The sequence below is a fragment of the Paenibacillus alginolyticus DSM 5050 = NBRC 15375 genome, assembly GCF_000422905.1.
In the GTDB taxonomy this organism is placed as follows: Bacteria; Bacillota; Bacilli; order Paenibacillales; family NBRC-103111; genus Paenibacillus_E; species Paenibacillus_E alginolyticus.
The window spans coordinates 230,390-288,060 of the sequence record NZ_AUGY01000001.1 but is presented as its reverse complement, the minus strand read 5'-3'; the positions used below and the strand labels follow the sequence as shown (position 1 = coordinate 288,060).

At 46.6% G+C, this 57,671-nt stretch carries 60 protein-coding genes, 3 pseudogenes and 1 riboswitch (2 of these 64 running past the window's edge); of the genes and pseudogenes, 7 read left to right on the top strand and 56 right to left on the bottom strand.

Going from position 1 to position 57,671, the window contains the following annotated elements; all coding sequences use genetic code 11:
• The 6 genes from G519_RS0101565 to G519_RS0101540 all read right to left on the bottom strand — a co-directional run.
• A protein-coding gene (locus tag G519_RS0101565; RefSeq protein ID WP_029193175.1) for a LuxR C-terminal-related transcriptional regulator crosses the window boundary here: on the bottom strand, nt 1-358 show its 5' portion. 278 nt of this gene lie to the left of the window's left edge; the window shows 358 of its 636 coding nt (coding positions 1-358); it begins with the start codon at nt 356-358; the stop codon falls past the left edge of the window.
• Nucleotides 359-973: 615 nt separating this feature from the next.
• Nucleotides 974-1,609 (bottom strand): response regulator transcription factor, encoded by a 636-nt coding sequence (locus G519_RS0101560; RefSeq protein ID WP_029193174.1) that lies wholly within the window; start codon nt 1,607-1,609, stop codon nt 974-976.
• 85 nt (nt 1,610-1,694) lie between these two features.
• A riboswitch (cyclic di-GMP riboswitch) is annotated at nt 1,695-1,780 on the bottom strand.
• Between the two features lie 87 nt (nt 1,781-1,867).
• Entirely contained in the window at nt 1,868-2,653 is a 786-nt protein-coding gene (locus G519_RS0101555) for an enoyl-CoA hydratase/isomerase family protein (RefSeq protein ID WP_029193173.1), read from the bottom strand.
• A 121-nt stretch (nt 2,654-2,774) separates the two neighbouring features.
• Nucleotides 2,775-3,011 carry a YbfB/YjiJ family MFS transporter gene (locus G519_RS0101550; protein ID WP_029193172.1) on the bottom strand — a complete coding sequence of 79 codons (237 nt, stop codon included), beginning with the start codon at nt 3,009-3,011 and terminating at the stop codon, nt 2,775-2,777.
• A 28-nt stretch (nt 3,012-3,039) separates the two neighbouring features.
• Nucleotides 3,040-4,191, bottom strand: a complete 1,152-nt coding sequence (locus G519_RS0101545) for an ABC transporter permease (RefSeq protein ID WP_029193171.1) — start codon at nt 4,189-4,191, stop codon at nt 3,040-3,042.
• A complete protein-coding gene (locus G519_RS0101540; RefSeq protein ID WP_029193170.1) occupies nt 4,172-4,963 on the bottom strand; it encodes an efflux RND transporter periplasmic adaptor subunit in 792 nt (263 codons plus the stop codon). Before G519_RS0101540 ends, G519_RS0101545 begins: the two co-directional genes overlap by 20 nt.
• 180 nt (nt 4,964-5,143) lie before the next feature.
• On the opposite strand from G519_RS0101540, the gene G519_RS0101535 reads away from it, so the two are divergent.
• Nucleotides 5,144-5,716 (top strand): TetR/AcrR family transcriptional regulator, encoded by a 573-nt coding sequence (locus G519_RS0101535; RefSeq protein ID WP_029193169.1) that lies wholly within the window; start codon nt 5,144-5,146, stop codon nt 5,714-5,716.
• A 97-nt stretch (nt 5,717-5,813) separates the two neighbouring features.
• On the opposite strand, the pseudogene G519_RS41320 reads toward G519_RS0101535, so the two are convergent.
• The 13 genes and pseudogenes from G519_RS41320 to G519_RS0101455 all read right to left on the bottom strand — a co-directional run bounded on the left by G519_RS41320 (nt 5,814) and on the right by G519_RS0101455 (nt 18,212).
• A pseudogene (locus G519_RS41320) lies at nt 5,814-6,972 on the bottom strand (IS3 family transposase).
• A gap of 119 nt (nt 6,973-7,091) precedes the next feature.
• Nucleotides 7,092-7,421 carry a four-helix bundle copper-binding protein gene (locus G519_RS0101520; protein WP_029193167.1) on the bottom strand — a complete coding sequence of 110 codons (330 nt, stop codon included), beginning with the start codon at nt 7,419-7,421 and terminating at the stop codon, nt 7,092-7,094.
• 64 nt (nt 7,422-7,485) lie between these two features.
• Nucleotides 7,486-8,142, bottom strand: a complete 657-nt coding sequence (locus G519_RS41315) for a DUF1541 domain-containing protein (protein WP_064743382.1) — start codon at nt 8,140-8,142, stop codon at nt 7,486-7,488.
• 15 nt (nt 8,143-8,157) lie between these two features.
• Entirely contained in the window at nt 8,158-9,117 is a 960-nt protein-coding gene (locus tag G519_RS0101510; protein ID WP_029193166.1) for a F510_1955 family glycosylhydrolase, read from the bottom strand.
• 46 nt (nt 9,118-9,163) lie between these two features.
• On the bottom strand, nt 9,164-10,285 hold the full coding sequence (locus G519_RS41310) for a sensor histidine kinase (RefSeq protein WP_051252989.1): 1,122 nt from the start codon (nt 10,283-10,285) through the stop codon (nt 9,164-9,166).
• Complete coding sequence (locus G519_RS0101500) at nt 10,282-10,974, bottom strand: response regulator transcription factor (RefSeq protein WP_029193165.1); 693 nt, start codon at nt 10,972-10,974, stop codon at nt 10,282-10,284. Before G519_RS0101500 ends, G519_RS41310 begins: the two co-directional genes overlap by 4 nt.
• 31 nt (nt 10,975-11,005) lie before the next feature.
• Entirely contained in the window at nt 11,006-11,638 is a 633-nt protein-coding gene (locus G519_RS0101495; protein ID WP_029193164.1) for a TVP38/TMEM64 family protein, read from the bottom strand.
• Nucleotides 11,635-12,264, bottom strand: a complete 630-nt coding sequence (locus G519_RS0101490) for an NAD(P)/FAD-dependent oxidoreductase (RefSeq protein ID WP_029193163.1) — start codon at nt 12,262-12,264, stop codon at nt 11,635-11,637. Before G519_RS0101490 ends, G519_RS0101495 begins: the two co-directional genes overlap by 4 nt.
• An 18-nt stretch (nt 12,265-12,282) precedes the next feature.
• Entirely contained in the window at nt 12,283-14,715 is a 2,433-nt protein-coding gene (locus G519_RS0101485) for a heavy metal translocating P-type ATPase (RefSeq protein ID WP_029193162.1), read from the bottom strand.
• Between the two features lie 96 nt (nt 14,716-14,811).
• Nucleotides 14,812-14,994, bottom strand: coding sequence for a copper ion binding protein (locus G519_RS0101480; protein WP_029193161.1), 183 nt, complete (start codon nt 14,992-14,994; stop codon nt 14,812-14,814).
• Between the two features lie 23 nt (nt 14,995-15,017).
• Nucleotides 15,018-15,341, bottom strand: a complete 324-nt coding sequence (locus tag G519_RS0101475; RefSeq protein WP_036631816.1) for a metal-sensitive transcriptional regulator — start codon at nt 15,339-15,341, stop codon at nt 15,018-15,020.
• 816 nt (nt 15,342-16,157) lie between these two features.
• Nucleotides 16,158-16,853 carry a class I SAM-dependent methyltransferase gene (locus G519_RS0101465; protein WP_029193159.1) on the bottom strand — a complete coding sequence of 232 codons (696 nt, stop codon included), beginning with the start codon at nt 16,851-16,853 and terminating at the stop codon, nt 16,158-16,160.
• Nucleotides 16,854-17,345: 492 nt separating this feature from the next.
• Complete coding sequence (locus G519_RS0101455; RefSeq protein ID WP_029193158.1) at nt 17,346-18,212, bottom strand: DMT family transporter; 867 nt, start codon at nt 18,210-18,212, stop codon at nt 17,346-17,348.
• 194 nt (nt 18,213-18,406) lie between these two features.
• Here G519_RS0101455 and G519_RS49820 point away from each other — a divergent pair, with 194 nt between their 5' ends.
• Both G519_RS49820 and G519_RS41305 read left to right on the top strand, forming a co-directional pair.
• Nucleotides 18,407-18,583 (top strand): hypothetical protein, encoded by a 177-nt coding sequence (locus G519_RS49820; protein WP_154669524.1) that lies wholly within the window; start codon nt 18,407-18,409, stop codon nt 18,581-18,583.
• A 415-nt stretch (nt 18,584-18,998) separates the two neighbouring features.
• Nucleotides 18,999-19,943 carry a DUF1259 domain-containing protein gene (locus tag G519_RS41305; RefSeq protein WP_051252988.1) on the top strand — a complete coding sequence of 315 codons (945 nt, stop codon included), beginning with the start codon at nt 18,999-19,001 and terminating at the stop codon, nt 19,941-19,943.
• 387 nt (nt 19,944-20,330) lie between these two features.
• Here the strand turns inward: G519_RS41305 and G519_RS0101435 are convergent, their stop codons facing one another.
• The 9 genes and pseudogenes from G519_RS0101435 to G519_RS0101390 all read right to left on the bottom strand — a co-directional run bounded on the left by G519_RS0101435 (nt 20,331) and on the right by G519_RS0101390 (nt 27,902).
• Nucleotides 20,331-20,750 carry a chromate resistance protein ChrB domain-containing protein gene (locus tag G519_RS0101435; protein ID WP_029193156.1) on the bottom strand — a complete coding sequence of 140 codons (420 nt, stop codon included), beginning with the start codon at nt 20,748-20,750 and terminating at the stop codon, nt 20,331-20,333.
• Nucleotides 20,747-21,184 (bottom strand): Chromate resistance protein ChrB, encoded by a 438-nt coding sequence (locus G519_RS0101430; protein ID WP_029193155.1) that lies wholly within the window; start codon nt 21,182-21,184, stop codon nt 20,747-20,749. The genes G519_RS0101435 and G519_RS0101430 overlap by 4 nt, the downstream gene beginning before the upstream one ends.
• A 13-nt stretch (nt 21,185-21,197) precedes the next feature.
• Nucleotides 21,198-22,400 (bottom strand): chromate transporter, encoded by a 1,203-nt coding sequence (locus G519_RS0101425; protein ID WP_029193154.1) that lies wholly within the window; start codon nt 22,398-22,400, stop codon nt 21,198-21,200.
• A 131-nt stretch (nt 22,401-22,531) separates the two neighbouring features.
• Entirely contained in the window at nt 22,532-22,771 is a 240-nt protein-coding gene (locus G519_RS0101420) for a YolD-like family protein (protein WP_029193153.1), read from the bottom strand.
• Between the two features lie 385 nt (nt 22,772-23,156).
• Nucleotides 23,157-24,368 (bottom strand): hypothetical protein, encoded by a 1,212-nt coding sequence (locus tag G519_RS0101410; RefSeq protein WP_029193152.1) that lies wholly within the window; start codon nt 24,366-24,368, stop codon nt 23,157-23,159.
• A 110-nt stretch (nt 24,369-24,478) separates the two neighbouring features.
• Complete coding sequence (locus G519_RS49815) at nt 24,479-24,643, bottom strand: hypothetical protein (RefSeq protein ID WP_154669523.1); 165 nt, start codon at nt 24,641-24,643, stop codon at nt 24,479-24,481.
• 163 nt (nt 24,644-24,806) lie between these two features.
• The gene (locus G519_RS49810) at nt 24,807-24,965 is read right to left on the bottom strand and encodes a hypothetical protein (protein WP_154669522.1); all 159 of its coding nucleotides are present in this window, start codon (nt 24,963-24,965) and stop codon (nt 24,807-24,809) included.
• Nucleotides 24,966-25,157: 192 nt separating this feature from the next.
• Nucleotides 25,158-26,793, bottom strand: a pseudogene (locus tag G519_RS41300) (GMC family oxidoreductase).
• A 218-nt stretch (nt 26,794-27,011) separates the two neighbouring features.
• Nucleotides 27,012-27,902: a cation diffusion facilitator family transporter gene (locus tag G519_RS0101390; protein ID WP_029193151.1), complete on the bottom strand. Its 891-nt coding sequence runs from the start codon at nt 27,900-27,902 to the stop codon at nt 27,012-27,014.
• Between the two features lie 482 nt (nt 27,903-28,384).
• Between G519_RS0101390 and G519_RS0101385 the strand changes: the two genes are divergently transcribed.
• Entirely contained in the window at nt 28,385-29,854 is a 1,470-nt protein-coding gene (locus G519_RS0101385; RefSeq protein ID WP_029193150.1) for an FTR1 family iron permease, read from the top strand.
• A gap of 22 nt (nt 29,855-29,876) precedes the next feature.
• A complete protein-coding gene (locus G519_RS41295; RefSeq protein WP_036631754.1) occupies nt 29,877-30,608 on the top strand; it encodes a hypothetical protein in 732 nt (243 codons plus the stop codon).
• Nucleotides 30,609-30,845: 237 nt separating this feature from the next.
• On the opposite strand, the pseudogene G519_RS48625 reads toward G519_RS41295, so the two are convergent.
• From G519_RS48625 to G519_RS0101330, 11 genes and pseudogenes are all read right to left on the bottom strand, one after another.
• A pseudogene (locus G519_RS48625) lies at nt 30,846-31,213 on the bottom strand (tyrosine-type recombinase/integrase); the annotation flags it as partial.
• A 53-nt stretch (nt 31,214-31,266) separates the two neighbouring features.
• Nucleotides 31,267-32,433, bottom strand: coding sequence for an MFS transporter (locus G519_RS0101375; protein ID WP_029193149.1), 1,167 nt, complete (start codon nt 32,431-32,433; stop codon nt 31,267-31,269).
• A gap of 21 nt (nt 32,434-32,454) precedes the next feature.
• Nucleotides 32,455-33,282 (bottom strand): hypothetical protein, encoded by an 828-nt coding sequence (locus G519_RS0101370; RefSeq protein ID WP_029193148.1) that lies wholly within the window; start codon nt 33,280-33,282, stop codon nt 32,455-32,457.
• A 15-nt stretch (nt 33,283-33,297) separates the two neighbouring features.
• The gene (locus tag G519_RS0101365; RefSeq protein ID WP_029193147.1) at nt 33,298-33,783 is read right to left on the bottom strand and encodes an anti-sigma factor family protein; all 486 of its coding nucleotides are present in this window, start codon (nt 33,781-33,783) and stop codon (nt 33,298-33,300) included.
• A complete protein-coding gene (locus G519_RS0101360) occupies nt 33,783-34,310 on the bottom strand; it encodes an RNA polymerase sigma factor (RefSeq protein ID WP_029193146.1) in 528 nt (175 codons plus the stop codon). The genes G519_RS0101365 and G519_RS0101360 overlap by 1 nt, the downstream gene beginning before the upstream one ends.
• A 35-nt stretch (nt 34,311-34,345) precedes the next feature.
• On the bottom strand, nt 34,346-35,641 hold the full coding sequence (locus tag G519_RS0101355; protein WP_029193145.1) for a VTT domain-containing protein: 1,296 nt from the start codon (nt 35,639-35,641) through the stop codon (nt 34,346-34,348).
• 27 nt (nt 35,642-35,668) lie between these two features.
• Entirely contained in the window at nt 35,669-36,280 is a 612-nt protein-coding gene (locus G519_RS0101350; RefSeq protein ID WP_029193144.1) for an undecaprenyl-diphosphatase, read from the bottom strand.
• A gap of 42 nt (nt 36,281-36,322) precedes the next feature.
• A complete protein-coding gene (locus G519_RS41290) occupies nt 36,323-39,433 on the bottom strand; it encodes an efflux RND transporter permease subunit (RefSeq protein WP_036631752.1) in 3,111 nt (1,036 codons plus the stop codon).
• Between the two features lie 260 nt (nt 39,434-39,693).
• A complete protein-coding gene (locus G519_RS0101340; RefSeq protein WP_029193143.1) occupies nt 39,694-39,981 on the bottom strand; it encodes a hypothetical protein in 288 nt (95 codons plus the stop codon).
• A gap of 56 nt (nt 39,982-40,037) precedes the next feature.
• On the bottom strand, nt 40,038-42,617 hold the full coding sequence (locus G519_RS0101335; protein ID WP_029193142.1) for a heavy metal translocating P-type ATPase: 2,580 nt from the start codon (nt 42,615-42,617) through the stop codon (nt 40,038-40,040).
• Nucleotides 42,618-42,631: 14 nt separating this feature from the next.
• On the bottom strand, nt 42,632-42,973 hold the full coding sequence (locus G519_RS0101330) for an ArsR/SmtB family transcription factor (RefSeq protein WP_029193141.1): 342 nt from the start codon (nt 42,971-42,973) through the stop codon (nt 42,632-42,634).
• 224 nt (nt 42,974-43,197) lie between these two features.
• Here G519_RS0101330 and G519_RS47140 point away from each other — a divergent pair, with 224 nt between their 5' ends.
• Both G519_RS47140 and G519_RS0101320 read left to right on the top strand, forming a co-directional pair.
• Nucleotides 43,198-43,776, top strand: coding sequence for a copper resistance CopC family protein (locus tag G519_RS47140; protein ID WP_051252987.1), 579 nt, complete (start codon nt 43,198-43,200; stop codon nt 43,774-43,776).
• Complete coding sequence (locus G519_RS0101320; RefSeq protein ID WP_029193140.1) at nt 43,773-44,861, top strand: copper resistance D family protein; 1,089 nt, start codon at nt 43,773-43,775, stop codon at nt 44,859-44,861. Before G519_RS47140 ends, G519_RS0101320 begins: the two co-directional genes overlap by 4 nt.
• Nucleotides 44,862-45,160: 299 nt before the next feature.
• Here the strand turns inward: G519_RS0101320 and G519_RS0101310 are convergent, their stop codons facing one another.
• The 17 genes from G519_RS0101310 to merT form a co-directional block, all read right to left on the bottom strand.
• A complete protein-coding gene (locus G519_RS0101310) occupies nt 45,161-45,382 on the bottom strand; it encodes an SHOCT domain-containing protein (RefSeq protein ID WP_051252986.1) in 222 nt (73 codons plus the stop codon).
• Nucleotides 45,383-45,477: 95 nt separating this feature from the next.
• Nucleotides 45,478-45,807 carry a four-helix bundle copper-binding protein gene (locus G519_RS48620; RefSeq protein WP_084159961.1) on the bottom strand — a complete coding sequence of 110 codons (330 nt, stop codon included), beginning with the start codon at nt 45,805-45,807 and terminating at the stop codon, nt 45,478-45,480.
• 89 nt (nt 45,808-45,896) lie between these two features.
• Entirely contained in the window at nt 45,897-46,526 is a 630-nt protein-coding gene (locus tag G519_RS41280; RefSeq protein ID WP_051252985.1) for a DUF1541 domain-containing protein, read from the bottom strand.
• A 14-nt stretch (nt 46,527-46,540) separates the two neighbouring features.
• Nucleotides 46,541-47,437 (bottom strand): F510_1955 family glycosylhydrolase, encoded by an 897-nt coding sequence (locus G519_RS41275; protein ID WP_051252984.1) that lies wholly within the window; start codon nt 47,435-47,437, stop codon nt 46,541-46,543.
• A gap of 146 nt (nt 47,438-47,583) precedes the next feature.
• Nucleotides 47,584-48,666, bottom strand: a complete 1,083-nt coding sequence (locus tag G519_RS0101290; RefSeq protein ID WP_029193137.1) for a sensor histidine kinase — start codon at nt 48,664-48,666, stop codon at nt 47,584-47,586.
• Nucleotides 48,663-49,355 carry a response regulator transcription factor gene (locus G519_RS0101285; protein WP_029193136.1) on the bottom strand — a complete coding sequence of 231 codons (693 nt, stop codon included), beginning with the start codon at nt 49,353-49,355 and terminating at the stop codon, nt 48,663-48,665. The genes G519_RS0101290 and G519_RS0101285 overlap by 4 nt, the downstream gene beginning before the upstream one ends.
• A 35-nt stretch (nt 49,356-49,390) precedes the next feature.
• Nucleotides 49,391-50,020, bottom strand: coding sequence for a TVP38/TMEM64 family protein (locus tag G519_RS0101280; RefSeq protein WP_029193135.1), 630 nt, complete (start codon nt 50,018-50,020; stop codon nt 49,391-49,393).
• Nucleotides 50,021-50,036: 16 nt separating this feature from the next.
• Nucleotides 50,037-50,660 (bottom strand): nitrite/sulfite reductase domain-containing protein, encoded by a 624-nt coding sequence (locus G519_RS0101275; protein ID WP_029193134.1) that lies wholly within the window; start codon nt 50,658-50,660, stop codon nt 50,037-50,039.
• Between the two features lie 18 nt (nt 50,661-50,678).
• Nucleotides 50,679-53,111 (bottom strand): heavy metal translocating P-type ATPase, encoded by a 2,433-nt coding sequence (locus tag G519_RS0101270; protein ID WP_029193133.1) that lies wholly within the window; start codon nt 53,109-53,111, stop codon nt 50,679-50,681.
• Between the two features lie 80 nt (nt 53,112-53,191).
• The gene (gene copZ / locus G519_RS0101265) at nt 53,192-53,392 is read right to left on the bottom strand and encodes a copper chaperone CopZ (RefSeq protein WP_029193132.1); all 201 of its coding nucleotides are present in this window, start codon (nt 53,390-53,392) and stop codon (nt 53,192-53,194) included.
• Between the two features lie 23 nt (nt 53,393-53,415).
• Nucleotides 53,416-53,739 carry a metal-sensitive transcriptional regulator gene (locus G519_RS0101260; protein ID WP_279626864.1) on the bottom strand — a complete coding sequence of 108 codons (324 nt, stop codon included), beginning with the start codon at nt 53,737-53,739 and terminating at the stop codon, nt 53,416-53,418.
• A gap of 229 nt (nt 53,740-53,968) precedes the next feature.
• Nucleotides 53,969-54,652 (bottom strand): haloacid dehalogenase type II, encoded by a 684-nt coding sequence (locus G519_RS0101255; protein ID WP_029193130.1) that lies wholly within the window; start codon nt 54,650-54,652, stop codon nt 53,969-53,971.
• A gap of 94 nt (nt 54,653-54,746) precedes the next feature.
• The gene (locus tag G519_RS0101250; protein ID WP_029193129.1) at nt 54,747-55,100 is read right to left on the bottom strand and encodes a DsrE family protein; all 354 of its coding nucleotides are present in this window, start codon (nt 55,098-55,100) and stop codon (nt 54,747-54,749) included.
• Nucleotides 55,101-55,123: 23 nt separating this feature from the next.
• Nucleotides 55,124-55,468 (bottom strand): thioredoxin, encoded by a 345-nt coding sequence (gene trxA / locus G519_RS0101245; protein WP_268633780.1) that lies wholly within the window; start codon nt 55,466-55,468, stop codon nt 55,124-55,126.
• Between the two features lie 68 nt (nt 55,469-55,536).
• Nucleotides 55,537-57,177: a mercury(II) reductase gene (gene merA, locus G519_RS0101240; RefSeq protein ID WP_029193127.1), complete on the bottom strand. Its 1,641-nt coding sequence runs from the start codon at nt 57,175-57,177 to the stop codon at nt 55,537-55,539.
• Between the two features lie 40 nt (nt 57,178-57,217).
• The gene (locus tag G519_RS47135; RefSeq protein WP_029193126.1) at nt 57,218-57,550 is read right to left on the bottom strand and encodes a heavy-metal-associated domain-containing protein; all 333 of its coding nucleotides are present in this window, start codon (nt 57,548-57,550) and stop codon (nt 57,218-57,220) included.
• 13 nt (nt 57,551-57,563) lie between these two features.
• Nucleotides 57,564-57,671 carry the final stretch of a mercuric transport protein MerT gene (gene merT / locus G519_RS49805; protein ID WP_036631741.1) on the bottom strand. 195 nt of this gene lie beyond the right edge of the window, so only the last 108 of its 303 coding nucleotides appear in the window; its start codon lies off the right edge, out of view; its stop codon occupies nt 57,564-57,566.

Below are 57,671 nucleotides of genomic sequence, written 5' to 3'. Positions count from 1 at the left end.
CCGCTCGAACGGCAGCGGGAATATCTTCCGCATGAGCTTGAACAATATAATCGGTGACGCCGTTAGAGAATGCCTCCAGTATGAATTCGCGATGATCCATAAAAGTAAACATGATCATTTTGGCCGTATGGAGCGCGTGGATTTCCAAGGCTGTGGCGATGCTGTTTAACCCATTGCCGTTAAGCATGGCGTCCATTAGCACCACATCGATTTCAAGCATCCGGACTATATGTAACGCATCCTCTTTTGTTTGCACAGTACCGACCACTACCAAATCCGGTTCCCGATTTAAAAAATGCGAAACCATTTCTTCCCAGCTCGGATCATCTTCAACAAGCAGTACTTTGATCCTTTTCATTTTACACCACCCCTGACAGGTGATTATGTTTCTATTCGCTTCAAGTGGCAAAACCTCCATTAAACTTCGTCGATTTTTTGCCATTATAACTTCCTGTGTAAAGCTCGAACAAGAACAAAGGCAGCGTTTTCAATATGCATTAAGAATTAACCCACTATATCAGAACGATAAAGTTATGTACCATCTCCATAAACTCTCCCCCTTTACTAAAGTGGCTTTATGAACAAAACATCGGGTAACCATGATGTCGATTTCTGACACAATGATCTTGGAAAACAGAGAGACCTTAATCCCGGATTCCTGACCAAAAGTCAGATGAAACAGGTGCATTTTCCCTATAACCACTTGTTTTGTTCGTATAACTATTGTACTAGAAAATTCTATCTTCGGGGAGGATAAACTTTCTGCTACCCCTCTTCGATTCGTGTCGAAAGCTCTTTATAATACCAGAAAGAAGGAATATTATGCGATTTTGGTTTTGAAGTCGAAGTGAAAAAGATTGGATAGCTTCCATGTTCTTAACGTGTCGATTTGTGATCACAATCGGCAACAAACCGATCTGAACAAAACGAACCAATTTTTTGAAACCAGGCTACTCATCTTTTTTGTTTATGATCACAATAGGCCTCTGCGTTTTATTTTATCTGCCACGTCTCTCCCTGTTCTGCCGCCAATTTTTTTGATCAGTTGCCGGATATGGAACTTCACGGTATTCGTGGTTATGTTTAACGCCTGAGCCGTCTGTCTTCTCGTATAGCCATTTCCCAGAAAAAGTAAGATTTCCTTTTCCATCGGGGTCAGGAGCTGTTGCAGTTCTTTCCTTCTTAAATGAGCGACTTCTCGACGCAGCGATGCCGCGGCGTCTGGATGAATGGAGGCAATATTATGGTGAGCATCCCGAATGGCGGAAGGGATATCTTTGTAATGTGTTTTATTCACATAGTTCAGTACGCCAATCGTAAATGCGTCGATAATGACATCCCTCTCTTCCACCGAGGTCAGCATAATAATCTTCATTGGTTTGGTGTTCAGCATCTCAATCGCCGTATCCAATCCATCATAGTATGGAGGCGTCAGCATTGCATCGAGCAACACCACATCGACATCATGCAGTTTAATGACTCGGATCGCCTCCTCCTGGTTCATAGCGACCGTCACCGATAAATCCGGTTCCGTTTCCAGGTAAGTGGTGAGGCATTCCAAACAAATCGAATCGTCTTCAACCAGTAAAATACGTATTTTAGGCTCCATAATCTACGCCTCCCTTTAAAAGATGCCTCGAACTAAAAAGAAAAAGACACGTACCCCAAGAGGCAGTGTCCAACTGCAAATCCGTTAGGGTAACCCGGCGGTCATTGCATTTCTGCAGTAGATCCGTGGCTTTGCGTCCCTGTCTTTCGATCAGGTTTGCCATTTTCCTATTTTATTCGATATGCTCAATAGGTTTATTTTACCATACGAGATATGATTTAACTATATTTTGTTCAAATCTGTAAGTTATTCGATTAACTATCTTCCTATAAATGATGGTTGGGTCTTTTCTAAAAATGATTTAGTTCCTTCTCTGAAGTCCTCTGTGGACGCTATCAGACCGAAGTAATCTGCACCGAGAAGAGCGGACTCTTCTAAAGTTAGATTACACCCCCGATGAATTGCCTCCCAAGTCATTTTTACTGCGATAGGAGCCTGAGACAGAATTTCTAGGATAAGAGTTTCTGCTTCTGATAGTAATTTATCAGGCTCAGCAATCCTATTAATGAGTCCTATTCTGTAAGCTTCGTCTGCGCTTATCGCGTTTCCGGTGAGCAACAGTTCTGCAGCACGTCCCTTACCTATAAGTCTGGGAAGCCTCGTAGTTCCTCCAAAACCGGCAACAGTTCCAATACGGACTTCAGGATGTCCTAATCTAGCATGATTAGCGGAAACACGGAGCGCGCAAGATTCAGCTAACTCAAGCCCGCCTCCTAGTGCGAAGCCATTGATAGCAGCAACAACTACTTTCCCCAATGACTCGATTTTATTAGTAACCGTAACAGCTAGCAGAGCTAAATCCCTTACTTCGAGAGGAGTGGCTCTATTGAGAAACTGAATGTCCGCACCTGCGGAAAATGCCTTTTCACCGGCACCGGTAATTATCACTGCCTTTACACTAGAATCAGTTTTGACCCTGTCCAAGATGGACGAAAGTTGGTCAAGTACATCTCGGTTTAACGCATTAAGTGCTGCCGGCCTGTTTAGTGTAATTCTTGCGATTCCATTTTCTTCAGTGTAGATTACGATATCTTTGTTTAACATCTTAACTCCTCCATTCGCTATTTAGTCTACCGACAAAAGCTCAGCGGCAATTTAGGTGCTATACCCAACTAAAACTGTCATTCTTTCTTAAATGAAATCTCTGTTTTGGTTTGACTTACCCTTAGTAAAACAGTTCTATCAGTAATAGCATCCCTGACAACAACAATAAAGCGGAGTAAGTGTGCAAGCTATTTGTTAGTGCGCCTGCACCCACCGGACCGATTATTTGACCAACTCCATAAATCGCTGTCAGGTTACCGATTATTCTGCTACTTCGGCTTGGATCAATTTGCCTGCCGATAGTTAGACCGCAAAGGCACGGCCTAGGCAAAACGTTGTCCTCCGTTTGGTTGAACATTTGCGCTCCCTCCTTTTGGGGATATGTATTAAAAGGATACTCCTTGGTGGACTGTCTGCCTGACCATCCTCATCTCCTTAACCGAGAGCAAGCCCAGCAAAAAAACAACGAATCCTATAATAATAAGCAATGCCCCGATTTCCACGCTGTAAGAGAGAAGCGACTCGCCGCGCAAGGCCATGCCTCTAAAGAGTTTGTTCAGCCAGTTCATCGGCAGCGGCATTGCGGTCCACTGAAAAAATTTAGGGAAAATGGACGGAGCGATCTGAATGCCGGTCACAAGGAAAGACGGATATAAAATGATACTCGTACGAAGGGATATTTTGCTCTGATCCTTGACGGTCCAACTGACGAGCATGCCCAAGAGAGACATAGCGAGCGTATAGAAGAACAAGGGAAGGATAAACACATAAGGCGCCGCTTCAAAACGCAAACCTCCCAATTGCTTCAATAGTCCGTAGCTGAACATCAAAGAAACAGCGGACAGGACCGCATATGGAATGGCCCTGTACAGTAGTCGAATCGGATGGGCGGCTTCCTCCGCCATCTTGCCCTCCCGGCGCAGGCGCGGTCCGACCGCGCCTGCAGCGCTTGTTGTGACCATAAGTACGACGATATTGACGAATCCGAGCACCATGGAATTCATAAATGAACTTGTCGGATTAAACAGAAAGCGCTGCTGCATGGACAATGGGACCAGAATGCCAGCGGTTGCGGAGGCATCCAGGCCTAGTGAGCCCAACTTGGCGGCCGATACCGACGTATTCTCCGTGGCCACGATCTCCTGTATAGCTGTCCGGATATTCGTCAAGGCGGATGGCATCGCATTGTCCATCAGAAAACCGATTGGGACCGATTTCCCTTGGCTTCGCTGGCTTTCAAGCCCTTCGGGCAATACCACCACCGCGACCTCTTTTTCATTGGCCAGCAGCGTTTCGGGAGTCTCATGATTCGGATTGACCCGCGTTACTTTCATATATTGCGATGAATCGATCTTCTCAATGATTTGACTCGAATAAAGGGAATGGTCCAAGTCGATCACCGCTACCGACGCTTCACTGATTTGGTTACGGGAGAACATCAGCCCGAAAAACAGCGCAGCAACAAGCGGCGCGGCGAGAATCGAAATCCACGCCTTCCCGCCAGTAGCAATATGCCATTCATCGATCAACGATTTCATTGAGGTTTACCTCCATCGTAAGACCTGGAACAATGGAACCGGTAGAATCGACATGGATGCGAAGCTGGAACATGTTCACATCCGCAAGTCCTTTCTCTCCACTCATCTTCAAGGCTGCAAACTGGGAGGCGGGTTCTACGCTATCCAGTTTTCCGCTTACTTGTTGATTGTCAAGAGCCGGGATCCTTACCGGAATGGCCTCGCCCTCGCGGAATTTCTGCACCTGAGTCTCATTCACATACACGTTCGCATATAACCTGTCACCTTGGACCGAGACTGCGGGCGTGCCGGATGCAACGAGATCGCCTGTCTTGATGGAAATCTTGTTGACATGCCCGTCCATGGGCGCCGTCAATTCCGCTCGCACCTTTTGCACTTGAAGAAGTTGAAGCTGAAGCTGAAGCTGCTGCTGCTGTTTGTCTATTAGCCCGAGCATTCCTTTAGCAGCCGGGTTCTTGGGGTCCAACTGTCCGGACTGGACATCCAGCAATTCCAAATTCACATTGGCTTGCCGAATTTGCAGATCTGTTTCCGTCGTATCCAAGCGGGCAAGGAGATCCCCTTTCTTTACGGCTGCCCCTTTCTCCACCTTGATCTCCGCTACCTTGCCTGAAATTCCTTGGAAAACCGCATTCGCCTGATCAGCCGTTAGTGTCGCCTGTTTTCTCGTTTCGGCTCGGGCCACTGCGTCCTTTCCGTTCATTAAAAGCAGCACACCTCCTCCTACCAGTAGAACGGCCAAAATGGAGATTACTACGATTTGCTTCTTCATCCTTCTCTCTCCTCCTAATCTGCGGGTTCCATTGATGGCCTTCGCCTTCTTTTCTCCGCTAAATATGATGATCATAATATATTATAATCATCATATATAAGACCGTCAAGGCTCTGTACAGGTTTGACAGCCATTTATATGACGGTTATAATATTTAAAAGAAAATTCGAGGTGAACGGAATGCCGTATCCGCAAAAACACAAAGAACAGGTAAGGAAGAATATCCTGCGGAGCGCATCCAAAGCCTTTCGCAGACATGGCATCAAAGAGGTCAGCGTCCCCTCGATTATGAAAGGCGCCGGGTTGACGCACGGAGGCTTCTACGCCCACTTCACCAATAAGGAACAATTAGTAGCGGAAGCCTGCAGCGGCACGATTGAGGAAACAATTGCTTTCTTGAGCCGACTGGCGGACGAAGCCCCTAACGAACAACGACTGAAAGCAGTAATTGAATTTTACTTAAGCGAGGTTCACCGGGACACTCCGGAGGATGGGTGTTTGCTGCCAACGCTTTCCAGCGAAATTAGCCGTTCTACACCGGAGATTAAAGCTGCATTTACAGAGCAGCTTCGTCATTTTCTGTCGTTCATGTCCAGTCTGGTCGGTGGGGATCAGGAAAAAGGCATCGCCTTGACAGCTTCCTTGGTTGGTGCCATGTTGCTGTCTCGTGCCGTCAGCGATACCAAATTCAGCGAATCCATTTTGAAGGCCGTTTTGCAGCAGACGAAAACAGCCGCTGCAGCATCCAATTGAGACCCGGAACCTGCTATGATCATTCCCATAAGTGTAAAAAAGTCCCCGCCTTGATCGGATGTACTGAACCCCGTTGGTGGGACAAAGAAAAAAACACCTAGCTTACCTGTTGCCTGTAATCTACGGGCGACAGGTAATTTAATCTACCCTGAATCCGTTCGTGATTGTAATAATGGATGTATTCTCGCACAATTTCCATTACAATGGAATTGGTCGTTTTATTTATTTCTTGTGAGTAGAATGCTTCTGATTTGAACTGTGAATGGAAGGATTCGATTGCGGCATTATCGTGGCAATTGCCCTTACGGGACATACTCGTGATAATGCCTTTTTCTTTTGCATAGCGCTGGAACGCGGTAGAAGTGTATAAACCGCCTTGGTCGGAATGAAGAATGGTTCCATGCACTTCACGTTTGCGGCAAGCCTCCTCAAGCGTTTCAATCGCTAGGGCTAGATCTTGTCGTATGCTGACTTTGTAGCTGATAATTTCGCGTTAAACGTATCGAAAATGGAGGAGAAATACAGCATCTGATCCCCAAAGGGTAAATATAACACGTCGGTAAACCATTTTTGGTTTGGAGCCGTGGCTTTAAAATTTCGTTGAATGCGATTCTCTGCTACAATTGCCTCCTGACCTGTCAGGTATACTTTCTTGGCCCGTTTCGCTTTAGACAGCAAGTTGTTTGCTTTCATTAGGCGCAATACCCGCTTGTGATTAATGCGCGCCTTAAGCAGCTTGCGCAAGGTGTCCGTTACCCGCCGATAGCCATACCGTCGTTTGTGCTTCTTACAAACGACGATCATGGCCTGCTCAACTTCATCTTTGGTATCCCAATCCTTTTTCTTCCACCGGTAATAGGTTGAACGGGGAATTTCTAATAGTCCACACAACTCTTTCACGGTAAAGCTGCTTTGCAACTGTTGAATGACAGTGACTACTGTTTTTGATCCTACCCCCTTGAAATTTCCACGAACTTTTCCAGCACCGCCACCTTTGCACGAAGGTGCTGAATTTCGCGTTGCATTCCTTCTTCTTTACTCAACTCCTCAGGACCATTTACGTATGTATATGGTTTCCCGATCGGTTGACTAAGTCGGTGTTCCTGTCCATTGCGAATCCACCTCATCCATGTTTTGATTTGCAATTTGTTCTTTATCCCCAGGCTGTCCATAATCTGCTGATTGCTGTAGACTTGCTGTTTCATTTCTATGGCCTTGCGCTTGGTCTCTTCCGGATAATGCACTTTCTTTCCCAAAGCAAACACCTCCTCAGAATCTATAATACGATTCAGGGAGGTGTTTTTCCTTGTGTCTCACTTTCCGGGTTCAGTACATGCTCTAGGGGGTTAATGAAATAGTTGACGGCACCAAATTATTAAGCGGCCATGGCCCGGCAAGCTTTCGCACAGGAGAAGCACGCTTCAGCACAACGTTGACAGTGCTCGTGTTCATGCTTGTTGCATTCATTCCCGCAAGCCTCACAAACCTCCGCACAGATACGGCAGATCTCTTTCGCGTAGGAACTGTTCATCGACATCGCTTGCACGGCGAAGGCACAAATGTCGGCACATTCCCGGTCCAAACGAATACATTCTTTCATCATTGCGACATGATCTTCTTTTAAACAAGCATCATAACAGTGATTGCACGCTTGCATACAACGGATACATTCCTCAATGCAGGATTGAAATTGTTCGTGTGACATGGGTGGTTAGCCTCCTTTTGTTTCTTCTATTGTTTTTTACCCCTTACGGGAGAAAAACCGTCAATTAATGTTTCATGCCCGGCATGTTGCTCATATCATGGCCACCACTGTTACCGGTATTTGGCTGTGACCCCGATCCCGCCGGTGAAAGTTCAGTGTCGGTTACCCATTTATGATTTTTCACGGGCTCCCCACCTGTGGTCGGCGTATAATCGACCATATAGACCGTCGTTTGCTCTGCTGAATCGATGGTACCCGTCGCACCTTTCATCCCTGGCATGTGATCAGCCTCCAAGGTAACCTGTGCGCCCGGTTTCAGAGCTTCCGCGCCGGGATTTTTCAATTCTTCGTGAATCACCCATTTATGGTTCTTTACCGGATCTCCACCTGTTGTTGGCGTATAGGACACCGCATAGGCTGTCGTATCATAAGCTCCAACAATCGTTGCTGTCGCACCTTTCATCCCTGGCATGTGCTCGGTTTGCATAATCGCTTGACTGCCGACCTTAAATTTTGGATTCTGGTCTTCCTTTAAGCCAGCAGGCACTTCGCCTGAACCGGAATGATTCATGCCGGAATGATCGGTCTGCGCGTTATCGCTGTTAGTAGGTGCTGGCGTCGTCGTATTGTTGGCAGGAGCCGGGCTCGTTGTATTATTTCCACATGCAGTTAATACAGCAATCATCACAGCAGCAATGATCAAAACCAATTTTCTTTTCATGTCAAAATCCTCCTATTATGGATTGATAGCTTGTCCTTGGTTGGCAATTTTTTTCCAATCAGTCCCATAATCAGCGGACACATAAACATCTTTTTTTTCGGTGGCCAAGGCGAGCTCTTTCGGATTCGCCGGACTTCCCGTTAGGTACGATATCCCGTCACCGTTTTGCACCGGCGTTTTCATCGTGACCCGTTGTTTTGTTTCCAGATTAACGCTGATCAGCTCTAATTTGCCGGTACCGATCAAAAGCTCCCCTTGGTCCGTAAAAGCAACGGCAGAAACCGGCTGGTCGGTATAAAGAGCGGTAAACGTTTGGCCGTTATCCCTTGAAACATAAGCGCCCGAAGTTGTGCCGATCGCCACAATCGTGTCCTGTGTCGGATGCGCCGCAAGCGCGGTAATCTGTCCAGAGACACCGGACATTGGGCTGCTCACCCTAGTCTTGCCCTCATCTCGACTGTAAAAGAGCCCCGCCTGCTTCATTTTCGAATTTGGCTCGGGATTCAGCACATAAAGGGTATGCGTGCGATAACTCACGCTCATGCCATGAAGGTCCACTTCGCCCTCCAAAGCCAGAACGGTAATCGATTTTCCTTCATCGGTACTTTTAATTAAACCCATGGGATTTTTGTAGGTGGAACCGACTGCAGGATGACCGCTGCTGTAAAATCCGTTATCGGCCATCGAAAAACCCATGTAATCATGCTTCTCCCCTGGGGCGTCACTCCACTTGCCATCGGCATAGACTTTTAGCCCGTTATGTGCCGGGATGAAAAGACGTTTGCCGTCGCTGGAATACCCAAGGCCATGAATGTGTGTAAATGCCAGCCCTCCCGTATCGTGAGCGCCGTGCGGATCGTCCGCCGTTTTCTTGGAACATGCTATGAATGCTGCGGCAATGACAACTGCCAATGCCAGTAGGATGATTTTTTTCAGGAAAACGTCCCCCCTAAAACTGATTTTCTCTATATTCATCGTCGCGCCAAATCAGACGATTGGCAAGATAGTATAAGTTTACCCATCACTTGTGAAGATCCTGTGTAGATGAGCAGATGTTGGTTAAAAATAAACGGTTTTCTTTCGGAAGTCGGATCATAAACGTGGTGCCATGCGTACTTTCTGCCCACACCTGCCCGCCATGAGCGGTGACGAGCTTTTTGACGATGGTTAACCCCAAACCGCTGCCGCCGGTTTTCCGATTACGTGATTTGTCCCCCCGGTAAAATCGCTCAAAGATATACGGTAAATCCTCTTGCCCAATACCGCTGCCCGAATCCTGCACGCGAATCAGTACGTCTTGTTCTTCCTCGGCAGCCTCAATCTGCACCTGTCCATGTTCCGGCGTGAATTTTAGAGCATTGCTAAGCAGATTCACGAAAATTTGGATCATACGATTCCGGTCCGCAAAAATTTGAATATTCGGGCTACAGCGAGACGCAAGCCCCACGTTTTTTTCCAGATAAGCCGCAGCCACGAGATCCACCCCTTGGGCAAGTATCGCATTGAGGGGTTCTCGCTTTCGTTCCAATTGAAAAGCCGGTGAATCCATATGCGTTAAGTCTTCCAGTTCAGCTACCATTTGCGTGAGCCGTTCAATTTCTTCGAAACACGCATGGATACGCTCCGGGGTTGGTTCCCAAACCCCATCTTCAAAGGCTCGCATATGGCTTTTCAGCGTGGCCAGCGGCGTGCGAAGTTCGTGCGCAATGTCTCCGGTCATGGTGATCCGAAGCTGCTCTTGTTTATGCAGCTGCGCGGCCAGTTCGTTCAGCGAAGTGCCAAGCTCTGCAAGTTCGTCATTGCCGCCGATCATAACCCGCGTATCGAGCTGCCCGTCCGACATCCGTTCGGCAGCCTGTTTCATGTCCACAAGCGGCCGGGAAATCCGTTTTGCGATATAAAAACCGATCAGAACCGCAAGAATGATCGAACCGGCGAACGTCAACATAATCGATTGGAAAAGCGCCTGCTCCAAGTGATAATCGAGTTGCGACACATCATGGTTCATGCCTGCCGCTTGGTCATGGAACATGGAAATATGGTAATGCGTGGCGATAATCACGCTTAAGGTCGAAATGAGCAGGATGCACGTCGCGGTACCGATAATGATGAAAGCCAGGCGTGTGTGCAGTCGCTTATTCATGTCGTGCCCCCTGCAAACCGGTAACCTAGGCCGTATACGGTCACAATATACTGCGGATTCTTCGGGTCCGGTTCAATATTGTGGCGTATGTTTTTTACATGCTGATCGATGGTCCGCATATCGCCATCAAAGGCGTAGCCGAGTACCTTATCGACCAATTCCTCACGCGTAAAATGCCGCTGCGGATATTTGGCCAAGGCAAGCAGCAGCTTATATTCATTCGGTGTTAAATTGACCGGTTCTCCATGGCAGAACACCGTATGTTTCAGCGAATCAATGTCGAGATGGCCATCGTTAAAGGATAACCGGTCGGCAAGCAAATGACCGTCATCCGTTCGGCGCAAGATCGCCCGGACCCGGGCCACGACCTCACGCGGATCAAACGGTTTGGTCAAATAATCGTCCGCCCCCATGGACAACCCTTTGATTCGATTGTTTTCAGATACCTTTGCGGTAAGCATCAGAATGGGTACCGAATTCATTTTCCGTATCGTTTGGCATACCTGCTCCCCATCCATATCCGGAAGCATCAGATCGAGTATCACGAGATCGACGGACTCCCTTTGCAGCGCCTGCAAAGCTTCACTCCCTGTCGCGGCTTCCACCGCCTGAAAACCTTCTTTTTTCAGATAGGAAACCACGACATCCCGAATTTTTCCTTCATCATCCACCACCAAAATCGTCTTCATCAGGGCCTCCTAAACAAAAATGATTTACGGCTCACCCCGCGTTGCTGCTTTCCCGCTTTCGCAGCCACCAATACACAACAAACACCACCAGCAGAAAGACAGCGTAGATCAATGATGTCCACAATACATTGCCGAGATCGGAAAGCAGTTGATCGCCAATAACGGCAAATACAAACATCACCGGTATTTTCCCGATCAACGTAGCGGCCATAAATGTGCCAAACCGCATTCGACTGATGGCTGTATAAATATTGACGAAAGCAGCAGGCACAAACGGAATCAGTCGGGCGAGTAACACTGCAAAAAACGCATTGCGCTCCATTAAGGCTGTAAATTGGTCCACTCGTTTGAATTTGGCCAAGAGCCTCATTCCTTGCTCCTGAAAAACGACCCTCACCAACAAAAATAGCAGACCAGCAGCAAGGGTAGAGCTGAGGATATTGAATACCCCACCTAAAAAGGGGCCATATTTGGCCCCTATGATTCCGGCAACCACGCCATAAGGAACAACAGGAATAAGGGCGAGTAATACGGCTAAACCAAACAGCAGCATGAGATGATTGGCGCTATCATCATCCAACCACCGAAGGATCGGATCTTTGTTTAGGATGATGACGATGACCCCGATCACGTAGCCGAGAAATAAAAGCCGTTTCTTCATCATCCGTTGCCGCACGCCGTCATATGTTGAAGTTCCGCTATCGTCAGGCGTTCAACGAATCTCGAGAATTTTTCTTTCTTTTTCCCTAACTCTTGAAAAATCGCAATTAGACGTGTAACGAAGGGGATAATCCGATCCTCCGGAATGCCAGAAGCGTATAACTGGCCGAGACGGGATTTGATACCCTTGGCTTCACCGCCGACATAGATATCATACACGTCGTTCATCTTGACTACCGCAATATCTTTGAGAAGCGGCTCACTGGTTCCGAGTGCGCATCCGGCATACCCGATTTTTAAAGGACTTGGGACTTCTTGGCCGACAATGGCCTGATCAAGCTGTACCGCCACGTTAAGACCGGCATCGTCGGCTCCCCTGCAAAAATTGCAGGTGATCAAATTTTTCGTATAAAATCCTGCAGGTTGGATGTCTAAACCGGCTTCTTTCAATTGGACTTGTACAGTATCGATCCGGTCGTCCTGCATCTCCACATAGAGCTGTTTAAAGGTCGTCAGCTCAATTTTGGCATCATCTCCCACAATGGAACCCAGTACAGCGAGTTGCTCCGGCTTAAAAAGCGAGCCGCCTTCCTGGAACCCCGGTGACACCGCAAATTTCTTGTAAGCCAATTCTCCCCACACTCCTTTTTACAATTTAGCCCGCTGCAGCCGGAGGGCATTCAGTACAACCGAAACCGAGCTGAACGCCATCGCCGCCCCTGCCAGCCAAGGAGCCAAAAATCCGGCCGCAGCAATCGGGATGCCGATCACATTATAGGCAAGTGCCCAAAAAAGGTTTTGCTTGATATTGGTCATCGTTTTGCGGCTCATCAAGATGGCATCCGGAACGCTGTTCAGGTCGCCGCGCATCAGTGTCACATCGGCAGCTTCCATGGCCACATCGGTGCCGGTGCCAATGGCCATGCCAATATCAGCCGTAGCCAGTGCCGGGGCATCATTGATGCCATCGCCAACCATGGCCACTTTCTGGCCCGCTTGCTGCAATTTCTTGACTTCATCTGCTTTGCCCTCGGGCAGCACTTCCGCAAGCACCCGGTCGATCCCGACCTGACGGGCGATGGCCTGGGCGGTCCGTTCGTTGTCGCCGGTGATCATCACCACTTGAAGTCCCAGCTCTTTGAGTCGCGCAACGGCGGCTTTGGAGCTCTCCTTGATCGTATCGGCCACTGCCACAATGCCCGCATAATGACCATCAATTGCAACGAGCATCGCGGTTTTTCCCGATTCTTCAAGCTCATTCATCCGCTCGTAAGCCGTCTGCGCGTCAATCTGATTTTTGGCCATCCATTTTCGTGTTCCAATGAGTACCGCTTTTCCTTCGACAACCGAGCGAATACCAAACCCCGGCACCGCTTCAAACGCCTCGGCTTCCGGAAAAGCAATGTTTCGCTCCCGAACACCAGCGACAATGGCTTCCGCAAGCGGATGCTCGGAGTTTTTCTCGGCTGCCGCCACGAGAGCAAGGAACCGGTTTTCATCCATGGATTCCGACACGATCACATCGGTGAGTTCGGGTTTGCCTTTGGTTACCGTACCGGTTTTATCCAGTACAACGGTCGTAATTTTATGCGTCGATTCCAGGTGTTCGCCACCTTTGAACAAGATGCCGAGCTCCGCCGCGCGGCCGGATCCGGCCATAATCGACGTAGGTGTAGCGAGTCCAAGTGCGCAAGGGCAGGCAATCACAAGTACCGCTATGGCTTTTTCGAGCGCACCGGCAAAATCATCAGGAGCGACACCGAAATACCAGACAAGGAAAGTGACTACCGCGATCCCAACGACAATCGGAACAAAGATGCCGGAAATCACGTCGGCTATACGCTGGATCGGCGCTTTCGAGCCCTGTGCTTCTTCTACGACTTTGATGATTTGCGCAAGCGCCGTTTCTTTACCAACCTTGGTTGCCTGAATGCGAAGCATACCGTTTTTATTGATCGTCGCCCCGATCACCGCGTCGCCTTGCCGCTTGCTTACCGGGAAGCTTTCGCCGGTCAGCATCGATTCATCAACCGAAGATGAACCTTCCAGCACGATACCGTCAACCGGCACTTTTTCACCGGGCTTCACGATCACAACATCACCTGCAGCCACGTCCTCGATTGGAATGGCCACTTCCTGACCGTCTCGCACGACCAACGCTGTTTTGGCCTGCAAGCCCATCAACGTTTTAATGGCTTCCGATGAACGGCCCTTCGCTAATGCTTCAAACAGTTTACCAAGCACGATCAACGTAATGAGTACCGCACTGGTTTCGTAATACATGGCTTGCGCATGATGGGCATGTACGTCATTTGCCCACTGAACCGTTAAATACAAACAATAGAAATAGGCGGCCGATGTGCCAAGCGCCACCAATACATCCATATTGGCGCTGCCACCCCGCAGCGCTTTATATGCGCCGACATAAAAGGGCCGTCCGACGATAAATTGAACGGGCGTGGCCAAGATCAATTGAAACCAAGGATTCATAAAAAGATCCGGCACCCAAATCCAAGCCGTAAACGAAAAGTGACCGACCATGGCCCATAACAGCGGCAGCGACAAAATGGCGGATAGCAGGAACCGCTTTTGCTGCGCCTTAATTTCTTTCTTCCGATGGTCTACCGCCTCTTGCTGATCCTGTTTGAGCGCTGCCTTGTATCCGATCTGCTCCACTTTCTTCACCATATCCGAAGTGGACACTTCGGCCGGCGAATACTCAACGTGCGCTGTCTCCAGCGCCAGATTAACGGTCGCTTTTGACACGCCCGGCAGTTTGTTTAGCCCCTTCTCAATCCGAGCCGCACACGCAGCGCAGGTCATGCCGCTAATGTCGAAATCCACAGTATCTTTTACGGTATCGTAGCCAATATCTTGAATTTTTTTCTCGATCAAGGGAATATTCACTTTATCCGGATTGTATGTAACGGACGCCTGTTCAAGAGCAAAGTTCACGTTTGCATCCGTCACGCCTTCTAGTCTGTTTAAGCCTTTCTCGATCCGGTTGGCACAAGCGGCACACGTCATACCCGATATTTGCAACGTCGTTTGCTTGTTTTGCTGTTCTGCTATGTTTTGCATAATTCCCACCTCTTTCATACCCCTATAGGGTATATAAATTGGTAAAAAGAAAGGCCACCATTGGCGGCCGTTTGCTTGTTAGGCTACGTCATACCCTTATTCTTCAATCGCTTTTTTTACGGCATCCAAGGAGAATTTATTTTCATCGTATTCCACCGTCACCGCGTTATTTTTCAAGTCCACATGAGCCGAACCGCCGATTTCTTTGACGGCTTTCTCAATGGAATTTACACAGTGTTGGCAGGACATCCCGTTTACTTTCAGCGTTACTTGTTGCATATAAAATCCCTCCGATAGTTGTATTATTTCATTAATTTATTAACCGTAATCAAGAGTTCGTCAATGACTTCACTTTCCCCGGCCTGGATACGTTCCACCACGCAGCTCTTCATGTGTCCTTCGAGCAGCAGTTTGCCTACGCTGTTCAAGGCCGACTGAATCGCAGCGATCTGGTTCAGTACATCATCACAATAAGTATCCCGCTCGATCATGCCTTTTACTCCGCGAATTTGGCCTTCAATCCGATTCAGACGGGAGATCAAATTACCCTTCGTTTTGTCCGAATGATGGCTCTTTCTTTCGCTGTCCGCAGAGCAACAGGAATCGTCGGTTTCGTTTATTACCACTTCCTCTTGGTTCGCCACGACTTATCACCTCACACCCAAAATATACAATATGTCAAGGCAAATGTTTTATTTAAATGCTCCCCAAAAACAAATGACGCTACACGTTAAACAATGACGTTCTTACAGCTGTCGGTTGACAAGAACTTGATGTCATAAATGACAAGAACTTTATCTCATTCCTGATTAAAAGTACGTCGCGGCGAATGTCCAACCATCCCTCCATTGATTGCACTTAATATGCCTTTCACTTGAGATTGTGATGTTCTCGTCTGCCTTCCCTCTATTTCTGAACGGATAATTGAGTACTTTCTCATGGCATGGCTATACCTCCAAAGGACAAGTTCTTATTCTAAGATTTGAGCGAGCCCCCGTGATGCGCCGGCACCGAAGCGATAGCGAAATGGCAATGATGGGTGAGCTGCGCTTTCAAAAGCCTTTGCTTCCCTGCGAGTCCCGTTAAAAATCCCACTGGAACCCGGCCTCCTTTGCCGGGATCGCTTGGGATTTAGGGACGCTGTACCGGGGGATGATATGACCCTTCCAAACCCTGCCTTGGCTTAAAGCCAGGACAACAATGCTTAAGCAAATAAAAAACAGTCCTAAAAAGGACTGTCTCAGACGGCATATGTATGAAAATTATCGTGCATTCGGAAATAAGCGGCTTCCGGATCACTGGCCACAAAATATTGTATACTGATTTAGGTCTCGCCGCTCTTAAATTTATTTTTTTGCTTTGTTTGCACACTTCTGCCATACGCTTAAAATCAGGTACTTTTTTTTACTTTTCTTCAGATGCCAAAAGCTTTCGGTCTGAGGTCAATAAAACCCCTCGTTAACAGCACGCTTTCTAGCGAATAATTCAAACATATTACCATAGAAGGGGAATTTTAATCTGGCTCCGAACAAATTAAAAATGAAAAATAGGAAATCTCGAATGGGTCTTGCATAGGGTGTATTAAAATAAGGTTTATTAATCTCTAAAATATCCATATTCATCCGTTCCAACAGTGTCCGTAATTCTTTATCTGAAATCAAATAGTGTTTTATATCTTTTTCTAAAAAAGGAAGATTCTTGAATAATTTATAGTAAATACTCGAAGTATTTGGCGTCGCTAAAAAGGCTATGATACCACCTCTTTTTAGCATCATATTGGAATACGACAATATTTCCGTTGGTTCCATATAGTGCAAACTGCCTCTAAAAACAATAAGATCAAAACTTCCCTTCTCACAAGAGTTAATGTCAAAATTAATTCCTTTCTGGATTGCTATCTCTTTCGCAGATTTGGAGACCTCAATTCCGTACTTTTCCCACTCGTCCCCGAATAGTTCAGAAAATGATCCAATTCCGCAGCCAATATCCAAGAGGCGTCCTTGTGGGGGTAAATATTTTTTCAAACGATTATATTCGTGATTATAGGCTTGTACTCGCCGTTTATATTTGTCGCTGGATGGATCTAAATAAGAACTATAATCAAAATCCCCATCCAAAAGTTCCCTTTTACCGGACATATTAGTGGCACCTCTTCACAATGAACTTGGATAAATTGTTGTTTTGTCTGCACCGCTTCGAAATAAGTAACTTTATTCCGACCTGGTCCCTTGCACTTCGGCCTCTAACGAGCCAAAAAATCTATTTAATCCCTGTCCCATCAACTTTATACTTACTTACCGCCAATCTTATTTTCACCTCCTCACTAATAGCATATGTCGTTCCTTTGTTTCCTGAGATAATTGAGGGAATCCATATTTTTAGGCAAAAACTAAGTTATTCAACCAACGACATATAAGTATTGCTTGCTTCCTTGCTTTTGATAATGCTTGAATCGACTCTGTCATGCGAATGTCCGTGTCCGTCCGGACCATGATGATGTCCGATACCCATAGTATCACCTCTTTTAAATTTGATTATATCCCCCCCGGGGGATATGACAAGAGAAAAATAAAAGCGTTCGGTTATTTAGAGGTGAATGAACGCCTTTTATAACATTTTTTGTGATCCGGTTATTTCTTCTCATCCAAAGCAAATCCACTAATACCAACGATCATTAAAATACCGCCGATGATCACTTCTTGCGTTAAGCTTTCTCCAATCAGCAAGACCGCTCCGATCACACCCCACAGCGTTGATGTTGACGAAATAAGCCCCGTTCGGGCGGCGCCTATATGCCGCATAGCGATATAGAAGAATGCCAGCGATAGTCCTAAGGAAATTGCGCCACTGGCAACAATACCGGGTACTACATGCCACGAAACGAAAATTGGCTGTCCATAACAAACAGCGAGTATCCCCATCACTACACCGGCTACAAGAGCTTTAACACAAACGAGCGTCACCGCAGGAATGTCTTCCCCCAAGAGCCGGCCGAAGTTATTTTCCGTTGCCCAACCTAGATAACCAAGTGCAATCAATAAGTTTCCTAGTGCGTTTGAAGAAAACAAACCGGTGCCCGACCAAGACATCCATACTGCACCGGCAATAATCGCAACGCTTGCAAAAATGGTTTTTCCACTGAGTCGCTCTTTAAAGAATGCAAACGCTAAAAAGGCAGTAAACACCGCTTCTATGTTGATGAGAAGTACGCCTTCGACACCGGATGTGAGCAGTAGCCCAACAAAATACAGACTAGGTCCGAATACCGAGCCGGCAAGCAGCCATAACATCATGGCCAGAGGACGTTTGAAATTCAGTCCACTGTAACGCAGCGCCCAAGGAAGCAGTGCAAGACCTGCGGCAAAATACGTCCATGCACCGGCTGTGAGCGCGGGAACATCCTCAACAAGCAGCCATTTATTCAGTACAGTAAAGAGACCAACTAAGGCTGCCGATGCTAGAGCAAATAAGTAGCCCAAAAAGCGATTCTTAACCAAGGGGTTTCCTCCGATACTTTATTTCCATTTACTGATAATATCATCCCTCTGTAGGGGTTATTTCAACACCCTCAAAGTGGAACATAAGTACGGCAAGCGTTATTCCTTTTTTTGTATAAAATCGAACGACACGGGTAAATTATACGCTGGTAAACGGTGGTTACACATAAAATTAAGGAGTGTAGTAATCAGCTATGGTTAACCAAGGCTCAATCGTACAAAAAAGCCCGATTGGGTTCGATTCTGCCAAGGTGAAGCAAATCACGGATATTCTCAATCCGGATTTAGCTACATTGTTTCAGTTGTTTGAACTGTGGGAGAAGCATCAATGGTATGTCAGGGGCAGCGAATACAAGGAACTTCACTCGTGATTTGACGCCTGGGCCGAACATTCGTTGCAGCACGCGGATGCTGTTGCGGAACGTATTGTAACGTAGGTGGCGTCCCATTAGATCCCACCGCACTTCCGCAAGCAGCGGTGTTTCAATTTGAGCCGGCAGGAGTTCCCGCAATTCGTGAAATGCTCCAAAGTCAATTGAATGCTCTGAATCAGTTGTTCCCAAAACTGCGAAATGATATCACGCAGCTTGATACGATCGGGGATCCCGCCTCTGCCATTTTGCTGAGGAATATTTTGCTCGAGCATGAGAACTTTGTAAAGAAGATTTCCCTACTTGGAGAAAGCCGGGAATCGTCTACGAGCTGACTCAGGGGCAGCCATAAACTTTAGTTCGCGGGGTGGGGGGGCAACCAACAGGGATGTCCCCCATTCTGCAGGAGGCACATATGAAAAAACTCACCTTATTTTTGTTGATGATTACGGTCGTTTTCTTTCAGCCGTTTAACTTGCCGACGGTTGATAAGACCTTCGCTGAAGATATAGGTATCGAAAAACAACCTGACTGGAAGGCGCTTGAACATATTTTCAGTCGAAAGGGCACATTGCAGGACGGCGTGTTTAAGGTTACGTTTCCGCGAGCTGATTTAAAAGTAAACGTTGGCGACGTTGTGGTCGAGCCGGGCCTTGCCCTTACAGGCTGGCTCGCTTTTCAGCCACATGGAAACGCAGCGATGATGATGGGTGATCTCGTTCTGCTCGATACGGAAGTACCTCCGGTAATCTCGAAACTAGGCAGCAGCGGCATCGACATAACGGCTTTGCATAATCACCTTATTAACGAAATGCCAAGCATCATGTTTTTGCATATTGAAGGGCACGGTGAACCGAAGAAGCTTGCCGGGAACGTGATGGCGGCTCTCGCTCAGACGCGTACTCCGCTGACTCAGCCTTCTGCAGTCCAACAACCTTCATCATTCGATTGGTCAAAAGTCGAAGCTATTATGGGGCAGAAAGGTCACCGCACCGGAAATCTTATACAGTTCAACATTCCGCGCACAGAAACCATAACGGAAAACAAGATGGTAATCCCGCCAACGATGGGAGTAGCTTCACCGATCAATTTTCAATCAGTTGGTAACAAAGCGGCAATAGTGGGAGACTTTGTCCTTTTAGCAAACGAAGTTAACCCGGTCATTCACGCTTTGACTGAACACGGTATTACCGTTATGGCAATCCACAATCACTTTCTGGTTGAATCTCCGCGACTATTCTTCATGCATTTCTGGGGATTTGACGATCCTGAAAAATTGGCTCGAGGTCTGAAAGCAGCATTGGAATGTCAGCTTCGTGGGCAACATCAGCGAAGCTTATATTCCTTTGCGGAAAACTAACGGTCAGCTTTTAAGCGTTAGGATCGTTAGAGTTGTCGGAGGTGGATTGCTGATGATTTTTGGTGTTCTGATATTTTTTTGAAATAATTGAGCCGTATTCCTTAGAGTAAAGGAACACGGCCTTTCTATTTTCGTTAAAATGTTGGCGGTAACCCAAAATTGTGAAACCAAGTAATTAACATTTATATCCATACGTTTGCGGATGGTGTTAGCTACGCTGGTACTACCCCAAATAAGCTGCTTCCGTATCGTTGTCCACAAATTTTTAAAAAAAGTTTTAGAGTCAATGTCGGTATGAAGTGATCTTTTAGTTGAACAATCAAGGTTGCATTTAGTGCTAAAAAGGGGCTGCTTTCCTGCTCTTTGGACTCTATCAAAATAATGTAACTATGGTTTTTCTTGAATTAATTGGGCATATAATGCCTCATAAACCTGATGACCTTTGTCAAACGCTTCAAGGTCATTGTTACTTATTAATCTTAGTCCCTGACAAATGGAATCCAAGCCGACCGCAATAGGCTCTACGGATATTTCCTGAAGGGTATCTGCTTCGTCAACGATCCGGGCTATGCGCTGTAAGATCGGATCATTGAATTTGAAGGATTGAACCATCGTATAAAAGCTGCAGTGACCCCGATAATGCGTGTACTTCACGCCAGGAATATCAAATCCTTCTGCATCCTCCGGGAGTTCTGCGGACCCGGCGGGTATAAACACAAATTCAGCGGCCGGATCAATGAAACGCCGGATCAACCAAGAACAGGCCATGCGATCCACGCCAACATTCTCCCACGTTACCCATTTCATTCTTCCAATCCTCCTCCTCTGCCTGTTACAAGCAGTTCTCGAACCCTATCACCAATCTCCGAATGAAAGTAATCATACTGACGTATTTGCTGATAAGCTCGTGATGCCGCAGCTAGGTCCGCTTCCGGCTGACTCAATTGCTCTATAATGGCGGCGTAAGCTGCATTGGCTTGTGATTCAAATTGCTGGACAAGCATTTCCTCTTGGCCCATAAGAAGTGAATCAGCCTGCCATACTTGGGCTTCCCCGCCTAACTCTTTTATTTCGGCAGCAAGCCACTGAAAATGCTCCTTTGTCTTTGTTGTTGAAGGCAGAATCCATACGGCATCATGCCACAGGAAAGCCCCCAGTTTTTTCAGCTTACGCCAAACATATACTCGGTTTGACGTTGGTTTGGGTGGGACTTTATATACCAATAACAGCCATTTCAGCATCAGACCCTCTCCTTTAGTGCGTTAAAGGATAAACAATCAACCCAAGGATTGCAGCACCGAGCACAATAACCGGCTCTGATGCTTTTTTTACCTTCCAAAGTAAAAACAATGTAATAAGGGCAAAGAGCAGCGTTGGGATATCAATAATGGACCGCTTACCCAGTACAAAAACAGCCCCAGCTATCGCTCCGCAAGCCGCAGCAGTAACTCCGGTTACGAAATCCGCAATCCCCGGACGTCTGCCGTATTTCTTGAAAAAGGGTGCTGGGATGATCGTTAGAAGAAAGGCGGGCAGGAAAGTTGCCAAAGCCGCAATGGTGGCCCCTGAGAATCCTGCAACAAGATAACCGATGAAGCCCGTTGTGATAACGACAGGACCTGGTGTAATCATCGCAACGGCAACAGCATCAAGAAACTGATGGTCCGTTAACCATTGGTGCTCTTTAACAACACCCGAAAACAAGAAGGGAACGATTGCTATCCCACTGCCGAATACAAATGCACCTGCTTTAGCAAAGAAGAGAAAAATTTCCCACAGTGTTCCGGAGCCTGCGGCAGAAACCGTTCCGTTGGCTACGTAAGTGGCAGATTCCGCTGACATTCCAAATAGAGAGAGGTTTGCCTTACCCGGCCACTTTGGAGGCGACTTAATCAGCCAGTAGAGAACGCCCGACCCTAAGATCAAAAGCACCTCTTCTGTTTCGGACCAAGCCGTATAAACTGCTGTGACCAAGAATATGGACCAAAGAACTTTGTCTTTACCGATGGTCTTACTTGTCAATTTGTAGGCACTGAATGCGATAATACCGATGACAGTGGAACCTACAGCATAGAAAACTGCCTGCATCCAAGATAGGCCCCCGAACTGCTGATACGCCCATCCAAGGGCAACTACCATAAAAAAAGACGGCATGACAAAGGCAATAGCAACCAGTGTTGACCCTAAGACTCCATAATGGACGTATCCTAAATAAAAACCAAGCTGAGCGGCCAACGGTCCCGGTGCCAATTGGGATAAAGCAAGCCCATCTTTGTAATCATCATTGGATATCCACCTCCTATTTTCCACCAAATCCCTGAACATGTATCCGGCCAAAGCGACGGGTCCACCAAAACCGATGGTTCCTAGTTTGAGAAAGTAGAGAACCAACTGCCAAAGTGTATAGGGGACGGCCTCCGGTTTCGTTTGCGTTTCTTGAATAAGCGGTTTCGACATGCAGCTTCCTCCTGAAAATATAATGTAACCATGGTTACATTATATTCCCAAGGGTATAATACCGCAATAATTATTTGGTTCCTTTTGAAGACAGATTTCGGTAAAAGTATGACGTGATTTTGGATCCAAAATCAAAACAATTCGGAAGCGTCCATTTCCTCGGCTTCCAAGATCAGCGAAAGCCGTAACCATTCTTCCTCTTCATCCCCACCGGCCAGCTTAATTTGATTCAAATGCCGGTCGATCCGCACGACCACGCCCGAAAGCTTCCGGTCCTCAAACTCTCCAAACACACGCAGCGTAACCGCCGTTTTCGTATCAAAAGAAAGCCGAACCAGCCGATCTATCCCGACTTGCTCCTGTTCATCCAAAACGGCAGCACTTACTTACGGCTATTTTCATCATGCCGCGTCATGGCTTCCCGATGCTCCGGTAAAATAAATTTGCTCGACCAAATCAGATTGCTTCCCGGCGTAACTTTCGTTTCTCGCATAAAAAAAACCCCTTAAAATAGGAACATGCATTCCCATTATAAAGGAGCGTTTGATGTAAGGCAAAAAGCATCGAGCGACCGCGCAAAGTGGCCCGCTGCTTCATTTGTGCTTGCATACTCGGAATGGTTTGATAGCAAAAGCCCCTGCACCTGCAGGAGCTTTTTTTCCATTGAACGATTGTATCCGTTGGTTTTACAGACGTGTGAGCTTGAAACTGCCTCATGATAGATACAATACATATAACCGCAATTTGTGTTATGAGTTAACCGTCACATTCTGAGCTTTCTGCTTTTGGCGCTTTGGCAATCGTCTCATTTAGAATGGTATCGATTTGCTTTAATGTCTCTGCTGCTTCCTCTTTCTTATTATCTTTCACATATAAATTGTATTTGTCAGTAAGTTCTTTTAATTTTGTGTAAGTTGCTTCTCCCTGGAGGCGAGTAATGTCTAACGATATCATGTCAATGAACAGTGCCCCTTCTAATCCAGTGATTGCGGCTTTGTCTTGGCCCCAGTTCTCTTGGGATTGTTTATATTCGTGCAAGGCAACCTTGGCTAAACCACGCACGAGCGCACCGTTAATAACATCACCTTTTACGGATTTGGCGTCGGCAGCCACATCGAGCTGCTTATTGATCAACGCAGCATCATCCTTGCTTTGACCTTCTACATATTTCGTAATGCTCTGAAAGAATGCCCAGCCTTCGGCTTGCTGTACTTTCATGTCTTTGCCTTCTGCCGCACCCTTCTCTACTTTATACGCATAGCCTTGATCCTTGGCGGCCACAACAAGGGTGAAGGTCTTCATTAATGTTTTGTCCGCGACCTGTTTACTCAACTCAAAAGGCAGTGTACTTTGACCACCGATAGATTTTTCCATGTCAATAAAGGCAGAATTAATCGTATCAACCATTGTGGTTTTAAAAGTGTTGTCGCGTTTTTGAACAGTACTCTCCAGCACAGGCTTATAAAAAGCTTTAGCTTCGGCTAATGCTTTTTTTGCTTCTTCCGGTTTAGACCAATTGGCATTAACTTCCTTGAATGACGCTTTCATTGAAGTATAAAGTACTTTTTGTAAAAGCTTATCTACGACCTGTTTGGCCACCATAACATCCATCTTACCTTCCTTGGCGCCATCGATTGCTGATGTAATAAGCTGATCTGTGGTTTCCTTGTTTTCACCATCACGCTTTTGAACAAGAGACTTTAATTTTTCTGAATATGTTTTGGACACTAACGCATAATCAGGTTTTGAGTCTTTCTTATTCATTTCATCTGTGATTACCTTATAGGCTTCCGATGCATCTGTAGCTGAGACTATTTGTGAAGTAGTTGCTGACGGAGCGGATGAGGCCGCAGTTTTCGTTTCTGTTGCAGTCGATGTTTGCGTGCTATCGCTGCAAGCAATAAGCATTGTGGCTGTAAGGGAAACTATCGATACCAATTTCGCCGATCTAATTACTGATGTTCTCATGAACCAAAGACCTCCCACCCATTTTGGGTATGTAATGTGATATAACTTAGAATGATAATCATTCTCATATGTTCAAATTATATTGGGAATGATTATCATTGTCAATATAATTAAAAATTATCGCGTAAAGATACCATTAACGTCGAGTTGTTGATGCAAGGAAGATAATCTCGCTGCATTTGAAATGCGGAAACGGCACCCCATGCTAAAATAAGAACCATGCACACAATAATAATTGTTGCTCGTTGCATCGAAGATTCAACGATTTTTTTCATAAATGAAGATCCTCTCCTATGTCTTTAAATGAGTTAGCCAGAACCTTGCCGAATAACGCATCTGGGTGACGATCTCCACTCGGATCTAGCAGATTCTACGCACAATGATAATGATTCTTCTTCATCTTGTCGTAAGAAAACTATAGTAAAAAGCCGAAAACCTTTACTTTTTTTTGGTACTTGCCTTATTCTGTTGTTGTTGATCTTTATCTTGGACGCCTGATTTGTCGTACAGGAAGTCCAACTCATTAAAATGGCTGTGGAGCTTTTCAAATCCCTTATCACTTCTTTTTTTAAGGGGAACCGGTTTTCGGTGCTTCATAGCTCATCCTCCTCTTTTATCATTTTAATGAGCTAAATTTGTAAGAACAAAAAGGCTCCTGCAACTGCAGGAGCTTTTGCATTTCCATTGATGCACGCTCCCTATCCCTTCTGTTTGTTAGGCTCCTATAGAAGAAAAGTTCAGCAAAGAGCTCGCCCCTTATTGCTGAAGCCTAAGGCGGATCGTTTCCTATCACTCTTCGAAATCTTCCCAGCCCCGTCTGCGACTCACCGGCTTTCGCTTACGTAATTGCTCGGCAATGGTCAACCCGATGAGAAACGCGGGGGCCGAGGTATTTCCATCCACCGTAAACGGGATAATGGAGTCATCGGCAACAATTAAATCCCTTACACCGTGTACGGCCCCACGTCGATCGACAACACCACCATTTCGAAGGGGTGCCATGCGAAGTGAGCCTTGTTGGTGGTGATTGTGCGCAAAATTTTCCTTGATGAATTCCTCCAGCCTCGCATCATCATTTATAATATCCGGGGTCGGTGAAATCAGCCGGTATGCCGGATCAATGGCCTGCAGCTGCGCCGCAATGTTCCTGATATAAGTTTGATAGATATTCTTTACCGCCCCCAGGTCATCCGGGTTTTTCAACAAAGCCTCATCGGCGAGCACGATCTGCAGGGGATCATTGCTCTGAATGCGTATTGAACCGCGGCTTTTCGGCTTCAGAAATAAAATAGCCACAGTTAAGGTGTCGCTTGAACCAATCCCGATAAGTTGTACGCCCCGCTGCTGTGGGTCGGCTCCGGGTGAGGGATCGGGTAGGAACGCCCCCCCCGGTGTACAGTGCATTCGGATCCCCGGCAGGTAACGGAGTGTCGTTCGGATTCGTTGTAAAAGTAGCGAAATTTAACGTATGGTTTCTTAGTCGCTTTCCTACATTCGGATTCGGGAACACAATCGGAATCCCCGCCGCTTTAAGCTCAGCGGCAGGACCAATACCTGAAAGCATCAAAAGCTGCGCACTGTTAATGCCCGCTGAAATAATCACTTTTTTTCGAGCGTACGCCCGTAAGCATTGGCCTTCTTTTAAAAATTCCACCCCTACCGCGCGTTTGTTTTGGAAAAGCACGCGGAGAGCGGTGGATTTAAAAAAAACGTTCAGTTTTCGGCCGTTGACCCCACGACTGCTGGGACCCACGATATCCGAGGAAAGAAAGGCCGTTGATGAACTTTCCCTTCGGCCGTTCGGCTTTTGGAAAAGCTGCCAACGAGTGAAGGGCCCAAGCGGTGTTTTCGGATCATTATAGTCGAGTATTTCATCAAATCCAGTCGCTTGTTCAATGGCAGACACGAGTTTATTAGCCATCGCAGTTGGATTTCGCGGGGCCTGCCGGATATCAATTCGTCCATGAAAGCCATGTGCCTGTGCATTAGAGGTTTCACCATTAAACCGTTCCATACGCTTGAATCGCTGCATGGCCCTTCTTGGCGACCAAATCGGTCCGAGCAGTCGTTGCCACTTCGACAAAACGGCTGCCGTTGGTCTTACGTACTGCTCCCCATTAATCGAGGAACCGCCGCCCGTCAAACGCCCCGTTGTCCATTCAAAGGTGCGTTCGTCAACTCCTTCTTGGGGAACCCCTTCTCCCTGCCAAAAGTATTGCGCAAAAAATTGTTCTTCAAGTTCGGGTGCAAATGTGGAGTCCCGAATGGGCCGATCTCTATCTTTATTTTCCCCAGCTTCCAATACAAGAACAGTAGTTTTTTTATCATCCGTCAGGATCTTGGCAATCACCGCCCCGGCTGGCCCCGTTCCAATAACAATATAATCAAAGGTTAATCCGCCGCTCTTTCGTTGTCGATCACGCATACTACTCCTCCTTTGCCCACCTATGCCTACATATGCAAAATATTATCCAATCGGGTTCAGTGTGCCGAGATGACAAAGTTCAAAGTTATTTAGGGGATCTCAAGAAGTGTCAAAAGCCTGTCCGGGTCCGGATTCCGGACGCAAAAAAGGTGAACAATAGCAAAAAGCCCCTGCAGCTGCAGGAGCTTTTTTCATTTTCTGAAAATATTCAGGATATATCATCCTTTTTGACTATCCGATACCTCAAACGGTTCTATATGAATATGCACATTGGATATGTTGTGAAGTTCATGAATTCTATTTTCAATATGTTCGGTAATGTCATGGCTTTCTTTTACGTTAAGCTCGTGGTCTACGCCAATGGTCACATCGACCAGTTTATTGTTTCCATGGACGCGGGCTTTGATATCAATGACCTTTTCCACTCCAGGAATATCGCGTATCGTTTGTTTGATTGTTTGAAGCTCGGCGTCGTCAAAGCCATCCGTAAGAGCATGAGAAGAATCCCGGAAAATATCCAATGCTGTTTTACAAATAATAACCCCGACAAGTAGAGCCGTTAAAGGGTCAAGCCAAGGAAGTCCGAATTGAGAACCAACAATACCGATAAAGGCACCGATACTGACAAACGCATCCGAACGATTGTCTTGTGCTGCCGCCATCATGGCATTACTGTTGATTTTTCTTGCCAAACGAACATTGTATCGATAAACAAAATACATAACGATGGCACAAAAAACAGCCGTCCATGCCGCAACCATATCGGGGGACTCCATGCTCGGAACCCGAAACTTCATAATTGCTTGATACAGAACTTGAATCCCTACCGCAATCATAATAAAAGACGCGATTAACGCGGCTACCGTTTCAGCTCGGTAATGACCGTACCGGTGGTTTTTATCCGGTGGTTTTCGTGATATTTTTAGCCCGATTAGAACAGCTATGGAAGCGATAATGTCTGTGGCGTTATTTAAACCATCAGCAGACAATGCTTCGGAGTTGGTGAAGTACCCAATGGTTAATTTTAAAGCCGATAAGCAAATATACGCAATAATACTTAACCATGCACCTTTTTCGCCTTGCTTGATGTCATCATACGTGTTTTCCATTTGTACCCCACTCTCTATCAATGTCGATGACAATCATACTCGACAAAGGTTGAGTGGGTCTAGAGAAACAGTTTTGCTGTAATCATTAAAAATAAGCAGAGGTAAAGAGTCTTGGTCTCGTCCAAAATAAAAAGTGGGATTGACAGCCCACACAGGACCTGACGTCAATTTGAGGTATAGTTCATTATGACAAGCACTCACAAGGGTTACGAAACGGGCAGGATTGTAGCGGTATGATAGTAAAAACTGTGTATTAGAGCGGGCTTTACGTCAGTCGGTTGGCGGTTTAATCCCATATCCTTTTGTTACTATTATTCTAAAAATAGTATTTCTTAATTAATAAGGAATTTCATTATTCATTAAATATTAACAATTGAAATGCCAGTCCAAGGATTGACCTGATAATCATTCTCAAGTAAACTAGAGCAAGATTGTTGGAAATGATAATCAATTCAATAACTACAGAAATGAGGATCACCCCCATGCGCAAATTGGCAATAGCGACGCTTTTGATTCCGCTTTTGCTCATCATGTTACTCCTACCTAAATCAGCTGGTGCAGCTAGTCAAGGCATTGAGAATATGAAGCAAGCCCAAAATCAAATATCGCAGACGATCGATCAGGCTAAACAAGATTTAGTCAAAGCAAAACAAACCTACGATCAATATCACGACCTTTGGATGAGCGTTGAAGATAGCGTTAAAACAGATTCCAAAGCTGCCTATAAAGACATCGAAACTCAAATGGGGCAAGTAGAGTACGCCTTTACGGTCAATAAGCAAGATGAAGTCCTAAAAGCACTGGATAGCCTGCAACAGGTACTCGTGAAGTACACATCCGGGCAGTATGCGAATGTGGCGAGCGGTAAAGAAGAAAACATTACACTCGCTGGGTTTGTAACGCTTTTGGAACAAACCAAAGATGCTGCTCTAAAGCTTGATCAAGCAACATCACTTAGCGCGATCAATAAAGTCAGAGAGAGTTGGTTAAGCGTCGAAGGAAACGTCGTAGCCCAATCAGCCGCCGTGTATAGCAACACGGAGCGTGATATGGTCGTTGTTAATGCGATGATTACAGATCAAAAGTATGAGGAAGCGGCAAAATTACTGACCGCAATGATCACGTACATTACGCCTTTATCGCAAAAATCAACCTATACTTTGTGGGACGCTGCCATGATCCCGATTCGTGAGGGGCTCGAGGCGCTTCTTGTGGTGGGTGCGTTGCTTGCCTTTGTAAAGAAATCAAAGGATCATAAAGGGAAGCTATGGATTTGGGGCGGCGTTACGGTAGGAATTCTCGTCAGCGCGGCGCTCGCCGTTGTTGTGAAATTCGTATTCTCTTCCGGGGCTTTTGGAAACAACAACTTCCTAATTGGTGGTTGGACCGGTGTATTTGCAGCTGTGATGCTTCTGTACATGAGCTATTGGCTGCACAACAAATCAAACGTCCAACAGTGGAATGAGTATATCAAAGAGAAAACACAAACGGCTATAAGCACCGGCAATATCGTATCTCTTGGTGTCCTGACCTTTTTAGCGGTATTCCGTGAGGGAACTGAAACCGTCTTGTTCATTATCGGCATGGTAAATCAAATCAGCGTTCAGCAGCTCCTCCTTGGCATATTTGTTGGGTTCGGGGTTCTGGTGGTTGTCGGGTTCATCATGCTCTACGTTGGCGCCAAGCTTCCGATACGACCATTTTTCCTTATTTCAAGCTTAATCGTGCTATACCTTTGCATTAAATTTGCGGGTCTTGGCATCAACAGCCTGCAACTAGCGGGTACGATTCCAACGACGAACAGTTCAGTGTTACCCAGCATTGGCTTTATTGCCTTCTTTCCATCGTGGCAAAGCGCAATCCCTCAGATCCTGATTGTGGTCGCCGCAATCGTTGTTGTTGTATGGGGGAAATTTAAAAGCACAGCAAGATCATCTGTTACTCAATCATAATAAATCCTTGGGGGTACACAAAATGAAGAAGCAATTCATGATGTCCGTTCTGGCACTAACACTATCCGCAGCCATGCTTTCCGCCTGTGGCGCTAAACCTGAGGGAAAAACGGCGGATTCAGCAGCTCAGGGACAATCAACAACTAAGGCTCCAGAGCTTTCGGTGAAAGATGGAACTGCAAAACTGCTTTCGACCGCAAAACAGCTAAGAAAAGCTGCAACCACCGGTGACGAAGCCAAGATTAAAGAGGTAGGTCCTAATCTTGAAGAAGTTTGGGCTTCATTCGAAGATGGGGTCAAAGCAAAATATCCGGATAGTTATGATCAAATCGAGAAAAGCCTGAATCCAGCTGTTGCTGCGGCTAAAGCATCGACAATTGATAAAGATGCAGTTTTAAAAATTGACAATCAGCTTATCCAGGTGCTGTTAGACCTCTCGGGGAAGTTAATTACAATAGATCAGGTTAAAGCAGGCGCAAATCAAATGCTTGGCACGACTAGCGATCTCAAGAAAGAAATCGCCTCTGGCAACGATGCTAAGGTAAAAGAGTTGGCTCTAAAATTAGAAGACACTTGGAAAACGTTTGAAGATGGAGTACCGCCGCGCAGTACTGATTTATATGACAAGATCGAAAAGAGCCTCAATCCGGAAGTAGCAGGTTCACAAAAGAGCCCAGTCGATAAACAAGTAATGACTCAATTAAATGATAACTTAACACAAGCTCTAAACGAGCTTATTCAAGGGATTAAATAATCAGTTACAAAAGTGTATAAAACGTAACATAAACGGCAGACCTTGTTTGCCGTTTATGTTTTTTACTTGATTCCATGAACTTCGCTCAGTTGTAATTACGAGAACCAGATTCCTTTGTATAGGGTCCGGTTTTTCATGTAACGAATTGCTTAGCGTACGATTATTTTCCGTTTCGTGAGGTGCCCCCTTTAACGGTAGTACTTTCTCCTCCCACGTTTCTGCCGGAAGTCCCTCTCCTTATTGCCATGCTATTTTTTCAACTTCACCTTGTAGGTCCGACCGGTGGGCCGTAACATAAATCATGGTTGTGTCCAAACTATCATGCCCCATAATTTGTGCCAACCGATGTAAAGGCGTATTCTTGGCCATTACATAACCAAACGATGCCTTAAATCATGAGCGCTTAACTTGTCGATCCGAGCCGCAACCTTATATTTTTTTATCAAATGCCGTAAAGCTCGTTCTGTCAATCGCTCCCTCGTTTTTTCAGAAGGAAACAAATAATGATAGCTGCCATCCAAAGAGGCCATATATTTTTCGAGCGCTTCCCTGCATGTAGCATTTAAAGGGACTTCTCTTTGTTTATTCCGCTTTCCGGTCCTTATCCACATTGCAATCGACAAAAGGAGTAAAGATTGAGAAAATCAACTTGAAGGCTTTATATCCGAATCAAAATGAGCAACAACGCGCAAACCAGGGCAATAACACCGCTTGCGCCAAAAGCAACTGCGGGTCCAAAAGCCTGCCAAAGAAACCCTGCCATAACGCTTGCCGGTAACGCCGCAAGACCGGTTAACGCGTTAAATGTACCCATTGCCGTGCCCCTTTGACCTTCAGGAACAATATCCGCGATATATGCCTTTTGAATCCCTTCGGTAAACGCATAATAAAAACCATATAAAATAAACAGCACCCAAATCCAAGCGACATGGTTAGCAAAGCCAAATCCGAAGTAAATGAAGGCAAAAATAAAAAGACCAGTAATCAATATGGGCCGCCGACCAATTCGATCAGACAGCGCCCCGACCGGCATTGAAAACAAACTGCTAATGAGGTTAAACGTGAAAAAGGCAAGGGGAATAAGGGAAATCTGCATTCCGACATCCTGCGCCCTAAGCGCCAAGAACGCATCCGAGAAGTTCCCGAGTGTAAACAAAGTAATAATGAGGGAAAACCAGATAAATTTCCGATCCATCTGTTTAAAACGTATTTTGGGTAATTCCCGGGGTTTGTGCGGCTGTGAATCCGACTTTTCCTTTAAGAAGAAAATGAGCAGCAATATCGCAATCGCACCTGGGATGATCGATGCCAAAAAAACCAAACGATAATTGCCTTCGTATATGGCAAGAATCCCAAAGGCGCATAATGGTCCCAACGCCGCGCCTAAAGCATCCATAGCTCGACGAAACCCAAAAGCTTTCCCTCGCTCCTCTTTCGTTGTTAAATCCGCGAGAAGAGCGTCCCGCGGCGAAACCCGTATCCCTTTTCCGAAGCGATCCGCAAAACGAATCACAAGCACCTGACCCCATGAAGCACTTAAGGCAAAAAAGGGTTTTACCAAGTTAGAAAGGCCATAACCAATCACCATTAACAGTTTTCGCTTTCCAATTCGGTCGGTCATCCAGCCCGAAAACAACTTTAATAGGCTTGCCGTGCTTTCAGCAATCCCCTCAATCACCCCAAGGGTCCCCATCTGGACGTGTAGCACGGTGGTTAAGTACAGCGGCAAAATCGGAACGATCATTTGCCCGGAGAGATCGGTAAACAAACTAACCAATCCCATAATAAAAATAACTGGACTCATCGCAAAAGGCTTTGTCTTCAAGTTATCCCCCTCACGTTCCCATTAGCTTTGCTTTCGTTTCTTTGCTTTTTCCACCACCCAAGTTGTTGTGATGCCAAGAGAAAACAATCCGATGACCAAAAGCGTTAACCCGCCCACAAATGGGATATTGACCGAAGCCATCAGGATAAAGGCCCCTATTGCCGCTTTCATCCAATCACCTTTTTCGAATGCCCCCTGAAATCGTTCCCCCACGAGATGACTAAGTATCGTGATTCCAAATACAAACGATACAAGCACAAGCAAACCGAGAACCAGGATCAAAGGGATGCCGATTACGGTAAGGAGCAAAAACAAACAGGCAGCCACAAGTAACAATCCGCTGAAAAATCCAGTATATATCATCCGGCCGGTAGATACCGCCTTGTATTTATCGATAAACAAGACCATTCGTTTTTTCCCGAACAAGGTCATTAGGATCGGGATCAGCAGCATGATCAAGCTTCCTGCTAACTGGATGACCCATAGCCCAACAACAAGCCCGCCTCCAATCAAAAAACTGTTCTGGGTCGCGTTGTCAAAAGAGAAATTAATAACATCATCTGCTATTTCCGCTCCCGGGTCCTGCTGCAGCTTACCGCCGATGATCAACACAAACCCTTTGATATGCGCGGAAGACTGAATATGAGCATCCCCGTTCACCACGATCACGGAGCTGTTGACCGTACCTAAAATGGTGGCGTCCCCTCCGACAATAACAACATCGTTTACTGTCTGATTTTCAGGGACAGTCGTGCTTTGGTGTTCAAAAATACTTTTGGCCATGGCTGAACTGGGAAGCAGCAAAAAGGAGAGCAAAAAAAACAGAACGAAATATTTGGCTATTCTCAAACGATTCACCCTCCCTTAATTTGTCGTGGTAGTTAGCAAACGCCGCAGCGAAAAACTTGAAATGATTACGATAAAAATCGCGAATACCGCCGTTGCGCCTGTTAAGGTAGGGATCGACGTGACCATGCCGGAAAACGCATAGAGCAGTGCCACTACAAATTTGAATAAGACCGACAGCAACGAAAAGAATACAGATCCAAAAAAATACCAAACTGCAGTTAAACAGATCACCCCCGCTAACGGTAGAGCCAGCCAGTTCCTGCTTATGAATGGAGCGCGTGTTTGAAGCTCAACCTCGTACATGATCCGCTGCTCCATGTCCCGCGGCGCATCCATGGTCAGAAATACAGTCGAAACCTGCTGCTGTAATTCAAGCAAATCCGCTGCAAGCAGCTGGCATTGTGTACAGGAATGTAGATGTTCCTCAACTTGCTGCCGCTCTTTTGCGGTCAGCTCGTTATCGATATAGGCCGATAACAAATCTTCCGGATGGTTTGGCATCACGCATCACCTTTTTTCATTTCATTTCTTAAAGCTAATCGGGCCATATTAAGGCGCGATTTTACCGTGCCCAGCGGAATCCCCACAATTGCAGCGATCTCCTCATACCGGTACCCCTGAACATCATGTAACAAAATGACTTCGCGGTGTTCCGTCGAAAGTGTCATCATGGCTTCTTGGATACCTAGTCCAAGGTGATTGTCTTCCACCCCTTGAATCGATGTCTCTTCGATGGACTCACTTCTTAGTGTCCGTTCTTTTTCCCGCTTTTTTAATCGATCCTTGCATAAATTGGAGACGATCTGCATCATCCAAGACGAGAATGCATACTCGCTTTCAAGCCGGGAAAAAGAGTAATACGCTTTGATAAATGCTTCCTGCGTGATATCCTCCGCTTCCATTCGCTCCCCGAGCATACCGAAAGCATGGCGGTAGACGCGATTTTTATATTGCGTCACGAGCTGGGCAAAAGCGTCTTTCCCCCCTCGCTTCGCCTCGCCGATTAATCGGTAAAGTTCTTCATCCACACATGATCAGCCCCCTACCGAACGCATGTTACCTGTCATCGTGCCATGAACTCATTATTTCGCAACAAACGAAAGATTTCTAGTAGGATGACATTTAAGCTAAACCAAGCCCCGCCAAACACATACCCGGCCACGACATCGCTTGGATATTGAACATTGAAGAAGATGCGGCTGATGCCGACAAGTAGACACAAAATGATGACGAGCAGCAGGGCCGTGATGCGTATTTTTACATTTCCATAATGACGGACCAATAAAAAGGCGGCAAATCCGCACACGGTCAGCGATAGTAAGGTTTGTTCGCTGGGGAATGTGTAAGGAAACTGGAACCCTGATGGCGATGGGCCGGTACGATGGAACAGTGAACGCAGCCCTTCGTCCAGTGCTTCCCCACCCAAAATGACGAGTGCAAAGAAGGTCAATTCCAGCGCTCGATCTTTTCCTTTAAATAAGATCCACACTGTAGTGATAAGAATTAAAGGCATAAATACGTAATAGGAGCCAAGCAGTGCAAAACGATCCATCCATCCAGTCCAGCTTGGATCGAACATTTCATGGATGATATACGCGGTGACTTCGTCAAACAAAGCAAACTCATGAGCTAAGAAATCCTGGATCAATCCGATGATGAAAGAAATAAACAACACAAATCCAGCAAAAGCAGCGAGCAGAATAAATTTCACTTTACCCATCGTATGAAAATGTTGAATTCCTTTTTCAAGAATGCTGGTGGTCCGGGAGATGATATGATTTTTATATTTCCGATACAGGTAAACCAAAACAAAAATAACCGCGGCGATAACACCGCCAATAATTAAATAGCGATTGATGGTGTGATGGTACAGTTCCCATTTCGGACCCAATATTTTACCGAGCGATATAAACACGCTCACCCAAAAGAAAGCGCCTAGATAGGCGAATACTGCATATTTGCGAAAAGAAATACGTGTCATGCCCGAAAAGTACCCGGTGATATGACGAACGCCGGGAATGAAATAGGCAATGATCAACATTTTATTTCCGTATTTTTGAAACCACTCGGACGCCTTCTCGAGTTTATCTGGTCCCATGTGAATACGAGCACCGTATTTTTCAAAAAAGGGCCTGCCAAGGCGATACCCAATCCAATAGGACAGCGTCATGCCGACTGATGCCCCTGCTCCAGCGATGATGATGGCAAGCAGCCAGTCCAGCTTTCCTTGAAACACCTGTAACCCGGCATAACTCATGAGCACTTCTCCCGGCAGCGGCAAGGCCAGCATCTCCAGTAAAAGAGCAAAAAAGAGGACCCAATATCCGTAATGTTCCAGCCACGTTGTTAAAAATGACAAAGTGATCCCCCCTCTCTTGTTAACAGGTCAAGACTTCGCTGCCTTTTCGTTACGACTTGGCCATATTCGTTGTTCGATGCTTTCATATAGGGCGATTCCAACAGCCATTACACTTCTTGCGAAGGGAATTTTCATAAATGTCAAATGAACGACGACTGCGGACAACACGCCCAAAAGTGCGCCAGTAATTACATCAAACGGATAATGGACACCGTTCCATATGCGCGATAACGAGATGAATGCAGCGAGCAGCAGCCAAATGAACCCGGCTTTTTTCCTAAACAGCCATATGGCGGTAGCGATCACGAAAGCACCAATGGAATGGTCGCTTGGAAAAGAGGCGTTTGCCGCGTGATCGATCAGCTTGTGCACGTGATGGGTCACAAACGGCCGATCCCGATAAACCAAATGGCTTACGATCATCCCGATGCCGAACGCGAGGCAAGCGGAAACGAGGGACTCCATTACCATTTTTCTATTTTCTCGTTTACGTGTAAACCAATACAATATAATACCCAAATAAAACAAATACTCCGCGTCCTGCGATAAAAAACGCATGATGCCATCTATGAATGGCAAACTGCCTGCCGTGTCGTTGATCGCTTTAAAAACAAAATAATCGATTTGTGTTAATGACATGTTGCCTGTCCCCTTTTCTGTTACTGTTTACACCGTTGTGAGTTAAACCGACTTTCCGATCCGTGTTTGGATGCTCTTTTTATTCTTTCCCTGCATCCATTCATAGATAATCGGAATCACAACAAAACTATTCAAGGTAGAGGTTATCATCCCCCCAATAACCACGATACCAAGTACTTGAGAAATGACCGTATCGGCACTATGCGACAGAGCAAGAGGAATTAGGGTAAGGACAGTCGTGCCAGCGGTCATAAAGATCGGCCGCACCCTGGATAAGCTGCCCTCTAGCACGGCATCCCTCAATTCCATTCCTTCTCTTCGGTTTCGCTCAATTTTATCGATCAGCACAATGCCATTTGTGACAACAATGCCTGTAAGCATGAGCACCCCGATTAAGGCGGCTAGATTCCATTGCCCATGGATGACATATAGCGCAATAACAACACCCGACAATGCCAAAGGAATACTGATGAGTACAGCGAACGGTGCTTTCCAACCTTTAAATATGAAACTGGTGATCATCAAGACAAGCAGAATGGATACTGCGACCGCAATGACCATTTCCATAATCATTTGAGACACTTGCTCAGTTATGCCACCTAGTGAATACGTCACTCCATTGGGTAACGCGGTCGCTTTTAAGGTATCATCGACCGTCTTGGATACTTTACTCACAGCATTGGAGATGATTTGAGTCGTCACCACTGCGAATGGCTGTCCATCACGTTCCTGTATGGTGGAAACGGCGTCGCTCTTATCGATGGACGCCAGTTGATCCAACCGATAGGACTGGCCATCTTTGCCGGTCAATGTTTCTGCAGCAAGCGAGGTCATCACCTGATCCGGTGTGTACACCGGCAAGGTGTTGTTAACCCCAGCCCCGGTTTGAACAGAGTCGATGTAAACATCAACGGGTGTCGTGCCTTTGGAAGTGAAAATTCCAAAGTCCTTTCCTTTGGTCATATAACGGCCTAGGATTTTATTAATAACGGCAGGATCGATACCCGCTTGTTGAACTTTATCACGATCGATGGTAACTGCGTATTTAGGGATTCCATTTGTGAGATCCGTTTTGCCGGCAACGCTGAGCCCGTCAATATTGGCGAGCTTGCTGCGAACGAGCTGTGCAGCGTCTTCCAGCGTCTTTTCATCTGCACCGGACAGCATGATTTTTATTTGCGAATCGTCGCCGGCGATGTTTTGATTCGTAACCGTAATAGCAGCCTTTCCCGAATCACTAGACAAAGACGACTGCATAGCCGTGATGAACGAACTGACTTCGTTTTTGTTTTTTAATGAGACGGATAAATTGCCCACATTGGGTTGCTGAATATATCCGCCGCCCTGGTCGAACACATCATCCGCCTGCGGTGTGAACGACGAGCCGAAGGTAGACGAGAAAGCTGTCACTTTCGGATTGTTCTGGAGAACGCCCTCCACCTTCCGAACTTCTTGATCGACTTCCGTCAGGGGAGTACCCTTTGGCAGCTCCACTTTAATGGCGACCTGTCCGGTAGCCGAGCTTGGAAGTAAGTTGAAAGGAAGCTGCGTTGCAAACAGAGCCGCCGCAACGAACACGATGAGCGAAATGCTGATGACTGCTGTTTTGTGCCGCAGCGCCGACAACAGCAGAGGCTTCATCAGCGGCTCAAGCGTAACGGCTTTCGCGCTTGGCTCTCTCCATCTCATAAAAGCAAGTGCGGGAATGACAAGCATGGCCACAAAGAACGATACGACAAGAGCAATAACCACCGACCATGCAAACCCTGAATAGGAAGCGCCGATAATGCCTCCAACCAATGCAATCGGTACATACACCGCAATCGTTGTCGCAGTGGAAGCAAAGATCGCCGGAAGCATCTCGACAACAGCTCCGGCCAGAACTCCGAGTATCGGTTTTCCCTTGCTCTCCTGCACTCTGCGGTACATATTATCCAGTATGACAATGGCATCATCCACAATGCGTCCCATCGCTACAATGAGACCGGATATGGTTAGAATATTTAGCGTCACGCCCATGGATTTCAAAATGGCGGTTGTGGCCAAGAGAGAAATCGGCAGAGAGACGGCAATGAGCAGTGTAGAGCGTACATTCCGAAAAAAGAACAGGACGCAGAGCATCGAGAAAACACAGCCAAGAATGCCTTCCCGAAGAAGTCCCATCAAGGAGGCATTCAAATCATGCGCGCGATCCAAAACGAGGTTCATGGAAACATCCCCGTTTTTCACGGCCGTGAGGTTGCTGACTCGGTCTTTTACGTTTTGCGCAACTGTGGTGATGTTCGCGGAAGGCGTTTTGATCACGTTGATCAGCACGCTTGCCTTTCCGTCCGTACGAGAAACGGTCGTGACGTCGTTGAGCGATTTGGAAATGTTCGCCACCGCGGACAGCGGTACCGTATCCCCGTCTTTATTTTTTATGGGAAGACTGTTCAACTGCTGTTCGCCCAGGTCCCAGCCTTCGACACGCACCGGAAAAGAAGCTTTTACATTGGCAATATTGCCTTGAAGGTTCGGAATATCCGTTGAAATCGACTTATTAAAATCGTCGACGCTCATCTTATTTTTGGCTAAGTCCTTAGCACGAAGAGACACAACGTAACCGCTTTTTGCACCGCCGACATTCTGAACATCGGATATGCCGGGTACAGATTTCAACTGCTTCACAATTTCAGCCTGGACGGTGGATTGAAGCGTGATATCATCCACTTTTTGATTGTTGGAGGTCAAACTGTAGCTAAGTATAGGAAATGTGCTGTTCGTCAGTCGAGTAACGGCCGGTGGGTTAACGCCATCGGGCAGCTCTGCGTCATTTAAAGCCTGTTTGATCTGGTTTTCCGCTTTTTTCATATCATAGTTCATCGGATAATAAAGGTTCATAAGAAGCCCGCCATCGTAAGAGGTGGTCTCTATATTCGTTAGTCCATCTGTCTTTCGAATCACATCCTCTAGCGGTGATGTGATATCTCGTTTGATTTGATCCGCTTGTAAAGAAGAAGCGCGTAAAGATACCATTAACGTCGTGTTGTTGATGCCAGGAAGATAATCTCGCTGCATTTGAAATGCGGAAACGGCACCCCACGCTAAAATAAGAACCACGCACACAATAATAATTGTTGCTCGTTGCATCGAAGATTCAACGATTTTTTTCATAAGTGAAGCTCCTCTCCTGTGTCTATGAATGAAAGGACTTCGTTTTTGTGCAGATTGTTCATCACACCCTCAATTATTTTTACATCCTTCCTTTTACTTCCTTAAAAATACACAAAAAAGCCCTTCATTCATTGAACGAAGAGCTTTTTGCCGACCTGACTTTCGTACTCCTTCACACGCCGGTAAAACGTAAGCTCACTCTTAAACCCGGTTTTGCTTTATTGGTTTCGGGCTCAAACCCACCACAACCATACTTCCTACTAATTTAAGGTTTTGGAACCTCTCTTCGGGTGTCGCGCTGCGATTATAGCTAGGGTCCAGCTGCGGTTTTCCGACCTGGACTTCTGCAGGATTCTCATTTTGAACAACAACGGAACTCCGATGTATTTGTACGGGATCTTGAAAAAAAGTTCCACCTGATCAGGCGCAGATTCGATAACCGCATTGACATTCGGAAACCTTTTTTCAATGGGAGAATGGGCATCCACAGTAAACATAGGAATCATAGAAAGAATTAAAATCAATAAAAAAGCCAGTCTTTTAAACATAGAAGCCTCCAACACGAACGATTTCCAAGGAAAAAACGAAGGAGCCATCCTTCGTTTTAATCCCGAATTCTCAATAAACGCATACTATTCAAAATAACGATGAGCGCGGCCCCTGTGTCGCTAATGACCGCGATCCATAACGTAAGCAAATCGGGGAAAATCAAGATCAGAGCAGCAGCCTTCACGATAAGCGAAAACCAAATGTTTTGTTTAATAATACGTATCGCCTTACGGCTGAGTTTAACGGTATGGGGCAGTTTTTCTAAATTATCCGCCATTAACACAATATCGGCCGTTTCCATGGCCGTATCGGTCCCAGCTCCCCCCATCGCGATCCCTAGATCGGCGGTTGCAAGTGCCGGGGCATCATTGATACCATCCCCCACCATGGCCACAACATAGCCTTCCTCTTGCAGCTGTTTAATGGCTATCACTTTATCTTCGGGCAGCAGCTCGGCAAAATAACGGTTTACCCCTGTCTGTGAGGCGACCTTTTTAGCCGTTCCTTCGTTATCACCGGTCAACATGACAACTTGATTGACGCCAACGCCTTGCAGCGCTTTAAGCGATTTTACCGAAGTATCCCGAACGGTGTCTGCTACAGCAATCACACCAATGATTTTTTCTTTGGTGCCGACAATGACAATGGTATGTCCTTCTTGCTGGAGAGATAAAATTCGGGATTCCATCTCAACAAGATCGGTGTTTAGCTCCTGGAACAGTTTCAGGTTTCCTGCCAAATACTCATAGTCGCCAATCACAGCGCCAACACCTTTGCCGACGAAGTTTCGAAACTTGTCGCCTTGACGGGCAGCAATCCCTGCTTCATTGGCATAGTCAACAACCGCTTTTGCAATCGGATGCGTGGAGTATTCTTCGAGTGTTTTGGCAATGGCTAACAATTCCTCTTGGGTAGATCCATATGGAATCACCTGCGCTACCTTTGGCTTTCCCTCGGTTAACGTCCCGGTTTTATCAAACGCAATCGCTGAGATCCTTCCTGCGATTTCTAAGAAGGCCCCCCCTTTGATCAGAACGCCGTTCTTCGCAGCATTTCCGATTGCCGATACGATGGCCACAGGCGTTGAAATAACCAGTGCGCAAGGACAGGCCACAACGAGTAATTCCAATCCCTTATAAAACCATTCCCCCCACGTTCCAAAACCAACAAGGGGAGGAAGAACCATAACGACAAGGGCCAGTACAAATACGATCGGGGTATAAATACGAGCAAATTTATCGACAAAAGCTTCCGTAGGCGCTTTTTGTTCTTGGGCTTCCTCGACAAGGTGAATGATTTTGGCAATCGTCGTATCTTCAACCAGTTTGGTTACTTGAATCTCCAAAGATCCGTGCTCATTGATGGTTCCGGCATAAACCATATCTCCGCTCTGCTTATCAACCGGAATGGATTCCCCTGTAATCGGTGCTTGATTTACGCTCGATTCTCCACCGATGACTTGGCCGTCTAACGGGATTCTGTCGCCTGGTTTAACAACGATCACATCTCCAACCGAAACCTCTTCGACGGGTTTTCTAACAAGCGCCTCACCGTTTTTCACAAACGCTTCGGGAGGTGCAAGATCAATCAGGCTTCGAATCGAATTACGGGTCTTTTCAATAGATGTCGTTTGAAGCGCCATGCCTAATGCAAACAGCCAAACCACTGTCGCCCCTTCAAACCATTGACCAATCGCCGCGGCACCCAGCACAGCCGCCGTCATCAGCACATTCATATCGAGCGAACGGCTTTTTACGGCATAAAAGGCACTTTTGGCCGGTTTGTACCCACCGATCACAATGGACAGCGCATAAAGAATGGTAAGAAGTGTTGGCGGCGCACTCGTATAGGAGCCAACAAAACCGAACAGAAGTAATGCACCCGACAGAACAACGGCGTTCGTTCCAGACTTAACTTTTTTCACTTCGCCGGTTCGTCTGCTAGAAACTAACGATGCTTTGTAACCAGCCTTCGATACCTCTTTGATAATTTCTTCGACGGAATTATCGTGTTCAATGGTCATTTTTCCAGTGGAGAAATTCACGCTCACGTTCTTTACAGCTGCATGATTCTTGAAGTGGTTCTCAATCGTTAACGCGCAGGAACCGCAATCCATACCCTCAATATTGTAAGTCCGGCCTTTTCCCTTTTGCTCCACTTTTTCTAAGGTGTACCCCAGCTTTTTTACCGTTTCGGGTAGCGTATCTAAGGCCGAAGTTTCTGCAGCGATAACTTGCATTTTGCCTGTGCTGTAATTGACTTGCGCGTGAGAAACGCCTTCCGTTTTTCTGACGGCTTTTTCAATCGTTACGGCACAAGCAGAGCAGTCCATGCCGTAAACAATGAATTCACTTTTATGACCCGGCGCATCAGAGAGGTTTTCATGACTTTCCTCTCGACTCGGTTCATCCTGGCAGCAAGCATCTTCACATTTGGGGGCAGTGCTTACATGAATGAGATTCAGACTTTTCTTAAATGTCGGTTCTTTGGGCTGCTCATTGCAGCATTCGTCTTGGCATGTCGTGTCAGCCGTTGTAGTTAGTAAAGTAAGTTCCTTTTTAAATGTCGGTTTCGGATTGGAACTGCAACTTTGATCCGAACAGCAGGAACCGTTTTTCTCTTTATCTTCGTTCATTTCAGGTTCCTCCCTTATCCTTTGGCGCAGCAATCCAATTCGTCATTTTTTTCACAAGCTGCAACTTCTTCCTCCACTTGATGGAAAACAGCATCCACGACCGTAAGCAGCTGCGCGATCTGTTCATTTCTCAAACTGTAAAAGATATATTTCCCTTCTTGTCGGCCAACTATAATGCCGCAGCCCTTTAAACAAGCCAAGTGTTGGGATATGTTGGACTGGTTCCCCTTAAGGTCATCCACAATTTGAGATACCGTTTTTTCCTGGTTCTTGATACTTTCGAGTATTTGAAGCCTTGTTTTATCGCTGAATCCACGCATGAATTTCGCTTTAACATCACAATGATTAAATTCCATTGGACTGACCTCCATTATCATATCAGCATTTCCTAATATGATTATCATATTAGCACCCTCTAATATATGTGTCAAATTTATAACCCATATAAGATAGAAAATCGAATGACACAGTTAATTTGAAAAACGTTCAGAATTCCGCTCTATTTACCAAATTAGTCCTCATATTAGTCTGTTATAATATGATGCAGAGATAGAGATTCACAGAAGGGGATGACAATACAATGAAAAAAATAATCTTTATCATCATGCTGCTCATGCTTCTACCCACGACAGCTTTTGCCCATACGGGAATGGAAAGTTCCAGCCCGAAGGATAAAGAAACCATCACAGGGCCCTTAACTGAAATTGTTTTGACATTTAATACAAATCTTGAAAAATTGAGCACATTCACGCTTTTAGATAAGCAAGGGCAAAAAGTGAATGTTGATACGGTGGCCGTTGAAGGAAAGCTGTTAAAGGGCTCACTTAAAACGCCGCTTCCCAATGGAGATTACACAGTGAATTGGAAAATTGTCGGGGAAGATGGTCATGTCATTGAACGTAGCTTTACATTTACAGTCAATATGCCTGAACAGGCTACAGTCAATATGCCTGAACAGGCCAACAAAACGCCTGAGCCAACATCACAAGTGACGGAGCCAACCCCATCAGCTCCATCCGGAGCAGCAGATACAAAAGAGCCAGTGGAAACCGCTCCAGTCCAAACGCCTTCAAACGCTAAGAACACGTTTATTTGGATAGGTGTAGGGGCCTTGCTTCTGATTGGAATCGTGGGCTTTACCATGAGGAAAAGAAAATGATCTATATTTCAGAATTTCTTTTGTATTGTTGTTTTGGTATCTTAGTTGGAAATCAATTATTGACGTTGATACCCGAAAATAAACGTCCAACGATAAACGTTCCTAACTGGTTAGTCAACATCTCCATAGTCGGAATAGCTGTTTTATCTTTCTTCCCTCTTCTGACCATCGCGATAATGTTTTCAGAGGGTTTTGATGCTGGTTTCTGGGTCATTTTTAGAGGTGTTTTGTTTGACTTTAATGTAGGACACGCTTGGCTGATTACCTTGTTTTTAGCCGCTGTGTTGCTCATTGTCCGTTCCATCCGGAGAATGACAAATGAGCCGAAAATGGAATATGTTTCAGCAGCCTTCACATTTGCCTTAATCTTGGCTTTTGCGTGGGCCAGTCATTGTACGGCAAGTTATCAGTTAAAAGGCTTTATTCCCCACGCCATTCATTTTCTATCGGTAAGTGTTTGGACCGGCACGTTATTAGTCGTTGCTTGGTTCTCAAAGAATAGTAATCATTGGTTATCGTTTTTAAAATGGTTTAGTCCTGTTGCGTTGATTTGTATGGTCGCAACCATAAGCGCAGGATTCTTTTTAATGACGCTGTTAGTACCCGAATATGTCAATTCATGGATCGTTTCCTATGGTCAAGCGTTATTATTTAAGCATTTATTGATTATTCCTTTGCTGACCTTCGCCTTTATTAACGGTGTGATGGTAAAAAGGAAGCTGCGAGAAAATCCAAACTTTAATCCGATATCCTGGGTTAGAGCGGAAAGCATTATGGCCTTATTCGTCTTTTGGGCAATGGCAGTTATGGGACAGCAATCACCGACAGAAAATCTAGCGGCAGTCATTCAATTTGAAAAACCCTCCGCTTTGTTTCAATCTTTTTATGATGGAACCATCAACCCAAGTACAACCATCCAGTTTGTAGCTGGTGGAAACAGTATTTTATTAGGATTCGTTTCCGTTCTATTGCTGCTCTCCATGTTGTTTTTATTCCGCAAAAAAGCCCGTAGTACCTTGGCCATCGGGTTGGGCATTTTGTTTGTCTGTTCAGCTTACACCTCCATAATGTTGGGCGTTCAGTAAAAACGCCATGACTATACCACTTGATTGACCGGCAGCTCGTCCCGATCCAGCCCGGCCGGTGAGATCCGGACGAAAAAAAGGCGAACAATAGCAAAAGCTCCTGCAGCTGCAGGAGCTTTTTTCCTTCCGGGTATCCATTCAACTATTGTCCTGTTAGCGTGATGGTTCAAACGTTTTCTCTTCGTTTATCGTGTAGGTACCAGTAGTTTATCCAAGTCAGTTGAATTTCCGATCAATAACCGCGCCAAGGATAAATGTCTTATTAAGCAGATAAGCCGCCCAATGTCTGGGCGGCTCGATTATTTCCTTAAAAATGTTTTTTTATGTTCGAACTCTTCATCATTTATTTCCCCGTTTACATAACGCTCTTTTAAGATCATCAGAGGACGATCTTCAACTCTGCTTTTTCTCATTAGGGATCGGATAACCGCGTAAATCACCACGATCAAAAGCAGAAAACCGATCCCCATCATGACACACATCATAAACATCATGGAACCATCCATCATCGATCCGTCCATCACTATAATTGACCTCCCCTGCTACTTTATTCTCAACTCATTTAAAAACCCCCTAGTGCTCTAGGGGGTTGACGAAATAATTGACTGCGCAATCATTAAGCTGCCATCGCCCGGCAAGCTTTAGCACATGCAAAGCAAGCTTCAGCACACCGCTGGCAGTGCTCGTGTTCATGCTTTTTGCACTCATTCCCGCAAGCTTCACAAACCTCTGCACAGATCCGGCAGATCTCTTTCGCGTAGGAGCTGTTCATCGACATCGCTTGCGCGGCGAAGGCACAAATATCGGCGCATTCCCGGTCCAAACGAATGCATTCTTTCATCATCGCGACATGATCTTCCTTCAGACAAGCGTCATAACAGTGGTTGCACGCTTGCATACAACGGATACATTCCTCAATGCAAGATTGAAACTGTTCGTGTGACATCGGTATAGCCTCCTTTTTGTTTCTTCTATTGTTTACCCCTATACGGGAGTTAAACCGCAATTAGTTTTCATGCCCGGCTACTGCCCTTATCAATGACCGCTGTGGCCGCCACCGTTACCGGTACTTTGCTGCGATCCCGCCGGTGAAAGTTCACTTTCTGTGACCCATTTGTGATTTTTTACGGGCTCCCCACCGGTGGTCGGCGTGTAATCGACCATATAAACGGTCGTATGTTCTGCTGAATCGATGGTACCCGTCGCACCTTTCATCCCTGGCATGTGATCAGCCTCTAAAGTGACCTGTGCGCCCGGTTTCAACGCTTCCGCGCCGGGATTTTTCAATTCTTCGTGGATCACCCATTTATGATTTTTTACCGGCTCTCCACCTGTTGTCGGCGTATAGGACACCGCATAGGCTGTCGTATCATAAGCTCCTACAATCGTTGCTGTCGCACCTTTCATCCCTGGCATGTGGTCCGGTTGCAGAATCGCTTGACTTCCTACCTTAAATGTTGGATTCTGGGCTTCCTTTAATCCAGCAGGCACTTCCCCTGAACTGGAATGATTCATACCGAAATGATCGGTCTGCGCGTTAGCACTGTTGGTAGGAGCCGGGGACGTTGTATTCGACGGTGTGCTCGGATTCGCTGTATTATTGCCACATGCAGTTAATACGGCAATCATCACAGCGGCAATGATCATAACTAGTTTTCTTTTCATGTCAAAACCTCCTGTTATGGATTGATAGCTTGTCCTTGGTTGGCAATTCGCTGCCAAGTGGTCCCAAAATCAGCGGACACATAAACATCTTTCTTTTCGGTGGCCAAGGCGAGCTCTTTCGGATTCGCCGGACTCCCCGCTAGGTACGAGATCGCGTCACCATTTTGCACTGGCGTTTTAATGGTGGTCCGTTGTTTCGTTTCCAGTTTAACGCTGACCAGTTCAGATTTGCCGGTACCGATCAGCAGCTCCCCCTGATCCGTAAAAGCTAATGCGGAAACCGGCTGGTCGGTATAAAGAGCAGCAAACGTTTGGCCGTTATCCTTGGAAAGATACGCCCCCAAAGTAGTGCCGATCGCCACAACCGCATCCTGTGTCGGATGCACAGCAAGCGCCGTAATCTGTCCGGAAATACCGGACATGGAGCTGCTTATCCAGGTATTGCCCTCATCTCGGCTGTAAAACAAACCCGCCTGCTTCATTTTCGAATTCGGTTCGGGATTGATCACATACAGGGTATGTGTCCGATAACTCACGCTCATGCCATGAAGGTCAACTTCGCCCTCCAAAGCCAAAACAGTAATCGATTTTCCTTCATCGGTACTTTTAATCAGACCCATGGGATTTTTGTAGCTGGAACCGACTGCAGGATGGCCGCTGCTGTAGAACGCGTTATCGGCCATGGAGAAGCCCATATAATCATGCTTCTCACCTGGGGCGTCACTCCACTTGCCATCGGCATATACTTTTAGCCCGTTATGTACCGGGATAAATAGACGTTTACCGTCGCTGGAGTAACCAAGGCCATGAATGTGCGTAAATGCCGCACCCTCCGAATCGTGGGAAACATGCCCATCATCGGCCGTTTTCTTGGAACATGCGGTGAATGCTGCTGCAATAACAACTGCCATTGCAAGTAGAATGATTTTTTTCAGGAAAACGTCCCCCTATCCGATTTTCTCTATGTTCATCTTCGCGCCAAATGCAGACGATTGGCAGGCTAATATAAGTATAACCAGCACTTGTGAAGATCCTGTGTAGATCAGCAGGTGTTGGCTTAAAATGAACGATTTTCTTTCGGCAGGCGGATCGTAAACGTGGTGCCATGCGCGCTTTCTGCCCAGACTTGTCCGCCATGAGCGGTGACGAGCTTTTTGACGATGGTTAACCCCAAACCGCTGCCGCCGGTTTTCCGATTGCGTGATTTGTCCCCCCGGTAAAATCGCTCAAAGATATAGGGTAAATCCTTTTGTTCAATGCCGCTGCCCGAATCCTGGACGCGAATCAGTACGTCTTGTGCTTCTTCGACTGTCTCAATCCTCACATGTCCGTTTTCCGGCGTGAATTTTAGGGCATTGCTAAGAAGATTGACCAAAATTTGAATCATGCGATTGCGGTCGGCAAAGATCCGGATATTGGGATTACAGTGAAACGAAAGCTCCACCTTTTTTTCCAGATAAGTTGCCGCCACAAGATCGACCCCTTGGGCAATCATCGAATCCAGGGGCTCTTGTTTTCGCTCCAACTGAAACGCCGGTGAATCCATATGGGTCAAATCTTCCAGTTCGGCTACCATTTTGGTGAGCCGTTCAATTTCTTCGTAACACGCATGGATACGCTCCGGGGTCGGTTCCCAAACCCCATCTTCAAAGGCTCGCATATGGCTTTTCAGCGTGGCCAGCGGCGTTCGAAGTTCATGGGCAATGTCTTCGGTCATCGTGACCCGAAGCTGTTCTTGTTTATGCAGCTGCGCGGCCAGTTCGTTCAGCGACGTGCCGAGTTCCGCGAGCTCGTCATTGCCGTTGATCGCGACCCGCGTATCAAGATGCCCATCCGACATGCGTTCCGCCGCCTGTTTCATGTCCACAAGCGGCCGCGAGATCCGTTTCGCGATATAAAAGCCGATCACAACCGCGAGGATAATCGAACCGGTAAACGTCCAGATGATGGACTGCAAAAGCGCCTGCTCCAAGTGATAATCCAATTGGGACACATCATGGTTCATGCCCGCCGCTTGATCATGGAACATCGAAATATGGTAATGCGTGGCCACAATCACACTTAATGTCGAAATGATCAGGATACATGTCGCGGTACCGATAATGATCAAAGCAAGGCGTGTGTGTAGTCGCTTATTCATGTGGCGCCCCCGGCAAACCGGTAGCCGAGTCCGTAGACGGTAACAATATACTGGGGATTCTTCGGGTCCGGTTCGATTTTGTGACGGATGTTTTTCACATGCTGATCAATGGTGCGGATATCACCATCAAATCCATAGCCGAGTACCTTGTCCACCAATTCTTCACGCGTAAAATGCCGCTGCGGATATTTAGCTAAAGCGCACAGCAGCTTGTATTCATTCGGCGTTAAGCTGACCGGTTTTCCTTCGCGGAACACTGTATGTGCCAGCGAATCGATCTCCAAATGACCATCGTGAAACGATAAGCGATCGGCAAGCAGCTGACTGTCGTCGGTTCGGCGCAAGATGGCCCGGACCCGGGCCACGACCTCACGCGGATCAAACGGCTTGGTCAAATAATCGTCCGCGCCAATGGACAATCCTTTGATTCGATTGTTTTCCGATACCTTTGCGGTAAGCATAAGAATGGGTACCGAATTCATTTTGCGTATCGTTTGGCAAACCTGCTCCCCGTCCATATCCGGAAGCATCAGATCCAATATCACGAGATCGACGGATTTACGCTGCATCGCCTGCAAAGCCTCGCTCCCTGTCGCGGCTTCGACCGCGTGGAAGCCTTCTTTTTTCAGATAGGATACAACGACATCCCGAATTTTTTCTTCATCATCGACTACCAAAATCGTCTTCATCATTGACCCTCCCCTACATAAAAATGATGTACGGCTCACCCCGCATTGCTGATTTTCCGCTTTCGCAGCCACCGATAGACAAGAGACACCAGCAGCAGAAAGCCCATATAGATAAGCGATATCCAGAGCACATTGCTGAGATCGGAAAGCAGTTGATCCCCGATAAAGGCAAATACGAACATCACCGGTATTTTCCCAAGAAGCGTAGCGGCCACAAAGGGGCTAAATCGCATGCGGCTGATGGCCGTATAGACATTTACGAAAGCCGCAGGTACAAACGGAATCAGACGGGCGAGTAACACTGCGAAAAACGCATTTCGCTCCATGAGCGTTGTAAATTGGTCGATTCGTTTGAATTTGGCCAAAAACCGGATGCCCTGCTCCTGAAACACAACCCTGACGAGCAAAAATAGCAGGGCAGCGGCAACAGTAGAGCTGAGAACATTCAAAATCCCACCTATAAAGGGGCCATATTTGGCCCCTATGATTCCGGCAACCACGCCATAAGGAACAACAGGAATAAGGGCGAGTAAGACGGCTGCACCAAACAGCAGCATGAGATTAGTGGCCCTATCATCATCGAGCCACCGTAGGATCGGATCTTTATTTAGGAGGATGACGATGACCGCGATCACGTAGCCGAAAAATAAAAGCCATTTCTTCATCTTCGTTAGCGTGCTCCTAACTTTGCACTGTCATATTTTGAAGTTCCTCTATCGTCAAGCGCTCTACGAATTTTGAAAATTTCTCTTTCTTTTTCCCTAGCTGTTGATATATCGCAATTAAACGTGTAACGAGGGGAATAATGCGATCTTCCGCAATCCCCGAAGCGTATAACTGGCCGAGACGGGCTTTCATGCCCTTGGCTTCGCCGCCGACATAGATATCGTACACGTCATTCATCTTCACGACCGCAATGTCTTTGAGCAAAGGCTCGCTGGTGCCGAGTGCACATCCGGCATACCCGATTTTTAAAGCACTTGGGACTTTTTGGCCGACAATGGCCTGATCAAGCTGTACCGCCACGTTAAGACCGGCATCGTCGGCTCCCCTGCAAAAATTGCAGGTGATCAAATTTTTAGTATAGAAGCCAGCCGGTTGGATGTCTAAACCGGCTTCTTTCAATTGGACTTGTACAGTATCGATCCGGTCTTCCTCCATCTCCACATAGAGCTGTTTAAAGGTCGTCAGCTCAATTTTGGCATCATCTCCCACAATGGAACCCAGTACAGCGAGTTGCTCCGGCTTAAAAAGCGAGCCGCCTTCCTGGAACCCCGGTGACACCGCAAATTTCTTGTAAGCCAATTCTCCCCACACTCCTTTTTACAATTTAGCCCGCTGCAGCCGGAGGGCATTCAGTACAACCGAAACCGAGCTGAACGCCATCGCCGCCCCTGCCAGCCATGGAGCCAAAAATCCGGCCGCGGCAATCGGGATGCCGATCACATTGTAGGCAAGTGCCCAAAAGAGGTTTTGCTTGATGTTGGTCATCGTTTTGCGGCTCATCAAGATAGCATCCGGAATGCTGTTCAGGTCGCCGCGCATCAGTGTCACATCGGCAGCTTCCATGGCCACATCGGTGCCGGTGCCAATGGCCATGCCAATATCAGCCGTAGCCAGTGCCGGGGCATCATTGATGCCATCGCCAACCATGGCCACTTTCTGGCCCGATTCCTGCAATTTCTTGACTTCATCTGCTTTGCCCTCGGGTAGCACTTCGGCAAGCACCCGGTCGATCCCGACCTGACGGGCGATGGCCTGGGCGGTCCGTTCGTTGTCGCCGGTGATCATCACCACTTGAAGTCCCAGCTCTTTGAGTCGCGCAACGGCGGCTTTGGAGCTCTCCTTGATCGTATCGGCCACTGCCACAATGCCCGCATAATGACCATCAATTGCAACGAGCATCGCGGTTTTTCCCGATTCTTCAAGCTCATTCATCCGCTCGTAAGCCGTCTGCGCGTCAATCTGATTTTTGGCCATCCATTTTCGTGTTCCAATGAGTACCGCTTTTCCTTCGACAACCGAGCGAATGCCAAAACCCGGCACCGCTTCGAACGCCTCGGCTTCCGGAAAAGCAATATTTCGTTCCCGAACACCGGCAACAATGGCTTCCGCCAGCGGATGCTCGGAGTTTTTCTCGGCTGCTGCTACGAAAGAGAGGAACTGGCTTTCATCCTGCAATTCTGAAACGAGTACATCAGTAAGCTCGGGTTTCCCTTTCGTCACTGTACCCGTTTTATCCAATACAACAGTTGTTATTTTATGCGTCGATTCCAGGTGTTCGCCACCTTTGAATAAGATCCCAAGCTCCGCCGCGCGGCCGGACCCGGCCATAATGGACGTAGGCGTAGCCAGCCCAAGTGCACAAGGGCACGCAATGACCAGCACCGCAATGGCTTTTTCGAGCGCACCGGCAAAATCACCGGGAGCCACGACGAAATACCAAACCAGGAACGTCACCACCGCAATGCCGACAACAATTGGAACAAAGATGCCGGAGATCACGTCGGCTATGCGCTGGATCGGCGCTTTCGAGCCTTGGGCTTCTTCCACCACTTTGATGATCTGTGCCAGCGCCGTTTCTTTGCCGACTTTGGTCGCCTGAATGCGGAGCATACCGTTTTTATTGATGGTTGCCCCAATCACCGAGTCGCCCTGACGCTTGCTGACCGGAATGCTTTCACCGGTAAGCATGGATTCATCCACCGCAGATGAACCTTCCAGCACCATGCCGTCAACCGGCACTTTTTCACCGGGTTTTACGATCACTACGTCGCCTGCAGCCACGTCCTCAATCGCAATCGCCACTTCCTGACCGTCTCGCACAACCAGTGCTGTTTTCGCCTGCAGACCCATGAGCGTTTTAATGGCTTCCGATGACCGCCCCTTCGCTAACGCTTCAAACAATTTTCCAAGTACGATCAGTGTAATGAGCACTGCGCTGGTTTCGTAATACATGGCTGGCGCATGATGGGCATGCACGTTATTGGCCCACTGTACCGTTAAATACAAACTGTAGAAATAGGCAGCGGAGGTGCCAAGCGCCACAAGCACATCCATATTGGCGCTGCCGTTCCGAAGCGCTTTATACGCGCCAATATAAAAGGGGAGTCCGACGATAAATTGAACGGGCGTGGCTAAGATGAGCTGAAACCAAGGATTCATAAATAGATCCGGCACCCAGATCCAAGACGTAAACGAAAAATGTCCGACCATCGCCCACAAGAGCGGAATCGATAAGATGGCCGACAGCAGGAACCGTTTTTGCTGCGCCTTGATTTCTTTCCTCCGGTGGTCTACCGCTGCTTGCTGTTCCTCTTTCATGGCTGCTTTATAGCCGATCTGCTCCACTTTTTTCACGATATCCGAAGTGGACACTTCAGCCCGCGAATACTCCACGTGAGCGGTTTCCAGCGCCAGGTTAACGGTCGCTTTCGATACACCATGCATTTTGTTTAGCCCTTTCTCAATCCGGGCCGCACAGGCGGCGCAGGTCATGCCGCTAATATCAAAATCGGCCGCCTCTTTCACCGTATCATAGCCGATATCCTGAATTTTTTTCTCGATTACGGGAATATTCACTTTATCCGGATTGTATGTAACGGACGCCTGCTCAAGCGCGAAGTTCACGTTTGCTTCCGTCACGCCTTCCAGTTTGCTTAAGCCTTTCTCGATCCGGTTCGCGCACGCGGCGCAGGTCATACCCGATATTTGCATCGTGGTTTGCTTGTTTTGCTGTGCTTCCCTGGTTTGCATGATTCCCCACCTCTTTCATACCCCCATAGGGTATATTGATTTGTAAAAAGAAAGGCCACCTTTGGCGGCCTGTTTATTGATTAGGCAACGTCATACCCTTGTTCTTCGATAGCTTCTTTTACCGCATCCAAGGACAATTTATTTTCATCATATTCGACCGTCACTTCGTTGTTTTTCAGATCGACACGAGCCGAACCACCGATTTCTTTGACGGCTTTCTCAACGGAGTTCACACAGTGTTGGCAGGACATGCCGTTTACTTTCAGCGTTGCTTGTTGCATATATAATCCCTCCAATAGTTGTATTATTTCATTAATTTATTAACCGTAATCAAAAGTTCGTCAATGACTTCGCTTTCCCCAGCCTGGATGCGTTCGACAACGCAGCTCTTCATATGACCTTCCAGAAGCAGCTTTCCTACGCTGTTCAAGGCCGACTGAATCGCAGCAATCTGGTTCAGGACGTCATCACAATAAGTATCCCGCTCGATCATGCCTTTTACACCGCGAATTTGGCCTTCAATCCGGTTGAGCCGGGAGATTAGATTGCCCTTCATTTTATCCGAATGATGGCTCTTTCTTTCACTGTCCGCAGAACAGCAGGCATCGTCGGTTTCGTTCGTTACCACTTCCTCTTGTTTCGCCACAACTTATCACCTCACAAACACAATATACAATACCCCTATGGGGTATGTCAAGAAGCGTCGCCACCCTGCGATTTATGGCGGTTGTGGACAAGAAGGAAATCGGCAGAGAGACTGTGATGAACAATGTTGAGCGTACATTCCAGAAAAAGAACAATGGGTTTTCTTTACCCTTTTGGAATTTGTTAATCAATGATTCTAATGCACAGGGTGATTACGTTTTAATCACGCCTGACAATTCGCGAAGGTCAGAAATGCTCGCATCGGGCTGTACACCCAAATGGTCAAACACACCATGTTTTCGATTCACCCAAACCGTGCGGAAACCAGATGTCGAAGCCCCAGTGATATCCCAAGTGTTGGATGAAAGAAACAAAACTTCTTCCCGTCTGCAACGTAAACGATCCAAACCATACGTATACGCTTGAGGCGAAGGCTTATATTGTTTTACATCATCTACACTAATCACATCATCCAACAAGCGGTTATAGCCGGTGTGCTCAATTAAAGGGTACAGCATAGAGGGTGATCCATTCGACAAAACGGCGAGTTTGTAACTATTTCGGGCCAACTGTTCCAAAACCTGCGCAACTTCTTCGTATGGTGAAAGTGATAAGTACGCCAGCAGTAGCTCGCGTTCTTTTTCTGCTGACAAATTGACCCCTAATTGTTCGCAGGTGTACCGAAGGCTGTCTCGCGTCATTTCATCAAATGGACGGTAACTACCGATCATTTGCCGGATAAAAGAATACTCCAGTTGCTTTTCTCTCCATCGAGAGCTAATTTCCCGACCGTGGCCAGGAAACAATTCATCGCATTTTTGGAAGACGGAATGTACATCGAACAGCGTGCCATATACGTCAAAAACGATTACCCGGATCCCCACTAATCCCATCATGAATCCCCCTCTAATTGATGAATATTACATCTGAATAAGCAAAGACCGCAAGCCTCGGAATTTCACCTCAGGTTTTACGGTCTTTGAGACTTATTTAGAGTGTGATAATTTGAAAATCGTCAGCAATTAACTCAGCAATGCTAGGATGTCCGCCTCGTTCTCCCATTGTGGCCAAGCCGGACGCTTGCACGTCCTCACTGACACCAAAAGCACCGGCACAATATTCGCATACCCCTGCGATCACACCGAGGTTCTTCACCGCTTTGTAAACCGGATTATACTTGTTTGCTGGATCTTCAAAATTTTTAACCCATACGGTACCGGCCCCATCAAAGATGACTTTTACTTCATTGCCGGCTTCATGCAGCTCCTGCGCATATAAGAGCGAGTGTAATGCTCGTGCTAGTTCGGATTCTGAGGCGTGTACGATAATCGCGATTTTTTTCATTGATCTTCTTCCCCCTAAGTTGTTTATTGTTGTTCCAGTTTTTTCTTCAGGACTTCTTTACTCTGAAGACCGACCATTTTATCTACCATTTTCCCGTCTTTGAACACAAGCAGTGTCGGAATGCTCATCACACCGTATTCGGAAGCGAGCTCCGGCTCGTTATCGATATTCACCTTTGCAACGGTTGCCTTTTGATTCACTTCCTCAGACAATTCGTCGACGATCGGCAGTTGGATCTTGCACGGACCGCACCAAGGCGCCCAAAAATCGACCAGCGTCACTCCCTGTTCAACTTGCTTATGAAACGTATCTTTCGTTAATGAAACAGCTGCCATGATGCTCAACTCCTCAATGTGAGATGAATCCATTTTACCGCGGTACACAATTTCCTTCTGTAATGTATCTTACAAAAGGTAAAATGGCCTTTCAGCGAACATCATCCGGCGCAGCAAGATAACTTCGCAACATCCTTATCAAATGTAAGAGCCGCCAGTTTTAATCCTTCTGCCATGGTTAAGTAAGGCGCAAAGCTTTCACGTAAATCCTCAACGGTTAAACCGAATTTCAGTTCTAATGTCGCGGCGTAGATAACTTCGCCAGCATTTTCAGCGACAATATGGGCACCTAATACTTTTAACGATTTTGCATCAGCGACTAGCTTAAAAACACCGGTTATTTGACGATTCACAAGCGCTCTTGGAACGGCATCCAAAGGTAGGACGGACGTCTTTACTTCATAACCCCTTGCCTTTGCTTGTGCTTCTGTTAATCCAACAGAGGCTACCGACGGGGAAGTAAACGTAACGCCTGGAACGGATTCCAGGTTAACCTTACGTTCTAAACCGCCGACAGCATTATCTGCCGCGATCCCTCCTTCATAAGCGGCAACATACACAAATTGCGGACCCATCGTGACATCACCAGCCGCATAAATGTTAGGGTTTGTGGTTCTCAAGTATTCATCCACGATAATTTCCCCACGCGCACCTGTGTTTATCCCGGCCACACTAAGATGGAGTGCTTCCGTATTTGGTTTTCGTCCGGTAGCGATAAGAAGTTGCTCGGCCTCCACTACTTTGCTTTCGCCATTTACCGAAAGATGAACCTGTTTCAGGTCGCCCCTCGCTTCTACGCGTTCATAGGTTAAACCGGTAATCACCTGAATGCCCTGTTCCGTTAAAGCTTGGGTCACTGACTCGGATATTTCCGGATCATACGCTTTAAAGAGCCGAGGACTTCTTTGCATTAACGTGACTTCTGACCCTAATTGGTGAAACAGTTGCCCTAATTCCATAGCGATATACCCCGAACCAATGACCGCAAGGGTTTTCGGTAATTGCTTCAGCTCCAGCAATGATGTACTTGTCAGATAATCCACCTCATGTAAACCCGGAATGTCCGGAATAGAAGGTGAAGCGCCTGTGGCGATTAAAAATCGTTTGGCAGTAAATTGTTGGCCATTAACCTCAATCGTTTTTTCATCGATAAATTTGGCTTCGCCGCGAATCAATTCAAATCCATATTCACCAATTAAATCGACATATTTGTGCTGGCGAAGTTCGCCAACAAGTTCATCTTTTTGCGCAACCAATTGAGCCAAATCGACTTGACCCGCCGAAGTATTTAGCCCCAAAAAAGGGTTGCTTTTTGCGAGATGATTCATTTCACCGGCACGAAGCAGGGTCTTGGATGGCACGCAGCCAATGTTCACGCAGGTGCCGCCTACGGTACCGCGTTCAATCATCGCGACTTTTGCGCCATGTTCGACCGCCTTAATCGCGGCGGAAAAAGCGGCCCCACCGGAACCAATGATCAATAAATCATAATTGTCCCCACCGCCGAGAACCGGTTTTTCAGGAAACTCGATGACTTCCGCATCTCCCGATTGATATTTCGCCTCGTTGATGGCTTGCTTTGCAGTCTCAATATTTATGTCATCTGGTAATTCAAGTGTGGCTTCTCCCTGCCGAAAACTGGCCTCAATATTTCTAGCTCCGATACCTTCAAGTGCCGTTGTTACGTGTTCTTCGCAGCCCGTACAAGTCATACCTTGAACCTGGATTTTGTACTTTTTCATGAAAAACAAACACCTACCCCTTATCGTTAGTTTTCATAACTTATTGAATGCCATACCCTAAATCAAGTACGGTTTTTTGAATCGTTTTTAGATCCGTTTTACTTTTGTCAAATTCAACTCGCGCCGTTCCAGTACTGCTGTCACTTTTAACATGTACATTTTGGACGCCATCTACACGTTTTATGGCACTTTCTACAACAAAATCACAGCTCGCACAGGTCAATCCTGTGACTTCAAACGATGCCTTTTCAATGTTTTCTGTTTTCACGGTAGTAAGGGTGCTTGTCCTTTCGTTTGAGCTTCCACAAGCGGAAACAATAACCGCAAAGGTTAACATCCATACAATGAATAATGTCATTTTGCCTATTTTCATAAGATTCACCCTCCTAGACATATCCTTTAGCCAACAGGGTGTAAGTGAACATAACCAGCACCACAATGGTTGAAACCCATAAGGTGATGATCGAACTTTTCTTTTTACATTGCCGTCCATA

Excerpts from the sequence above, each read along its gene's own strand:
- G519_RS41310 (WP_051252989.1), bottom strand. The coding sequence starts at position 10,285 with ATGAATAAGCGACTGCACACACGCCTGGCTTTCATCATTATCGGTACC.
- G519_RS0101480 (WP_029193161.1), bottom strand. The coding sequence starts at position 14,994 with ATGCAACAAGTAACGCTGAAAGTAAACGGGATGTCCTGCCAACACTGT.
- G519_RS0101465 (WP_029193159.1), bottom strand. The coding sequence starts at position 16,853 with ATGTCCGGTAAAAGGGAACTTTTGGATGGGGATTTTGATTATAGTTCT.
- G519_RS0101340 (WP_029193143.1), bottom strand. The coding sequence starts at position 39,981 with ATGTTTAAAAGACTGGCTTTTTTATTGATTTTAATTCTTTCTATGATT.
- G519_RS49820 (WP_154669524.1), top strand. The coding sequence starts at position 18,407 with ATGGTTAACCAAGGCTCAATCGTACAAAAAAGCCCGATTGGGTTCGAT.
- G519_RS0101535 (WP_029193169.1), top strand. The coding sequence starts at position 5,144 with ATGCCGTATCCGCAAAAACACAAAGAACAGGTAAGGAAGAATATCCTG.
- G519_RS0101560 (WP_029193174.1), bottom strand. The coding sequence starts at position 1,609 with ATGGAGCCTAAAATACGTATTTTACTGGTTGAAGACGATTCGATTTGT.
- G519_RS0101280 (WP_029193135.1), bottom strand. The coding sequence starts at position 50,020 with ATGAAGAAATGGCTTTTATTTTTCGGCTACGTGATCGCGGTCATCGTC.
- G519_RS0101390 (WP_029193151.1), bottom strand. The coding sequence starts at position 27,902 with ATGGAAAACACGTATGATGACATCAAGCAAGGCGAAAAAGGTGCATGG.
- G519_RS0101410 (WP_029193152.1), bottom strand. The coding sequence starts at position 24,368 with ATGAGAACATCAGTAATTAGATCGGCGAAATTGGTATCGATAGTTTCC.
- G519_RS0101485 (WP_029193162.1), bottom strand. The coding sequence starts at position 14,715 with ATGCAAAACATAGCAGAACAGCAAAACAAGCAAACGACGTTGCAAATA.
- merA (WP_029193127.1), bottom strand. The coding sequence starts at position 57,177 with ATGAAAAAGTACAAAATCCAGGTTCAAGGTATGACTTGTACGGGCTGC.
- G519_RS0101555 (WP_029193173.1), bottom strand. The coding sequence starts at position 2,653 with ATGTTAAACAAAGATATCGTAATCTACACTGAAGAAAATGGAATCGCA.
- G519_RS0101495 (WP_029193164.1), bottom strand. The coding sequence starts at position 11,638 with ATGATGAAGAAACGGCTTTTATTTCTCGGCTACGTGATCGGGGTCATC.
- G519_RS0101255 (WP_029193130.1), bottom strand. The coding sequence starts at position 54,652 with ATGATGGGATTAGTGGGGATCCGGGTAATCGTTTTTGACGTATATGGC.
- G519_RS41290 (WP_036631752.1), bottom strand. The coding sequence starts at position 39,433 with ATGAAAAAAATCGTTGAATCTTCGATGCAACGAGCAACAATTATTATT.
- copZ (WP_029193132.1), bottom strand. The coding sequence starts at position 53,392 with ATGCAACAAGCAACGCTGAAAGTAAACGGCATGTCCTGCCAACACTGT.
- G519_RS0101350 (WP_029193144.1), bottom strand. The coding sequence starts at position 36,280 with ATGTCATTAACACAAATCGATTATTTTGTTTTTAAAGCGATCAACGAC.
- G519_RS0101310 (WP_051252986.1), bottom strand. The coding sequence starts at position 45,382 with ATGGACGGATCGATGATGGATGGTTCCATGATGTTTATGATGTGTGTC.
- G519_RS0101435 (WP_029193156.1), bottom strand. The coding sequence starts at position 20,750 with ATGAAATGGGTAACGTGGGAGAATGTTGGCGTGGATCGCATGGCCTGT.
- G519_RS0101250 (WP_029193129.1), bottom strand. The coding sequence starts at position 55,100 with ATGAAAAAAATCGCGATTATCGTACACGCCTCAGAATCCGAACTAGCA.
- G519_RS0101510 (WP_029193166.1), bottom strand. The coding sequence starts at position 9,117 with ATGAATATAGAGAAAATCAGTTTTAGGGGGGACGTTTTCCTGAAAAAA.
- G519_RS49810 (WP_154669522.1), bottom strand. The coding sequence starts at position 24,965 with ATGAAGCACCGAAAACCGGTTCCCCTTAAAAAAAGAAGTGATAAGGGA.
- G519_RS0101520 (WP_029193167.1), bottom strand. The coding sequence starts at position 7,421 with ATGTCACACGAACAATTTCAATCCTGCATTGAGGAATGTATCCGTTGT.
- G519_RS0101425 (WP_029193154.1), bottom strand. The coding sequence starts at position 22,400 with ATGTCGAAACCGCTTATTCAAGAAACGCAAACGAAACCGGAGGCCGTC.
- trxA (WP_268633780.1), bottom strand. The coding sequence starts at position 55,468 with ATGGATTCATCTCACATTGAGGAGTTGAGCATCATGGCAGCTGTTTCA.
- G519_RS48620 (WP_084159961.1), bottom strand. The coding sequence starts at position 45,807 with ATGTCACACGAACAGTTTCAATCTTGCATTGAGGAATGTATCCGTTGT.
- G519_RS41280 (WP_051252985.1), bottom strand. The coding sequence starts at position 46,526 with ATGAAAAGAAAACTAGTTATGATCATTGCCGCTGTGATGATTGCCGTA.
- G519_RS49815 (WP_154669523.1), bottom strand. The coding sequence starts at position 24,643 with ATGAAAAAAATCGTTGAATCTTCGATGCAACGAGCAACAATTATTATT.
- G519_RS0101330 (WP_029193141.1), bottom strand. The coding sequence starts at position 42,973 with ATGGAATTTAATCATTGTGATGTTAAAGCGAAATTCATGCGTGGATTC.
- G519_RS0101550 (WP_029193172.1), bottom strand. The coding sequence starts at position 3,011 with ATGTTCAACCAAACGGAGGACAACGTTTTGCCTAGGCCGTGCCTTTGC.
- G519_RS0101540 (WP_029193170.1), bottom strand. The coding sequence starts at position 4,963 with ATGAAGAAGCAAATCGTAGTAATCTCCATTTTGGCCGTTCTACTGGTA.
- G519_RS41275 (WP_051252984.1), bottom strand. The coding sequence starts at position 47,437 with ATGGCAGTTGTTATTGCAGCAGCATTCACCGCATGTTCCAAGAAAACG.
- G519_RS41305 (WP_051252988.1), top strand. The coding sequence starts at position 18,999 with ATGAAAAAACTCACCTTATTTTTGTTGATGATTACGGTCGTTTTCTTT.
- G519_RS0101500 (WP_029193165.1), bottom strand. The coding sequence starts at position 10,974 with ATGAAGACGATTTTGGTGGTGGATGATGAAGGAAAAATTCGGGATGTC.
- G519_RS47135 (WP_029193126.1), bottom strand. The coding sequence starts at position 57,550 with ATGAAAATAGGCAAAATGACATTATTCATTGTATGGATGTTAACCTTT.
- G519_RS0101430 (WP_029193155.1), bottom strand. The coding sequence starts at position 21,184 with ATGCTGAAATGGCTGTTATTGGTATATAAAGTCCCACCCAAACCAACG.
- G519_RS47140 (WP_051252987.1), top strand. The coding sequence starts at position 43,198 with ATGAAAAAAATAATCTTTATCATCATGCTGCTCATGCTTCTACCCACG.
- G519_RS0101270 (WP_029193133.1), bottom strand. The coding sequence starts at position 53,111 with ATGCAAACCAGGGAAGCACAGCAAAACAAGCAAACCACGATGCAAATA.
- G519_RS0101290 (WP_029193137.1), bottom strand. The coding sequence starts at position 48,666 with ATGAATAAGCGACTACACACACGCCTTGCTTTGATCATTATCGGTACC.
- G519_RS0101545 (WP_029193171.1), bottom strand. The coding sequence starts at position 4,191 with ATGAAATCGTTGATCGATGAATGGCATATTGCTACTGGCGGGAAGGCG.
- G519_RS0101365 (WP_029193147.1), bottom strand. The coding sequence starts at position 33,783 with ATGCCAAACCATCCGGAAGATTTGTTATCGGCCTATATCGATAACGAG.
- G519_RS0101385 (WP_029193150.1), top strand. The coding sequence starts at position 28,385 with ATGCGCAAATTGGCAATAGCGACGCTTTTGATTCCGCTTTTGCTCATC.
- G519_RS0101335 (WP_029193142.1), bottom strand. The coding sequence starts at position 42,617 with ATGAACGAAGATAAAGAGAAAAACGGTTCCTGCTGTTCGGATCAAAGT.
- G519_RS0101285 (WP_029193136.1), bottom strand. The coding sequence starts at position 49,355 with ATGAAGACGATTTTGGTAGTCGATGATGAAGAAAAAATTCGGGATGTC.
- G519_RS0101320 (WP_029193140.1), top strand. The coding sequence starts at position 43,773 with ATGATCTATATTTCAGAATTTCTTTTGTATTGTTGTTTTGGTATCTTA.
- G519_RS41295 (WP_036631754.1), top strand. The coding sequence starts at position 29,877 with ATGAAGAAGCAATTCATGATGTCCGTTCTGGCACTAACACTATCCGCA.
- G519_RS41315 (WP_064743382.1), bottom strand. The coding sequence starts at position 8,142 with ATGAAAAGAAAATTGGTTTTGATCATTGCTGCTGTGATGATTGCTGTA.